Consider the following 57,671-nt stretch of genomic DNA (forward strand, 5'->3'; position numbering starts at 1 on the left):
GGTCAGATCCGGGAGCGGCACCAACCGGTCTTTGTTTCCTTTGCCCTGACGAATGTGGACTTTCTGGCGTTTTGCATCAATATCCCCCACCTCAAGGGCCAGGGTTTCACCAAGGCGAAGGCCCATGGAATAGGTGGTGAGCAAAAATACCCGGTAACGATCTGTCTGGGTGGCGGAAATGATCCTTTGAATTTCATCCGGGGTGAGGATATCAGGAAGAGTGTTAACTTTGGGGGGTTTTACAATTTCAACCCATTCCCATTCTTTTTTTAGAACAAACTTCCAAAAGTGCTGAAGACCGTTTCTGTCTATCTTGATTGTACTCCATGAATGGGTTTCTACCAGATCTGCAAAATAGTCCTGTAGGTTCTCAGGCCTGAGATTGTCCGGGCAACAGTTAAAGTGACTGCTGACTCTGCGTACCGCTCTGGCATAGGCTTCAATGGTTTTTTGGGCTTTGCCCTGAAGCTTCAGGGTTTTCAGATGCTTCTCGTAAAGCCTGTTGAATTGCTCCTGTTCCTGCAGGTTCATGGTACACTCCTTCTCCAATGGGTTGTTGGGCTGCAGCTGTAGGCTGCAATTGAAGGAGTGTACCTTATTTAACTCTTTTCTGCCGCGAAGCGGCTGCGTTCAACCATATATAGAACTATAGCGTATTATTCTTTCTTGGGCATGGCTGTTTAGTTCGAGCCAGATTAGTGTATATATTAAGGAGGATTTCATGATTAATCGCCAAATGTTATCCCGACTCACTTTTGTTTTCTGTTTGGTTTTTTCTCTTTTTTTAGGAGTTAGCGGCTGTAGCACTCAGCAGGTACATGTCCAAAAATCCGATATTGCAAAGAGTCAGCCTCAACCTGCTCCGGAAGTTGCCCCGTCGCAAACAAAAGACGAACAGCAATCCGTCTTGTATCAGGAATATATAACTCCGGACCGTTTAGCATCCGCTATAGATCAATTTTGGCACAAATTCAGCGGAGACGGTGGAACTGTTGTTACGTCGCGATTGGCAGACGATGATAATGAAAAAATTCTATGGAGATATGACCAGAAGCTGGGTGCTTATGTGAAGAGCGATATTGAATTAGAAAGAGATATCTATAGTCATACATTATCTTATGACGGCAGCATCTTGGCATACAACTACCGCGAGCCCAAGCCATCCAGTAGTTTGGTTTTACTTTTCACAGCCGATGGCTCAAAAAAAATGATTGAGCTAGAAAATGTTAGAACCAGGGAATTATCAATGGCTTTTAGCCGGGATGGCGCCTATCTGGCTATCGGGGCCTTTAATCGTAATCGTGTAAAAGTGTTTGATGTAGAAACATTGGAAAAGGTTGGAAGTCTTTCGACACCAAGAATGGATGACGTAAGATTACCAGGGCCTTACTTCAGTCCTGACACAAAAACGGTGATTGTTAATGAATGGCGTCCCTCAAATGATACTAGCACAAATGATATTAGCATCGGCACCATCTACAGCTTCCCAGGTTTGGTGCGTATCAGAAGTTATGAGGAAAAAGGCGGTTTATACGGTTTTAGCTCAGAAGGAGACTATCTGTTTTTTGCCCCTCCTCGCGGGACTCTTTCCATTATTGGCACCAGCAGCAACAAAAGCCTGTCGGTTCCGGAAAAACTGTATGCCCCGGTTGTCGCTGGCCCAGGAAACAGACTGCTCAAAATATGGAACAATGCTTTTGACGAATACCTTATCCACGACGAAAAGGTATTTCATTTGCAAAGAAAGAGGTTTGATGAGAGGATTCCCGGCCTTTCTGCAGTTTATGTGGAGACGGCAAAGAGATGGTTTGGGTTTGGCAACAAAGGCGAGATTGTAAGCATGGAGACTGCTTCTGCTGAGCTGGTCCAGGCAGCGAAGGCTATCGCTGAAGGTGAAGGACTTATTGCTTCAGGATTTAAATCTTCAGGAATCAGAAAGCTTAAAGAAGGAATAGCCATCTCCCCTTTATACGTTCGGCTATACTTTAATTTTTACCAAAACTTAAAAAAAGAAGGTTTAAGCCATGCCGAGCTGGCAGAGCTACTCCTCTTTCATCAACGAAAGTTAATCGATATGGACAGAACGATAATAGTTTTCGGAATAAAAGGCAAAGATGTGCCCGGGGGGAGGATGGTTGAAAAGCTTACCAACGCCGATGGCCCGGCAGCTTTAGCTGGACTGCGGGCAGGAGACATCATAGAGGCAGTTGATGGTATTGCTATTACCAACGGTAACGAGCTTTCACTTGTACTGGAAAGCAAACCGGTCGGCTCGAGCTTTGAGCTGACAATAAGACGGCAGGGGCAAGCACACCAGGTCAAAATCTCTCCAGCGGTCAGTTTTGCCGACCATCTTTCACTTGTCAGAGCGGCCAGAAGGTTTCTTGAATACGGTTTTTTAGCTTTTAACTCCGGTTACCCCGACCTGACACTTGCTGCTGCTGGAAAGATTCGTACTCTTAGAGAAGAATACCCGGCAACCTTAACTGATGACGGCTGGGAGAATGTGATGAAAGGGGCGCTGGCGCTGGAGGCGATGGTCATGGCGTATCAGGGAGAGGTCGATATGGCCTACGAGCATCTGCTTGAAAAGGGCGGGCTGGTTCACCAGGGCAATACATTTGCGGCGTATTATATCCTTAATTATCCCGATTACTGGTTCCCTCTTTTTGCCGACCCGAGAAGACTCGCCTTCCTGCTGGATAAAAAACCAGAGGAATTAACCAAGCCATCGACAAGTCGGGTAGCTCCCCAACCTTACCGAGACCTGACAGGCCGGCTTGTTCAACCAGTAAGCAGCCCGGAGCGACTGGAACAAATACCTCATACTACACCGCCCCCCCGCCAGCCGGTATCAGAAGAGCAACGACCAAAAGGGCGGGTGCTGGACTGACAGCCGCAGTTCTGGAGGAAATTGTTACTGAGCGACGAGGCGGAACGGGCTATAAAGGGCAGATGATTTTACAAGACAGAAAAGTAAGGGAGAAATCATGATGAAAGGCGAAAGTCGGGACGGAATATTTACTAAAGGTGTCCTGCTTGCCCTTTTCCTGATCCTGGCTGTTGCCGGGGCTGGATGTACAACAGTGGAAAAGACAAGACAGACCGTAAATGATGCGCCGAACCGTTTGGACCAGAATGAAAGTGACGAGGAGCTGGTTGTTCGCTACCGGTCCGGGGCGGAACAGGGGGAGGCCGATGCTCGCTATCGTCTGGGAGAACTCTACAAGGAAGGCCGTGGCGTTGCTCAGGATGATGCTGAGGCTGTCAAATGGTTCGGCCTTGCCGCCGAACAAGGGCATGCAGGGGCGCAGAACGCCCTGGGTGTGATGTATGACCACGGAAGAGGCGTTGAAAAAGACTACGAAGAAGCATTGAAATGGTATCGAAAGGCCGCCGATCAGGGATATGTAAGGGCTCAAAACAATCTGGGTTTTAGCTATACTAGAGGAAGAGGCGTTGAGAAAGACGATAAAGAAGCAGTGAAATGGTATCGGAAAGCTGCCGATCAGGGACATGCAAGAGCCCAGAGAAATCTGGGCTGGATGTATGCTAACGGGAGAGGCGTTGAAAAAGACGATAAAGTAGCGGTGGAATGGTATCGAAAGGCCGCTGATCAGGGAAATGCAGTAGCTCAATCAAATCTGGGCTGGATGTATGCTACCGGAAGAGGCGTTGAAAAAGACGACAAAGAAGCGGTGAAATGGTATCGAAAAGCCGCCGATCAGGGAAATGCAGTGGCTCAATCAAATCTGGGCTTTAGTTATCTAAATGGTAGCGGTGTGAAACAAAGCGACAGAGAAGCCTTGAACTGGTTACGCCAGGCGGCCAGGCAGGGTAACGACCGCGCGCGGAAAGAAGTTGAAGAACGCTTTAACTATGATGCCATGGATGACGATACTCCTGTTGCGTACGAGGATCACCTCAAGGCTCACTCTCTGGAGCTGCTTGATTGGGTCGGAAACGTTTCGGCAAGCGATGATGGCAAGCGTATAGTGACAAAGTTTCAGAAAAAGGGAGGAACCCGTCACGACTATGTCGGCGCCAGTGTTTGGGAGTACGATGCCCGGAAAGAATCGTTTGTAAAGCACCCCTTCCGGTTTCTCCACAAGACGGAGCGAAACTTTGATGTCGCCCTGTCACCGGACGGCACGCTCATGGCCTATAGCGATTTGGAGAACAGGGTTGTCCTGGTCGACCTGGAGAGGAACCATATTATACGAACAATAACCCATCTTGGAGATGTAATGTATGGTTTGGCAATAAGCCATGCCAATGAAAGGCTTGCACTGTCCTATAGTGATAAAGACTTTGGCGATAAGAAAATATCTGCATATTCGACAAAAGAAGGTAAATTTTTACATATGGCCTTGGTGCCGGAAAACCACAGTGTAAGAAAAATGGTTTTTATTCAAGATGGTAGCTTGGTCGTTGAATATTCCGTTGATGATGAAAGCCGTAAAATCAACCCATGCCGTGTACGTATCTACAACGATCAATTAAAGCGATCCAAAGAGATTTCTTACGTAAGGCGTCACGGGAGTGATTACACTCACGATGATGAATGGTCTATTGCCGGCATATTACCTGATGGAAACCGCCTGGCGCTTTACCATCATGGTTCTGATAGTTCAGATGATTCGGAAAACGGAATTTATAATGTACGGTCGATGGAATGGGAAGTATCTGGCCTGCCTTTTCTGGGCAAGATGGTTTTTGGCCCGCCTGATCATTTTGTGTCAGATAAAAAAGAGTACATATTGCAAGACGATAAAGTTTTATTGCTCCAGGAAGCCCCGGTTAAAATTGCTCGTAGCGGAAATGTAGTCTATGTGGTTGAGGCTGGTCATTGGGTGTTTTTATCTGAAGACCGGCAATTCGTCATGGAGCCTGCTTCCGATGAACTTGTTAAGGCCATGAAGGTGCTCGGAGAAGGCCTTGAAATGGTGAAAACAGGTTTTTATGAACCGGGCGCTGCCAAGATGCAGGAGGCCATAACCATGTACCCGGCAGCTGATCAGTTGGACAGGACGAATTTATATGCAGATCTGGCTGATAACAACGTTCCCCTGAAATACATAGGCGGGCTCCTGCTGACGCAATACGAAGAACTCCTGAAGGATGAGGCTCTTGATCAGAAGCAAGCGATCGCCAAAGCAGTGGAGCGCCTTCGGATCTATGGCCTTTTTGCCTCAAATGCCGGTCATCCGGAACTGGCGAGACAGGCTGCGGGGCGTATTCGGTTTTTGCAGGGCCGTTACCCGGAAGCTGCTCCATGGGATCAGCTTCTGAAAAACGCTGTGGTCCTGGAGGCGCTGAGCCTAGCCGCAATAGAGTTTCCCGACAAGGCTATGACTATATTTTAAGCCAGGGAGGATTGATCCAGGATGACTACACCGCCGTGTCAGGATCGATAATTAATCTGAGTCACAAGCCATACTGGTCAATCCTTTACAGCAACCTGAACAAGCTTGCCTATGTGTTGAACCGTGATGTTGAGCGTCTTGAATCCCCGGAGGCACTATCCATTGAGCACCAGGCCTATCCGGATTTATCCGGGCGTCTGATCCAGCCGGTCACGGCCCCGTCCAGTCTGGAAGAGTCTCCACGGCAGAGGGAAAAGCCGGTTGAAACTTCACCCCGCCCTAAGGGCCGGGTGCTTGATTGAAAACTCTTAAGGGGGCAAAGACATGTGAAAATTCAATTGTTTGTTGTGTTTAGGATTTTATTTGTCCAAGTTTAGATTTAGCTTTTAATATGATTTTTCATTCATTTTCATTTTAACATTATGTAAACTTTAAAGGTTTTTCTGAAAAAATTGGGGTGGATTATATGCGGTTGGATGCACAGGGGGATTTGTGAATAGAATATTTAAGATAATATACGAAATGCTGAATCCTGAAAAAAACAGCGAGCTGAAACCTGCTTTTCAATACAGCAGCGATAATCTGCCTACCCTCTGGCTGCTGGGTAAAACAGGGGCTGGAAAATCTTCTCTTATTCAGTCTGTAACCGGCCTTGACGGGGTGGAGATAGGTAATGGCTTCAGGCCTTGCACACCTACGGCCCTGCGTTATGTGTTTCCTCCGGAAAAGCCCCTCATGGCCTTTCTTGATACCCGGGGGCTGTCCGAGGCAGACTATGATCCTTTGGAGGATATAAGGGTATGCGGGTCAGCCAGCCATGCCCTGATTGTTGTGATGCGGGCTGAAGATCCTGAACAGAGCGAGGTTCTCCGGGCCCTTGCTCAGATCCGTTCAACTGGCAAAATCCGGGATATGCTCCTTGTGCATACGGGCATTGAGCTTATTGAAAGTATTGATGAGAGGCAGCGCTGCATACGTCATAACAAAAATCAGGTGGAAGGGGTCTGGGGCCTTGCGGATCAGGTGGCCGTTGACTTTGTAGGGAAAGATGGCAGACCAGCGGGTATTGCAGACCTGATTCATAAGTTGCAGGAGCATCTGCCTGTTATTGCCGCCCTTTTTGAAGAGGAAATGAACGCTGGGGTGGAAGAGGAAAACTTTCTTAAGCTTAAAAAAGAAGTGATGTGGTACGCGGGTGCCGCAGCAGCAACAGATGTGGTGCCAGGTCTTGGGCTTGTTTCCGTTCCGGCCATCCAGTCCAAGATGTTGCACAGCCTTGCCAGGCAATATGGGCTGGAGTGGAACCGAACGCTTCTCAGGGATTTTTTCGGTGCCATGGGCGCAGGTTTTGCCCTGCAGTATGCCGCTGCCTTTGGCCGCAGACAGCTTGTGAAGCTCATACCCGTTTATGGTCAGATTATCGGCGGGGTGTCTGCGGGAGTTACCAGCTATGCTTTCACCTATGCTTTAGGCCGTGTGGCCTGCATGTATTTCTATGGAAAAAACAGCGGAGATCCCCCTTCTCCCGAAGAGATGAAGGAACGTTTTGACAGGGTTTTTGCCCGGATGACAAGGGTGATGCATGATAAAAAAGATTAAGGGATATCAGGCCATGGCCCGGCTCATGGACAGATTTTTCCCCCTGATGCTGGCTTCTGCCTTTATGCCCGTATTCGTGCTGGCCGGTTTTGGTCTCTATGCGGTGTTTGCTGGCGGTTATTTTCTTTATTTTGCCCTTGTTCTTCTGGTTTTAAGCCTGTTTATGACCCTTGTCATGTTTATTGCAGCAAGGCGGGGCAGGCAGAAGACAAAAGCCATAACTGTGGATACCGAGCTTCTGGCAGAAGAGGATCTGCCTTTGCACTGGCTGCCCCAGGACAGGGAAGTTTACCTCAGTCTTGTTCCTGAGATAAGGGATCTGATTCAGGAAAGACCGGAGTGGATAAGGTTTCACGAGCAGGGACTGGAGGTTCTCAGGCGGGTGGCCCGCCACTACGGCAGGGCAGGAAAGCATGGAGAATGGGCCTTTACCCTGCCTGAAATTCTGGCGGTGGGTGAAACCATCAGCAGGCGTTACAGAAAAGTGCTCAAGGAGCATGTCCCCGGCATTGATCATGTAAGAATTTCCTCTTTTTTTCTTATCCATGATCAGAAGGAACGCTTCCGGAAGGGAAAGCGTATTTATGATGTTTACCGTGCCCTGCGGCTCCTTACCCCGGAGGGCTGGATAGCCGAGCTGCGCAGTTATATCTTTCGTCAGGTTTTCAGTGAAATGAGCGAAGAGGTGCAGCAGAAGCTGCGCTATCTCTTTCTTGTGGAAGTGCTTAGGACTGGCATTGATCTCTATGGCGGTCATTTCCGGCTGGATCAGGAAGAACTTGGGGAATCCAAAGCCGCAAAGAAAGATAAAAAACGTCTGGCCCTGCCGCCCGAGCCCATGCGTATCTGTATGCTGGGGCAGGTGAGTGCCGGTAAATCCACCCTTATCAATGCACTGACAGGAGCCATGCAGGCGGAAGTGGATGCCCTTCCGGCAACGGACAGGGGGCAGGTATACCGCTGCCGCATGGAGGACGGGCAGGTTCTCAACATGGTGGATCTTCCCGGCCTGGATGGCAGTGAGGCAGGGCAGAAAGCCCTTCTGGAAGAAATTGTGAGCTGCGATCTTGTCCTTTGGGTAGTGAGGGCGAATCAGCCAGCCCGGAAACTGGATGTGGATTTTTTGAATAAGCTGCATTCCTGGCAGGCTGAAGAAAAAAACAGGACGAGGAGGCTGCCTGTCATGCTTTGTGTGCTGCATCAGGTGGACAGGCTGGCAGCACCGGGGAAATGGCAGCCCCCTTCAGACCTCAATGATGGCTCAGCAATGGCTGGCATCATCGCCGATGCTCTGGATTATAATCTTTCCCTCCTTAAGGTGGATGAAATTATACCCCTTGCCCTGCCCGCATCCGGACCTCCTTTCAATCTGGAGGCCCTGAAGTCTGCCATGCAGGTGCATTGCATGGGAGCTGTGCATGTGCAGATGAACAGAAGGCGGCTGGATACGGCTACCTTTTCCGTGAAAAAAGAATGGGAGCGGATGAAAAGCGGTTTTACCGGGCTCTTTCATATTTGGCGGGATGTGGAAGAAAAGGATTCTTCGACCGGCAGTTCTGATTCATCCTGAATCAGGATTCGGGTGCAAAGGCTGTTTCCTGCTGTCTGCATGTTGATTCATGGGAAAGTTTCTGGTGTCTTAAGGGAGATTTTCAGGAAAGCGGAGCATATCATACCGCTTGTCTTATGAAGGGTGAATGGCTGTAAATAAGAAAAGAAGTGTTCGTTAAAGGTTAGCGAACACTTCTTAAAAAAACTTAGAAAAAGAATGTTTACAGCTGCTTCATACCATAGGAAGCCATGATGCGGTCATATGTTCCATTTGCTTTGATCTCTTTAAGACCCTTGTTAAAAGCTTCGATAATTTCTTTGTGCCTCGGATTCTTAAGACCCGATAGTACATAGAGGGGTTTGCTTGCAAGGGAGGGTCCTGTGAACTCAATATTACCCGCTAATGCCGGATCCAATATCGAAAGACTGTTCATGCCAACTATTTCATCTTCCAAAGTAAGGTCAATTCTTCCGGCTACCAGCTTACGAATGTTGGTTATAAAGTTGTTAACCGGCTCTATGATAACCCCCGGATAATTCATGAACTCATCACTGTAAGAGTAAGAACGAATTACTCCTACCTTAAGCCCAGGCAGAGTTTCAAGACCGCTGTACTTAAAGGGATCTCCCTTTCTTTTTATAAACCTTATCTCGTTGATCAGGAAAGGCTCGCTAAACATAAAATTTTCCTTGCGCTCATCTGACATCCATGCGCCAGCTACAAGGTCAAGCTCACCGAGACTGACCGTTTGGATAACGCGCGCCCAAGGCATAAATTCCATAGTGACAGTGTACCCCTGAGTTCCAAAAGCAGCCTTTGCAATCTCAACAGAGAGCCCGCCATGAGGATGCGCAGGATCTGCAAACGGCGGCCAAGGGTCAGAAGCCATACTCACAACCCCGCCTGCAAAACAAGGCATGGCAATAAAAAATATCGTAAACATCACAAGAAGAACACGCCTCATTCAAATACCCTCCTTTTTTGAATTTAAACACAAAAGTCTTACTAATAAGACCGAAACACACTCTACAAAGAATCCGCTGTTTTAGATCTTATAATAACGATCAGATATTTTTGCCTGTTACGAGTGGTAAATGCATTTTTTGCTATAACTATGGCTATTTGTAAGGGGTGCTTTTTTCTTTGATTCCTATCTCGGGTGTTTGTTTTTTTATTCTGCTTTCCCATCAAAATATCCGGAAGTATATTTTTTTATAAACTGCTCTTTTATTTTTTCATAATTCCCTTTTTCTACAAAATTATCAAAAATCCGGGTTAGATCTTCCACCAGCTCCGGATCACTTTTTATGCCGGTAACAAGGTATAGGTCTTTATAAAGATCGGGAAAGGTGTAAACCACCCTAAGTTCTTCCGGATCATGACCCAGATCCTTTGCCAGCTGAAAAGCTGCGATGATATTACCAGCCCATATATCCATGCGTTCTGCCATAAGCTTTCTCATGTTCTGCCTGTAGCTTGATGTTTTATCCAGCTTGAGTCCCAGCTCTTTCTGTCTGGCAGAAAGGTGCTGGTCCACCACATCCTCAATGACAGTTGCGATTAGATATGCAGACATATCCTCATCGGATTCAATGCTTATGTCCTTTCTTTTCCTGAGGGCAATCAGGCCTTCATAGGAGGGACCCACAGGTCCTATCCATTGGAAAAGATCTTCCCTTTCCGGTGTTCTGGCCACACAGAATTCAAAGATGTTTTTTCCGTCCCGGGTGGCGGCATAGGCTCTGGCAAAGGGGAAAAGCTGTACATGGAAGTCATAGGCCGTATCCTGAAATACATTTCGGATCACATCAATGCAGATGCCGGATATATGGCCATTTTCCTGAAAACTGTAGGGAGGAAAATCGTCCGTAAGCATTTCAAGGGTTTTTGCCGACGAAGAAAGGGGCAGCACCATAAGACATATCAGCAATAAAAATGATCTGTTCATGAAATAAAGCCTCCTGTGTATGATTGGATCAGTTTTTATGTTTTGGATGCGGTTTTCAAGATACTTCTGGTTTCATGTATTCCAGAAGCTCGTCCGTGGCCTGTTGGAGAAGCCCCTGTAACTTCCTGCATCCTTCAAGGTCTCTGAGCTTTGCTTTTTTTTCCATATCAAAGGCTATGTCAGAAAGGGTTTCTGCACCCATATGGGCAGCAACGCCCTTGAGGCTGTGGGCTTCAAAATGTACGGCATCCGGATCGTTTTTTTCGATGAGTTCTATGATTGCTGCAACCTGTGCAGGGGCGGTATCCATGAACTCCTTTATAATGATGCCTATGGTTTCAAGGTCGTCACCAAGGAACTCTTTCAGCTTGTTTTTATTCCATATTTTGTTTTTATCATTCCAGTCGGACAGAGTACCTGTTTCTTTTTCCCATATTCCAGGGGTTTCGGGCAGCCATTTCAGCAAGGCCGTTGTGAGGGCCTCCGGATTCAGTGGTTTGGTTATATAATCGTTCATTCCAGCATTCAGGCATCTTTCCCTGTCATCCTGCATGGCGTGGGCTGTCATGGCAATTATGGGTATGGCAGGATTAAGTACGCGGGATTTAGGGTGCCTGATGCATCTTGTGGCTTCAAGGCCATCCATGAGGGGCATCTGTATGTCCATGAGGACAAGATCCCATGGTTCATTTTTGAGGGCATCCAGCGCTTCCAGGCCATTGGATACGGCTTTTGGTGAAAATCCTAGATTCTGTAAGAAACCGATGGCAACCTTCTGGTTGATCACATTGTCTTCCACTAGAAGAATGCGGGCATGGATTTTTGCAAGGAGATCTTTTCCTGTGGTGCTTTTTTTGTTTTCATTTACCGGTACTTCTTCTCCATCTGCTTTTTTCAGACGGATGTAAAACCAGAATCTGGAACCCATTCCAGGACGGCTTTCTACGCCGATATCACCATTCATGAGCAGTACCAGATGTCTTGAAATGGCCAGACCAAGACCTGTCCCGCCGTATTGTCTGGTGGTGGATCTGTCCACCTGACTGAATTTTTCAAAGAGAAGGGGCTGTTTATGTTCTGGAATACCAATGCCCGTATCCTCTATGGTGAAATACAGTATTATCCCGTATGCATCCTGCTGGTCTTTGGATATGGAGATGGATACGCTGCCTTTATCGGTGAATTTGATGGCATTGCCCACAAGATTGTTCAGAATCTGCCGGATGCGGCCTTCATCACCCGCCAGACGGGAGGGGATGTCGCTCTCCTTTGAGCAGTTAAAGTTCAGCCCCTTTGCCCGTGCCTGAGGAGCCATGGTGGCCATAAAGTTTTCAATCAGTACGTCCAGACTGAAGTCATGTATTTCCATTTCCATTCTGCCGGCTTCAATCTTTGAAAGATCAAGAATATCATTTATGATACCCAGAAGGGACACGGCGCTGCTGCGAAGTGCTTCTGTATATTGCTTTTGTTTTTCCGTGAGGGGGGTTTCCATGAGAAGCTTGCCCATGCCGATGACTCCATTCATGGGGGTACGGATTTCATGGCTCATGTGGGCAAGGAATTCGCTTTTGGCCATGTTGGCCCTTTCGGCTTTCAGGGCCATCTCACGGGTTTCTGCAATGGCTTCGCTTAAGGCCTTGTTGGTGCTTTCCAGAACAATTCTTGATTCCTCAAGGGCAATTTCTGCCTGCTTGCGTTCACTTATATCCACCATGACCGTAAGAAGGTAGTGTTTTCCATGGCTGGAAATTACATCCCCAGAAAAAATACCGTCTTTTCGTCGTCCTTTGCTGTCTTGAATTTGTATTTCCGTGTTAGTAACCCTTCCTGTTTCATTGAGGCGCAGGGTAAGTGCATCCAGTTGTTCTGGAAAGGGAAAAAGGTTCAGCTCCTGCGGAGTTTTGTTCATTATGTCTTCCTTTACGTAGCCAAGGGTTTGCAGGAAGGCTTCATTTACGTCCGTAAGGCGGCTTTCCGGCAGCATCCAGAGGGCCATGAGTGCAGGATTGTTCTGGAAAATCCGCTCAAAACGCTTTTGGGCTTCCACCTGTACACTGATGTCCTTGGCAAGGCCGAAAATGCATTCTTTTCCATTCCATTCTCCCCGCCAGATTCGTGCTTCCACAGCAATTTTTTTTCCGTTTTTTCTCATCAGGGGGATAAAACAGCTTTCCTCTCTTCCCTCCAGCATGGCTTCCAGAATGACCTTTGCCTCCTCCCGGAGTTTTTCGGGATAAAGGTCAATGATATACATGCCATGGCATTCTTCCCGGCTGTATCCAAGGCTTTGGCGCAGGCTTGTATTGGTGTAGATAATTTGGCCGCTGGGTCTTGTTACAGCCACAAGATCCCCTATGCTTTCAAAAAAATTGCGGAAATTTATCTCCCTTTCACGTATCAGTCTGCCTGTGATGAGGGAGAGGATGAGGGCTGTTACAATTATTATAAAGGTGTTTCTTTGGGAGCTTAGAATTTTGCTGATATAGTCTTTTTCCGGGATAATGACACAGATCAGCCAGTCTATACCGCTGTTTTCCTGAAGAGGTGAGACCTGAAGCATATATTTTTCTTTGTCGCTTGTGAACTGTATGCTGACAATGTCTTTAATATGGTCAAGATTATCAAGGTGGCTGTATATGGACAGTCCAGCGTTTTTTATCCGGCTGGAGGTACTTTTCAGAACATTGGTTTTTTCCAAAACAGAATCTTTGTTTTTCTGGAAAATACTGATGCCAGACTCTGACGAGGCAAGAAGATTGCCGGAGCGATCCATTATAAAGGCTTCTCCTGTTTTACCTATCTGCATGCCCGACAGAAAATCATGGACGTGATCCAGAAAAATATCCACAGAAACCACACCGAGAAGCTGATTTTCGTTGTCCCATACGGGTTGGCTTGCGGAAAGGGCCAGTCCGTCTCCGGTAAAAAGAATGTAAACTTCACTCCATACGGCTTTTCCATGGGTCAGGGCATTTTTATACCATGGCCTTGTTCTGGCATCAAAGGCAGGTATGAACTGGAGAATTTCTCCTTTGCGGCCGTCCGGTTCTGCAAGGGATTTTGTGAAGGGCCCGGCTCTGAAATTATCATTACCCATGAAGTAGAAAGTTTTTTTTGTAAATTCTCTGCCGCTATGGGCCAGGCCACCTTGGGTATTACCGAAATAAATACTGCTTATTTGAGGAAAAAGCTGAAGCTGGTTGAAAAAATATGCTTCCAGCATGCTCTGATCATCGGGATGGAGAAGGCCTTTGGCCATGGCATCGGCATTCATTTTGTTGATCATTCCAGGCAGAAAGAGAAAGTTTCGCAGGTGGTCTGCAATGCGCAGGGTGGTTTCTGCAGAAAGTCCTTCCATGGCTGTGCGTATGGTGCTGGAGGCCCGGTATTGATAAAGGATGCCAGCTGCAGAAACAACGGTGACCATAATCAGAAGCAGAGGTATTGCGGGTGGAATCCGAAAAACTGGATGAAGTTTTTTTTTCATATTATGCTCTCCGTCATTCATGGATGCTGGGTTTAACCGCTTCATCCAGCACCTCCCTGACCTTGCACCCTAAAATTTTACGGGTAAAGGGTTTCTGGATAAAGTGCACTCCCTGATTCAGCACACCATGCCTGTCGATGACATCTGCCGTGTAGCCTGAGGTGAAAATGGTTCTGAGCTTCGGGTGGAGTTCCTTTAGGGTGTCGGCCAGATCCTTTCCATTCATGTCGGGCATGATAACATCTGTGATGAGCAGGTCTATTTTTTGACTTTTGGCCAGCGTCAGGGCCATTTCAGGGTTTGGTGCTGCCAGAACTGTATAGTCGAGACCTTCAAGAACCCGCTGGTTCATTTTAAGTATGGCGGGTTCGTCTTCTGCAAGGAGTATGGTTTCATGGGGACTTCCAGGGGGAACACGGGACTCTTCCGGATGGCTTTCTTCGGGCAGACCTTCATACCGGGGCAGATATACGGAAAAGGAAGTGCCTTCTGAGGGTCTGCTCCGGACATCAATGTAGCCTCCATTCTGTTTGACAATACCGTAGATTGTTGCAAGTCCAAGACCCGTGCCTTTGCCCGGAGCCTTGGTGGTGAAAAAGGGTTCGAAAAGGTGACTAAGGATTTCAGGCTCCATGCCTGAGCCTGTGTCATGGACGCTCAGCACTACGTACTCTCCGGGAATAAAACCCTTTTCCGGAGGGATATGGTTTATGTCAAAAAGGCCTTTTTTGGTCCGGATGGATATTTCACCTGTATTGTCTATGGCGTCTCTTGCATTGACGCAGAGGTTGGCCAGAATCTGATCAATCTGACCAGGATCCATCATGACGGGCCACAGGCCTTCTTCGGGAAGCCATCTCAGCTGAATATCCTCACCAATGAGTCTGTGCAGCATTTTCAGCATACCTGAAATGGTTTTGTTCAGATCCAGAATTTTTGGTATGGCCGTTTGTTTCCTTGCAAAGGCCAGGAGCTGGCGTATCAGATCCGCAGAACGGTGGGCTGCCTGACGTATTTGCAGCAGATCGTTATGTACAGGACTGTCCGGTGCAAGATCATCCAGCGCCAACTCAGAGTGACCCAGAATGACGCTGAGCATATTATTGAAGTCATGGGCCACGCCACCTGCGAGGCGGCCAACGGATTCCATTTTCTGGGCCTGCAGAAGCTGGGCCTGCAGCAGTTGCTGTTCTTTGTCCGATTGTTTTCTGAGGCCAATATTGACAAGCATCTGGGCAAAGAGGGTAAGGAGTTTCTGTTCCATGTCTGAGTAGTTGTGGTGCTTGCGGACGGAATCAAATCCGATAAAGCCAAGGCATGTTTCCATATGCATCATGGGAACGGCCAGCAGGCTTTTGATGTCCTGGGGCTCCAGTACATCCCTTGCGCCACCTCTTGGCAGGGCACTGACATCGGGAATATGTACTATGGCTCCTTTTGCATGGGCTTCTATCCAGTCTTCCATGGCGGAAAAGGGTACCGCCTGCAAAAGATGTATCTGGGGCTCTATGCCTTCTGCACACCATTCATGGGTGTTGGTACAGATTTGATTCGGGAAATCATATGAACATATGTAGGAGCGGTCTGCTTCAACAAAAATAGCCATGTCCCCCAGAGAGACCTGGATGGTTGAATTGAGATTTTCAAGGGGAAGGTTGATATAGGTGGCTGCAATTTCCATAAGGAGTTTTTGCAGACGAGACTGGAGGAGCAGGGCTTTTTCCGTATGCTTTCTAGATGTAATCTCTGTGCAGAAGCCTTCAATAAGGAGATTTTTATCTTTAAGTGTCCGCATGCGGGCGTTGATGCTAAGCCATATATGTCTTCCGTCTCTGGTTTTTGCCTGAAATTCAAAATCCTGAATTTTTCTTTTTTTCAGCAGGATCTGTAACAGGGTCTCCCTCATTTCCGTTTGAAGATACAGCTCCGATGCCAGATCAAGATAATGGTCTATAACTTCTTCCGGTTGATCAAATCCTAAAATTCGAGCCATTGCCCTGTTTACATCCAGGGGCCTGCCTTCAGCTGTGGTGCAGAAAATACCCACAGGAGCATGGTGGAAAAAATTTCTACTGAAGTTAATTATGGGTTCAGGCTTTTGGCTTTGTTGGGAGGGCTGGGGATGATAGCTGGAAGGTTTTCTTTTCCGATGAAGAAAAAAAAGGGATCTGTTGAACCAGCCCGAAGGTTTTTGCCTGGGGGTATTCGTATGGGGGGGGTGTTTTTTTATGGACATGGGAAGCTCCTGTGTATGCGGTTTGGGGCATGAGACAGGATTCACGGGTAGCCTTGAGGGCTGGCCCTTTTCAGCGTGTCGGGGAGGGATATTCCACAGCGCTGCGGAAAGAACACTCTTTTTTTATATAGGCATCAGAACTTTTTATAAAAATAACCTGTTTGAGGTATGCAGGGCAAGATTTTTTTTAAAAAGTCAAAAGGATAGAATCATTGAATGCTGAGGTGAGAAGATTGTGGGTGAAATATATCAGGCTGGAATCAAAAACTCCCTGCCGGAAAACCGACAGGGAGCGTATAAAAACCAACTGCACACTTATTATGGTGTGCAGGGATTATCGAGTGGCTCCCCAGCACGGACTTGAACCGCGGACCCAGTGATTAACAGTCACTTGCTCTGCCGACTGAGCTACTGGGGAGCATCTTGGTTCCACCTTGCGGTAGAACGAGGCAACTTATACGGGTTTCCTTTGGCTCTGTCAATTAAAAAAAGGTGGAAAAATATTTTTTTTATGGGTTTGTTTGCAAGTTGTTTTTTTAAAAGATTATTTTTTGATTATTTTCTTCGGTCTTGCCATATTTTTTAAAAGTAAAGGTTTCTTTTCAGGAGGCAAAACTACCGTTGCGCATGCAGAGGCTGGCTATATAAGCAGCGTACAGGAAAAGCATGAAGATTCCTTCCCATCTGTTGATGTAACAGCGTCTGCCGGTGAACATGAAAATAAAGAGCAGGATATTGGAAATAATGACAACGGCAATGTCCACATTGTTGTGCATGGAAAAGGGAAGGGCTTTGATGGATGCACTGATACCTAAAACAAAAAAGATGTTGAAGATATTGGAACCTACGACATTGCCAACAGCAATGGCTGCATTGCCTCGCCAGGCTGCCATTGCAGAGGTGGCCAGTTCCGGCAGGGAAGTGCCGATGGCCACAATGGTAAGGCCTATTATATCGTCTGCAACATTGAAATCCCTTGCAATTATCACCGCAGAATCCACAATCCAGTCTCCCCCCAGCCCCAGCCCCACCATCCCGGCGATGACATATATCCAGGATTTAAGGGGACCGTAAAAGGCTTCCGAAGGTGGTTCCAGCGGACGGTCATTTCCCTTGCTCTGGGAAAGATTGAATGAATAATAGGAAAAAATGAGAAAGAATCCCAGAAAGGCAAGGCCGTCGGTACGGGTCAGTTCATTGCGCAGGGCACCGTCAAAGAAAATATCGTTTACGGCAACTGCCAGCATGACTCCGCCAAGAAGGCTCAGGGGGATTTCTGCCCAGACAGTTCCTTTTTGTACCCTTAGTGGAGAAATGGCAGCTGCCAGACCCAGAACCAGTAGCGTATTGGCTATGTTGCTGCCCAGTACATTGCCCACGGCAATGCCGGGATTATCTGTAACGCTGGCGTAAATATTGACAAACAGCTCCGGCAGGGAGGTGCCAAGGGCAACAATGGTCAGGCCGATGACGATACTGGGAATCTGAAAACGGCGGGCAATGCTGATGGCACCATTCACAAGGAGATCGGCTCCCTTGAGGAGCAGAGCCAGGCCGATGACCAGTTGCAGATAGACCATGATACATCCTTCAGGGGAAAATCATAAGACAGCATAAAAATCCACAGCCTGTCAGATATGCTTACGGCAGGTCAAGGATTGATATTTATGCTGCGGTCCAGAAAGACCGCAGACACAAGGAGGATTCAGGGAGCCGGAAGATAGGGCGTCAGATCTTTTACATGACGTGTAAGCACGGAAAAGCCTCCGGATTCAAGGCTTTTTACCGCAGGATCCAGGTCTCTGGCCGCCACTCGCATTACAAGCTGGTATACACCGGGATGTTCTTCCACGGGCCAGGATATAAGACTTTGTATATTGATGTTTTCCGAAGACAGGATGCGGGCAATCTCCGCGAGGGCACCAAGACGGTCCCGGATCAGCACCTGAAAGCGTACGGAACCTTCGGCAATGCCGATGGCATCCAGCAGCACCTTAAGTACATCGGTACGGGTTATAATGCCTACCAGCTTTTCGTTTTCCATGACTGGCAGAGAGCCTATGCGCTTTTCCTGTATGATCATGGCGGCGCGCTCTATGGTGGTGTCCGGCGTGATCGTGACAATTTTTTTGCGCATGATCATGGTCATGGTAACCTTGCTGAGCAGGTAGTTCAGTTCATGGCTGGAAAGGGTGGTGGCGGAAGATGCCCAGTTCTGGCGGATATCCCTGTCCGAAACCACGCCCACCAGTTTTCCTTCCTTATTTACCACCAGAAGATGCTCTATGCCTTTCTGATCAATCAGCTCCCTTGCTTCGGCAAGGGGCATTTCCGGTGGAACCGTGACGAGATTTGTGCGCATGATGCGGCCGATGTACATGCAGTCCTCCTCGGGCTTTTATGTTTTTATCCCAATGGCTCGGTTTCAACCCGGACTCCAAGCTCCTGAAGCTGGGCCGGTGCCGCTGTGCTGGGGGCTCCCGTGAGCAGGCAGGCGGCTTTCTGGGTTTTGGGGAAGGCTATGACATCCCGGATGGAGGTCTGGCCGGTGAGGAGCATGATCAGGCGGTCAAAGCCAAAGGCCATGCCTCCATGGGGGGGAGCGCCGGAATTCAGCGCATCTACAAGGAAGCCGAACTTGTCTTCGTAGTCTTCACGGGACATTCCCAGTACGTCAAAGATTTTCTGCTGCATTTCAGGCTGGTGGATGCGGATGGAGCCGCCACCGATTTCATTGCCGTTCAGCACCAGATCATAGGCACGGGATTTGGCTGCAAGGGGTTCGGTATCAAGCTTTGCAAAATCCTCTTCCTGGGGTGCGGTAAAGGGGTGGTGCAGGGCCACAAGGCGTTTATTGGTTTCATCGTATTCAAACATGGGGAAACGGGTGACCCAGACAAAACGGAAGGAAGTCTTGTCCACAAGGCCAAGTTTTTCAGCCAGATGGTTGCGAAGGTTGCCAAGGGCTTCATTGACAACAGAAGGAGTGTCCGCCACAAAAAATATGATATCATCCTTTTCCATATCAAGGATGCGTGCCACTTCAGCCTTTTCATCATCGCTGAAGAATTTGGCTATGGGAGACTGCCATTCACCGTCTTCCTTCACCTTGATCCATGCCAGCCCCTTTGCCCTGTAAATGCCTACAAAGCTTGTGAAGTCATCAATTTCCTTGCGGCTGAAATTGGCGCAGCCCTTGGCATTGATGGCTTTGATCATGCCGCCTCTGGAAGCCACATCGGCAAAGACCTTGAAGCCCACGGTCTTCATCATTTCCGTGAGATCAACCAGCTCCAGGCCGAAGCGCAGGTCTGGCTTATCAAGGCCATAGCGCCCTACGGCCGTGTCGTAGTCCATGCGTTCAAAGGGTGTCTGGATTTCCATGTCCAGTACTTCTTTAAAGACAGCGGACACGAGACCTTCGCCCATGGCCATGACATCCTCTTCGCCCACAAAGCTCATTTCAAGGTCAATCTGGGTGAATTCGGGCTGACGGTCTGCCCGCAGATCTTCGTCCCGGAAGCATTTGACAATCTGGTAATAACGGTCAAAGCCTGAAATCATGAGGAGCTGCTTGAAAAGCTGGGGACTCTGGGGAAGGGCATAGAAATGTCCCGTGTTTACCCGGCTGGGCACCAGATAGTCCCTGGCACCTTCGGGTGTGCTGCGGGTGAGAAAGGGTGTTTCAATATCCAGAAAGCCCTGATTGTTCAGGAAGTTTCGGATGGCCTGTCCGGTTTTATGGCGCAGAATGATATTTTTCTGAAGATTGGGCCTTCTCAGATCCAGATGGCGGTTCTGCAGCCGTATGGTTTCCGATACATCCGCATTCTCTTCAATAAGAAAGGGAGGTGTTGCAGCGGTGTTGAGGATGCGCAGTTCCTCGGCCATAATTTCAATGCTGCCGGTTTTAAGCTCCGGGTTTGCCATACCTTCGGGTCTTTTTGTCACAATGCCCCGGATGGCAATTACATATTCCGAGCGTATGCTGTGGGCCTTGGCATGGACTTCCGGATTGCTCTCCGGATTGAAGACCACCTGGGTGATGCCTTCCCTGTCCCTTAAATCCACAAAAATAACTCCGCCATGGTCCCTTCTGCGCTGCACCCAGCCCATGAGGGTAACGCTTGTTCCGGCATCGCTGCCTCTGAGGGCTCCGAGGTGGTGGGTTCTTCGCATGTTACCGAGTATATCAGGCACGAAAAATTCTCCTTGATGAATGATCTGGAATAATAATTGAAGGATCTGTGTAATTATTCAGCACAATTTTCCTTTGGTAAATCGAATGCCTATAATCAGATGCATAGACAACCGGACCCTTTGTTCGTGACGCAATCTTATTCTTAGAGCTTCTTGCCCTGTGCGGAAGCGGCAAAAACTCCCCGCCACAGGCAGGATAAGTTTTTTGATTACCATGGCAAGCTTAAGCACGCTGCCTTTGTGGCGGCTCAGACAGTTTGCCGCTTCTTTCGCACAGGCCTTCAAAGCTCTGATCCGAAACGATTGCAATGTCACTCACAAACAGCCCGATTCTCTTTTGCTGAAACCAATGTTTTTAAATTAATACAAAATCTTGCATAAAAAATGAGCTGAATAGTTACGGATCTGTTTTTTATTCTGCTTGGGCCTGAGCGGATATTTCAAGGCTCAGAATTTCCACAAGACTGTCCAGGGGAACCGGACGCTGTTCACCTGTGGTCATATTTTTAAGACTGACCTCACCGGCTTTAAGCTCATTGTCTCCCATGATGACTACAAGGGGGGCTGCCAGCCTGTCGGCCCGTTTCATCAGGGCTTTCAAGCTTCTTCCCGAATAATCCGTATCTGCCTCAATATTTTTTTCTGCCAGTTGAAGACAGAAGTCAAAGGCCTTTTCCATGGCAATCTCTCCCATGGGGATAAAAAATACCGATGGTGCCGGAGTCTCAGGGGGTTTTGCCTGTGTTATGACTTCCACCAGTCTGTCAAAACCGATGGCAAAACCGATGGCCGGAATATCCGGCCCACCGAGGGTTTTTACAAGGCCGTCATAGCGACCTCCACCGGCAACGGCACTCTGGGCTCCCAGCATGTCCGTCTGCAGTTCAAAGGCTGTTCGGGTATAATAGTCGAGGCCCCGGACCAGACGTTTGTTGATCTTATAGTCAAGATCTCTCCGGTCCAGCTCCCTGCGGACCAGAGCAAAATGATCCGCACAGGGTGTGCAGAGCTGATCCAGCAGTTCCGGAGCTTCTGTCATGGCTTTTCTGCATGATTCATTCTTGCAGTCCAGCACCCTTAAGGGATTTTTATCTTTGCGGCGCAGGCAGTCTTCACAGAGTTCTTCTGTATGCTGCTGAATAAAGGCCTTCAGATTTTCCCTGTAAGGCGGCCTGCATTCAGGGCAGCCCAGGGAATTTATGTGGGCAGAAATGCCCGTGACACCTAAGCGTTCCATGAGTTTTGCCAGCATGAGAATCATCTGTGCATCGGCATAGGGTGAGCTGATGCCGAAGACTTCCGCATCAATCTGATAAAACTGACGGTAGCGGCCTTTCTGGGGTCTTTCCCTCCGGAACATGGGACCTATGGTATAGAGCTTTCTGATGGGCTCTGTTCCGGAAAGCTTATGCTGGATATAGGCCCTGACCACAGATGCGGTGGCTTCCGGCCTCAGGGTGAGATGATCTCCGCTTCGATCTTCAAAGGTGTACATTTCTTTTTCCACAATATCTGTGGTTTCACCGATGCTTCGGGCAAAGAGTTCCGTTTTTTCCAGGATGGGGAGGCGAATCTCCCGGTATCCGTGGCTTTCAAAAAGCCTGCGGGCTTCATTCTCAATGTGCTGCCAGAGGCTGGCCTCGGGTTGCAGAATATCTTTAAAACCTCGAATCAGTTGAATCATAGACTCCCATCCTTAACAATACACATCCCAGAAAAAAGGGCTAAAACATAAATAAAAAAAGCCTTAACCTTTTTTTCTTATCGCAGGCCCCCGAAAGCGTCAACCGGATTCCGTTTAATCCTTTGTCTTTGCCCTTGAGCTTTTCTTGCCTTGACAGGGCAGGCCTGCGGAGATAGGCACATAAAAACAGGGTTTCAGATTATAGTCGCAGTTAAAAAAAACGAAGGAGAAGGAAATGGCACCGGTAAGCACCAGACACCTGCTGAAAATGAAGACTCAGGGAGAAAAAATTGTTGCGGTTACGGCCTATGACTATCCCTTTGCCCGTCTGGCGGATGCGTCCGGAGTGGACATGATTCTTGTGGGAGATTCTCTGGCCATGGTGGTACAGGGGCAGAAAACAACCCTTCCCGTTACCATGGAAGAGATGCTTTACCATACCCGCATGGTGAGCCGGGCAGCAGAAAAGGCCCTTGTGGTGGGTGATATGCCCTTTCTGTCCTATCAGGCGGACATTGGAGAGGCTGTGCGCAATGCAGGGCTTTTCCTTAAGGAAGCCGGTGCCTCTGCCGTGAAGCTGGAAGGCGGGGCCGGTGTCTGTGCTACTATAAAAGCCATCGTGGATGCGGGAATTCCCGTTCAGGCCCACATCGGACTGACACCCCAGAGTGTCCATGCCATGGGAGGCTACAGGATACAGCGTGATGAGGAAAGGCTGGTGGAGGATGCCCACAGGGTAACGGAAGCCGGTGCTTTTTCCGTGGTGCTTGAAGGCATTCCTGCGCCCATTGCCCGTCGTATCACAGAGGAGATAGCCATTCCCACCATTGGTATAGGGGCTGGTGTGGATTGTGATGGTCAGATTCTTGTCATGCATGATCTCCTTGGCCTGAATCTGGGCTATATGCCTAAGTTTACAAAGCTCTTTGCCGACCTCAAGGGTGAAGCCGTCAAGGGCTTTAAGGCCTATGGGGATGCAGTGCGGGAAGGTTCCTTTCCCGGTCCCGAACACAGTTACGAATAATTTTTTCCGGGGGTTTGGTCCCTGTGCTGCGGGAATTGGGGTGGACAATGGCGACAGGGAGCCGAAAAACACCCTGTGTGGAGGCCGCGGTGAAGGCGGCAGAAGATCCGGCGGTGGCCGGGGGGCCTGCCAGGGTGCGGGTTCCGGTGCTGGTCTGAAGAGGGGAGATGCTTCTTCCCTTTCTCCACCGGATAAGATTCCGCCCCAGGACGGGTAAGCATTTTTTTAAGGTAAGCCCCTGAAGGGGGCCTGCTGGCAGCATCCGGAGGTTGTCTTTTGAGGCAGCCTCCTTTTTTTGTTGCAAAAAAATATGAAAGCACAGTAAAAAAGCCAGCTCTAAAAAAGAAATAATTGTTCAGCATAATTTATTCTGAAATTCCAAGCCTGTAACTGTATCAGCCTTGTCCGTTGCAAGGCACCCTGGCTGTTTGCAAGTGACGTTGCAATCGTTTCGGATCAGAGCTTTGCAGGCCTGTGCGAAAGAAGCGGCAAACTGTCTGAGCCGCCACAAAGGCAGCGTACGAAAGCCTGCTATGGCAATAAAAAAGCGCATCCTGCCTGTGGCGGGGAGTTTTTGCCGCTTCCGCACAGGGCAAGAAGCTCCCGAATAAGATTGCGTCACGGGCAAACAGCTTGGGTGCCTGTGCATCTGTCTGGCAGGTCTGGCAGGTATGGCAGGTGGAGAGTTGTTCTGAACGATGACAAAAAGAAACAAATTGCGTTTGTCTTGTTTTACCGGTGGCAGGGCTGTTTTTATAGCTGGTGAACTTTTATCTGCTGTTTTTCCGGGAGGTCACAATGGCCCTGATTCAGGAAAATCCATGTTTTGAAGAAGAAAATTTCAAAGAGTATGGAGAGGGTGTAAGGAATCTGCGTTTTGCAGATGGCCAGCTGGCTCTGGAAAAAATGGAGGAAAGGCGGATGCTCCTTGCCGCCCTTGCCGATAGAACAGAGATGGGGTGCAAGGGGACCAAGCCGGATGTATCAAGGCTTTCTCCCGGATGTGCCTGCTGCGTGGCTGGTCAGTGGTCCTGTCTTTTTATCAATGGCCTTTGCAATGCTTCCTGTTTTTACTGTCCGGCTCCCCAGAAGGAAGAGGGCATGCCTGTCACTCAGGGGCTGATTTTTACATCTCCGGATGCCTATGCGGATTATGTGGAGGCCTTTGGCTTCAGGGGCGTTGGTTTTTCCGGTGGAGAGCCGCTTCTGACTCCGGAGAGAACCCTTGCCCATGTCAGGGCTGTGCGGGAGCGCCTTGGAAATAAGGTGCATCTGTGGATGTACACCAATGGCATCCTTGTCACACGGGAAATACTGAAGGCCCTTTCCCATGCAGGTCTGGATGAGATCCGTTTTGATATAGGCGCTGTGAATTATTCCCTTGAAAAACCTGCCATGGCGGCGGAGATCATCCCGGTTGTTACCATAGAAATACCTGCTGTTCCCGAAGAAGAGGCCCGTCTTATCCTTAAAATGCCTGAAATGGCTGCTGCGGGGGTGAGGTATCTGAATCTGCATCAGCTGCGTCTTACAAAGCATAATTTTCCAAAGCTTGCCCGGAGAAACTACACCTGGATAAGGGATGTGCATCTGACGGTCATGGAATCGGAAATTACGGCCCTGCGTCTTCTGCGCATGGCAAGGGATATGGATCTGCCCTTAGGCGTTAATTACTGCAGCTTTGCCTTTAAGCACAGGTTCCAGCAGGCCGCACTGCGCAGGAAAACCTCGCCTCTGGGGGCTTTTTCCGATGAAAAGATTACGGAAAACGGATATCTGCGTCAGCTTACCCTTGAAGGGGGCAGGGCTTTTCTTGAGGAAGAGGCCCTGCGTCTGGAAAAAACAGGGGTGGATAAAGAAAGTTTCCGGCTGACGGCCATGAAGGACGGTCTGCGGGTTTCTACGGATATCATTCCTTTTCTGAGAAGAAATTTTGAATCAGGAAAGCTGCTTTACTCCGGTGTCCGCCTGATGAACCCTGAAACAGCTCCTAAGGGCGCAAAGATCATGGAAATGGGCCCTTCCTGCAGTCTGGCCCGGATGCGTCTGCCTGGTGCAGCTCCCATTGAGATGGGCAGGGAGACTCTGAATCTTTGTCTGGACTGGTTTTGTAATCCGGATACTGGAAGGCTGCCCGAAAAGGCTCTGGCCTTTGAATGTATATGTCCGGGTCTTCAGTCCTATGGATAGCATGGCTCATGGGAAAAGGCCCGGATTCAGATTGTTGCGGCGGATATTTTCCGGATCATTTCTTCAAGGCTTTCGTAGAAGGTGTTCCACTCCTTTTCGGCCATATCCCCTGTAAGAATCCATTCAAGGGCGTAGTTAAAGCCCAGATAGTCATAGGTATAAATGCCGTGTTTATCCCTGAGGGCATCAATGGCTGGTCTGCACATGAAGCTTAAGCATACAGGGCTTTTGTGGTCTTTCAGCAGGCATCCTCTGCTCGTATGGTATTCGCAGGGGCTGACACCGGAATTTTCCGGCTGGTCTGCAGGGCTGCCGTAAAGGGCTTCCCTTTTCCGGCGGAGCAGGTCAAAGGATGGGTGGTCCAGATCATAGACCTGATAGTATCTGTCTTTACAGCAGGCGGCCACGGGCTTGCCGGGGGAGGCTGCAATGAGTTTAGGGATGCATACGGCGGAACAGTAATCAAAAAAAGTATAGAAGTGGTGCAGAAGGCTTTCCGTTTTCAGATAGCGCTGCAGGCAGGCTTCGGGGTTTTTATCCATGGATTATCCTTTAAGGCACAAAGACTATTTGTTAATGACACAATACTAAACCATTGCGATGTTATTTACAAAATGCCTCTGCGCCTTTTCAATGCATATTTGTCTTATATGAAGCTTATAATGCCAACAAAACCGGGTATGGAGAGGAAAAAAACTGTTTTTCTGGGACATCAGTGGGGGAGTATCCGGAAGGCAGGGGAGATTGTCAAGGAAAAGCCTGAAAAGAGAACCCCTGAGTCCTCGGGGAGAAGGGTCTCAGGGGTCAGGGTGGAGATGGCAGGAAAATTACCCGGCTGCAGGTATGGAGGGTACCCGGCAGCCGGGTGGGGGTGGGTCTGCCACAGACTGTATGGGGAGAAAAAAACAGTCTGTGGCAGGGGGTAGGAAAATCAGGCAGCTCTGTTCTGCTGGCCGCAGCAGCTGCCACCGTTGGTGCAACCGTTTTCACATGAGCAATGGTCTCCGCAGCAGGCAGTCAGGCTCTCTTCTTCTTCCAGCTCTGCCTGGTAGGCCGACATAAGATGTGGTTTGGGTGATGTGTCTGCTTTTTCAGCAATGAAGCCTTTGCCTTTACAGTGTTCACATACGCAGCCAGCCAGAAGTATACGTGTTACGCCTGCTCCCAGAGGGATTAACTGAAAAGGGATCTTATTGTCTGCTAAATAGCCCACAAGCCATTTGACAAAAAAATCATTTTTCAGGTTAATGGATGAAAATGATCCCTGGCTTAGCTGGGTAATCATCCGTATCTGAAAGCTGCGCATCACCTTGGACTGTTTTTTAGTCATATTTTTAGTATCTCCTTTCTCTGCGTATGTGGTCCTGATCCTAAGGGCTAAGCAGCAGCTCCCACCTCATCTGCCCATGAAAGAATATCCCCTTTGGAATCTTCCGGCTCGCCGTCAATCTTAAGACCTTCAGCAATAAGAAGACCGCCGCTTTCTTTTACTTTGTCCTCAATGGCATCAACTGCACCGCAGAAGTAAATGTAGGAACTGTCACCACACCCGAATACGGCTACTTTTTTTCCTTTAAGACCGGCATTCCCGAGGGACTCATAAAAGGGGATAAAATCATCCTGAAGCTCTATCTCTTCTTCCCCCCATGTGGAGCATCCCAGCAGCACCATGTCAAATTTTTTAAGCTCGTTAATATCAGTTGCCGTTACATCTTTGCATGTGGTTGTAAAACCTTTTGAAGCCAGCTGTTTTTCAATGATGTGAGCAACGTTTTCCGTGTTGCCTGTGGAAGAACCGTAAACAATGAGGGCTGTGGTCATTATGCTGTCCTTTTCTTATTGTTTTATCTGTGGCTTTATTTTTTAGTCTTGGCGAAAATACCAAGAAGGGTTTTTTCTGTCAAGGCTTTTTTGGCGTGCCTAAAAAATATTCATAGATCTGGTAGGAGCTGGATATTATGACGCACAGGCTTATTCTTTGCACGCCATGGATGAAGAGGAAAAACGATTACCCGCAATGAGGGGCAGATCCGTTGATCCTTCATCTGAGGGAGCAGGATCTGCAGCCTTTGCCAGGGCCGATGTGATGGCGGAACGGCTGGATGAGTCCAGCATGCGCAGGCACTTCCCGTGTTTGCGGCAAATGTCCTTCACCAGACCGCAGGCTCCGTGGCTGTTGCAGTTGACGGGGCATAGGACGAGGTCTGAGCGCCGGACACGGGCTTCCAGGGTTTGCCGGCCACCATGGATACAGCCGTCATGGTACTCAAAACGACCTCCGGATTTTTCGACGGCATGGCGGTAGAGGGACTGCATGCAAGGTCTGCCGCCAACAACCAGAATGCGTTTATCTTCCAGAGACTGGATTTCTTTAGGATGTTTTTCTTTTTTTTCTGTAAATGAAAGGTTTTGCAGCCTGTGCAGGTCTTCTTTTTCTATCCGGGGCTGTATTTTCTCAGTCTCCGCATCGCAGCGGTATATTTTTCTTTCTTCTTCAAGCTTCCGTACCCTTTGTATCAGGGCCTGATTTTTTTCCTGGGCACGACGAAGCCGTTCGCCAAGGGTTTCAATGATTTCTTTGGACGTTTCTTCCTTTTCCGGTACAACTGCAGTGTATGTCTGCCTTGTATTGGCTTCTTTTTTCAGAGTCAGTATCTCCGCATGCAGAAGATCATGTTTCTGGCGTTCTTGCTTCTGTATCCGGCGTGCAGTTTCCCTTTCTTCGGCCAGAAGTTTTTCGAGTCTTGCGATGGTTCTGCGGGCTGCCAGCAGATCTCTTTTGGCTGTATGTCCAAGCATGTGCAGGGTTCCGAAGGCTTCTGCATGCAGTGATGGAGAAATATCGGATCTTGAAGCTATGATATAAAGGGGAAGCTCAAGTTCTCCGGTTTCAATACCGCTGCGCCAGAGTTTTCGGATTTCCTGTTCCGGCGTATGTAGCCATTCTCTGGCCTGGGCATCAAATTTCTTCTTCAGGAAGGTGTCTATTCTGCGGGCCACCCGAGTTTCTGTGTCAATATTTTCCATGACAGCGGCATGAAGTCCCGCAGGGCAGAGACGGCTGACGCAGATGCCTGCTTTTTTGAGCAGTTTCTGGTGGTCTTCCACGGAAAGGCAGGTACCTACCAGAGGGCATTTCATGGTCTGGGGTATTTCCCACAGGGCAAGGAAACGGGCTTTTTGGCATATCCATGTCTGTTCCGTAGAAAAGGGGACCAGAAGGGAGAGGGGATTATTCGGGGGCATGGGTGTCATGGCTGCTCCTGGGAAAGGGTTAAATTTTTCAGGCAATAATCCTATCAAAAAAAGTTTGTGTCAACTAAAAAAGTGCGCCTGTTCTTATTCGCGGGAGCATAGATGATGAAAAAATGTAATTATTCAGCACATTTTATTTTGAAAAATTGTTCATTTAATTTCAAAGTCTTGGTGCCCGTAAAAGGCAATCGGGCTGTTTGCAGGTGAGCTTGCAATCGTTTAGGATTGCGTCACGGGTAAATAGCTTTGGTGGTTGTACATCTGTCTGGCAGGTATGGTGCTTAGAAAATTGTGCTGAACAATTAGCATTTAAGGAAGGTTTTGGGCAGGGGGAAGAATGGTTTCGGGAGGAAGGTCAGTATCTTTTTCCGGCTTTTCTTTTTGGTTGAAAAAGAAAAAGGTTCGTCCCAGATCATCGCTGGTTCCGGGAATGGCGTCTCTGCCCGAGCTGCGCAGGGAAAAACCCATTCTGTCCTCGGTGGTTTCATAGTGCAGGGCGTTTCCCCAGCGGTCAATGGGCAGGTGGTATTGCGGCTGATCGGTAAACACCTGTTTCAGCCATTCGTCCATTTCCTCTGGAGCAGGGTAGATACCGGTTTCCCTGTGATGTTTCTGCAGGGCCAGAACAATTTCCTGTAAGTCCTTTTGGGTGTTAATTTCATGTAAAACATCTAAGGCAATGGCCTGAAGATGATCTGCGGTGCGGGGCCACAGTACAAAAAAGGCCAGAAGCAGTGCTGCATAGGCAGGAAAGCGTAACCATTTGATTTTTGAAGTTAAGATTTTTTTCATGAAAAAAGGATAACAGGATCTTTTTTTTTATGCCAGTAAAAATAAAAACGCCCCCGGAAGGGGCGTTCATTGTTATAATAAGAAAAGTATGAAGGGTTAAGGGTTTAAAAAGGGACAACCATTATTTTTTCGGCATCTTCTATCCTGAGGATAAGATGGTAGCCTTTTATTTTGATGGTTAGATTTTCACTTTCCTTATCCAGTTCCTCGATTTCTACCACATTGCCGGGACCTGCCTCAATTTCGTTGAGGTGGCGGAGGGCAGAAGCACGGCCTTCCATGCTGGAAAGAACTCCTTTTTCACCTATCTTCAGACGGGAAAGGGGGATGATGCTTTTTTCAGGATTCTGAATCAGATCCTTTTTTTCTTTGAGTTCATTGACGCAGTTGGAAATGCAGTTTTCACAGCCCCCGGCTTCCAGCCTTTCACAGTGGCGGCTGAACCCTTTGATCCAGTCTGATCCGCCCCTTGGACATATATCCACAAATTCCACAAATTGTATGAGACGGTCAAGAATGTTTGGGGATATGGCATGTTCCATTTTGCAGGCAGCATCTTCGGCTTCATTTTTTGAAATCAGAAGGATTTTTGTAAAAAAATCCTTGAGCGCCTCGTGTCTGCGGACCACATCCCTTGCCAGCTCTGTCCCTTTGGCCGTCAGGGTGATGAGGTCATAGGGGGCATAATTTATATAGCCCTTTTCCGAAAGGGACCGGAGGGCTCCTGTTACGGAAGAATTGTTTACATTCAGACGGTTGGCAATATCTTTAGCCCGTGCCGCCTGTTTTTCCGAAACAACATGAAAAATGGTTTCAAGGTAGTCTTCGAGACTGGCGCTAAGTTTTTCAGATTCAGACATAATGTATTTCCTGGGCTTGGATTTTAAAGTTCTTGGCCCTGGTAGCCGTAAAGGATCGTCTACGGGTGTGATGAAGGCTTGCCGATAAAACTTATCCATTTCAGGATAAGTTTTGGAAACGTGAAACAGCATCTTCGTGTTTGCCATTTTTGTCAAGCCTGAAAATGGTGAAAGGCTTAAGGTTTTTTCATTAGGGGCTGATGGGGGGCTTTGGAAAAAGGTAAAATAGTCAGGCATTCACCATGCGGATGGTCCAGTTGGGTTCTCCTTCATAATCTATGGACTGCACTTCAGAAAAGATCATATTACGCATGGATTCCTTCAGCGTTATACGGGCTTTGGTTCCAGCTATGCATGTTCCCGAAGCTACGGAGCTCTTTACCTTTAGGATGGGCTTGGGCCGGTTGGCCTTTGACCAGTCCTGCAGGGCATCGTATTCGTTACGTGTTTCTTCGATAAGAGATATGGTGTGTTCGGCTTCCTTCTGTTTTTTAAGAATATCATCAAGTATCTTGTCCTGTTCCGCAAAAAGCCGGGTGACTGTACTTTCGCTTTCTTCAACAGTTTTTTTGAGTTTGATAAGGTGGGATATAATCTCTTTCTTTTTTTCAGGAGGGGGGGACAGTGCCGAAAGTTTTTGTATAAGGAGATTGCTCTTTTCCTGTTTCTGGGCATTTATGGTAATTTTTTCATGTGTTTCAATTTGCTGTTTTTCTCCGTGTTCAATTTGTCTTTGGGTTTTTTCCAGTATCTGTTTCAGTTCTCGGGATTTATTTTTCAGGCGTGCCATTTCATTTTGCGCATAAAAGTCCACACCAATGAAAATAGTGGATGGAGAGGCCATATCCGTGCCCACCTCGTAGAGTTCAAGGCCATTTCTGGCGGCAGCTTCGCAGGCAATGAGTTTTCCCTTGGGTAGGGCGAGGGTGCCGCTGGTACGGATTTTTGAATGGATTATTTCTTTTTCCACAATAATATTTCCGAAAGCCATGATTTCCGAATCAACCACAAATTTTGCCTGTACAGTTCCACCTGCCCGGATTTTTGATCCGATAATGCCGCCCCTTACCACAAGGTCGCCGTCCACATGAATTTCGGCATCATTGATTTCTGAGGCATCTGCTGAAGCAGCCCGCACGCGGAATCCCGGCTGCACACCTCCGCGGATACGGATGGCACCGTCAAAGGACACATGGCCTGTTTTGAGATCCACATTTCCTTCTATGGTCATTTCCGGTAATACTGAGATTTTTCCGCCTAGGGTGGCGTGGGGCTGACCGTCAATCAAAGCATGTACCATCTGCCCGTCAAGGGAAAGCTCTGCACCATTGCCAGCCCGGAGTTCCACATCCAGAGGTTCCCTTGGCAGGGCCTCCTCACCGGTAACTTTGATACCTGATTTTCCTTCCACAGGCGGGATGCGCTCTCCAAGGAGTGTACGGCTTTTAACAAAGGGGACCTCGCCCCGGTCAAAATAGTCTATATTACCGTCCGCATCTATCTTGCCTGCCTTGAGGTAAGCAGGATCAAAGCCGTAACGGATATAAGCATCCTTGGGATTTTCCGGTGGGATGCCTTTGGCAACTTCCAGAGACTTCTGCTGCAGCCTGGTTTCCTGCAGCCAGGTTTGCAGCCTGCTGTCCGGTACAATACCAAAGTAAACTCCTGCGCTTGTGATAAGCTTTTTGAGATCATCCAGAGTGAGCTTCGGGGAAACCTGCGGGGAAGGAATCAGCAGGGCCAGAAGACCGTCTTCGCTGATTTCCACGCTAACTCCGGCATCTTCTGGGATTGGAGGCTGCTCTTCGGTTACTGGCTGGGGTGTTTGTGAATCAGGAATGCGTTTTTGCTCCCTGAGAAGAGAAAACATCTGATCATGGGTCAGAATGTTTTCTTCCACGAGAATGTTGCCCAGCAGCTTGATGGTCCGGTTTCGTTTGAATTTAGCCAGCTGGGTATCCAGTGCCCGGAGGATCTCTTCCTTTGAACAGAAGTTGTGGATGAGACAGAGGCGACCGAAAAGCTGATCCATTTGCCTTGTTTCATGGAAGAGCTGGGTGGCATGGAGAAGGCTGACCTGTTTACGGCTTACAAAGCCAAGATCAATGAGAATCTGGCTGAGTTTTTTGGGTTTCCGGCTACTTTGATCTGCATTCCATTGTTCGATGGCTGTCTGAAGCTGTTCCGTACCGATGAAATTGTATTGAAGGGCCATGCGGGCTATGCTCATTTCTTCGGGGGGGATTTTGCTTGCATTTTTTGTGATCTGTTTTTTCCGGTCCTGCTCCTTCCATTTTTCTGCAAGGGAAGCTCTGGCAGCTTCGTCCGAAGGGGGGGCAGAAGCAGAGCGCATCTGTTCAAGGATAGAGTCCCGTTGTTCGGGTGTAATCTGATTTTTTTCGATAAGGATGTCCACTGTACTGAGCAATTGGCCCTGACGGTAGGCTTCGGCCTGGATTGAGAGAGCTGTTTCACAGGTTTTGTTGTCAATAAGCCCTTTTTTTTCAGCCATGCTGCAGAATTGTCTGTCCAGGGACCTGAGGGTGCTGGCCAGAAGTTTTTCCATGGATACTGGCTGTATATATCCACGATTAATGAGAATTTCTTCAAGGGTCGGGCACGGTTTCTCCGAAGTGGTTTTTATGTGGCTGTGCATTTCTGCAATGGCCTGTTGCAGCTGTTCCTTTGTTAAGAGGCCATTTTCAATGGCCAGCTTCCCCAGAATCGGATAGGCAAGGTCCCTTTGCAGGTTTTCTTTGCTGTCTGTGGCGGATTCGGATGTGGGGCTTGATATCTCCTGCATGTAAAGCCTCCCGAAATCAGGGAAAGGATGAATCCTTGGTGGACGAAAAAGAATTTTAAACATATTTTGATAAGAATAAAAAGTCCTGTCTTTTTTTTCGGAAGGATAAGTAAACTTCTTGAATTGCAGGATACGCAGGCAGGCGTTAAGATCGTGTTCGTCCATGCAGACAGTGCGCTGGCCTTTTTGCCGGTAAAGCTGGCAAGGTCTGCTGGGGCTGATTCTTTTGTCTGAAATCTTAATAATATGGAATGTGGGGGCTATGGAAACACCGTACAATGACCATCTGAATCTTTTATGCGACATGGGAGACCTGAGTGGTATCCTGCGTGACTCCGATGATATTCATATGTTTCTGGATCGTACGGTTGGATTGGTTGCAAGACATCTCAAGGCCCAGGTTTCATCCATCTATCTGTACGATGATTCGGTAAAACGCCTGATTCTCCGGGCTACGCTGGGGCTTAAGCCCGAATCCGTGGGGCTTGTTTCCCTGGGCGCGGATGAAGGGCTTGTGGGAAGGGTTTTTTCCAGTCTTGAGCCTTTGTGTACGGCTGATGGCAGGATGCATCCTGATTTTCTTTATTTCTCAGAAACAGGGGAGGAACGTTTTCTTTCTTTTCTGGCGGTTCCCATCCAGAGGGGTGCCGTATGCATTGGTGTGCTTGTGGTGCAGCATGAGGAGGCTGACAGGTTTGGTTCCATGGATGTAAGGGCTTTGCGGGCAACGGCATCCCAACTGGGGAGTGCCCTAGAGAATGCCCGTCTGCTTTTATCCATGGATTCCCCGGGAAAAAACTCTCTTTTTCATACATCCAGCATAGGTCTTTCCCTGATTAAAGGCAAGGTGGCCTCCCCCGGCTATGCCATGGGAGCAGCCCTTGTTTTGGGGGACAACCGCTGTGATATTCTGCGTGAGGATACGGAACCGGAAGTTGCCGGTGGTAAAACCTGTTTTTATCAGGCCCTTGAAAAAACATGTGCAGAGTTGACAGCTCTGCAGGATCGTTTTGCACAGAGGCTTCCGGAAAGTGCTTCTCTTATTTTTACGGCACATTTCATGATGCTGAAAGATCCTTCCTTTCGCAGGCGCATTGAGGAAAAAATAGATCAGGGTTTTTCTCCCATGGCTGCTGTGCGGGCTGCAGCCAGGCATTATATTGCTATTTTTTCGGCTTCTTCCCATGCTTATATCCGGGAGAAGGTTTCGGATATAGAAGATTTTTCATGCAGATTGCTGCGTAATCTCAAGCCCGGTGACAAGGAAGGGAGAGGCTCCCCTTCAAGGGGGGGGATTGCCATTGCAGGTGAGCTTTTCCCATCGGATATTCTTAAGCTGGTCAGCGAAGATGTTACAGGAATTGTGCTGGTTTCCGGAGGCTTGACTTCCCATGTGGCTATTCTGTGCCGTTCTTTGCAAATCCCCCTTGTAATTGTTGAGGACAGCGGGCTTCTTCAGATTCCCGAAGGAACACCTCTGCTGCTTGATGGCAGCACCGGTAATTTTTATATCCGTCCGGATGAAACGGTACAGGAAACATTTGCCCGGAGCAGGACCGCATGGCTTGCCGCCGATGCCGTGTCCGGGGTGCTGGATGGGGAAACCCATACCAGTGATGGTGTTCGCATCAGGCTTTTGGCCAATATCAATCTGCTTTCTGAGATGGCACTGGCCCTTAAGATCGGGGCAGAGGGCATCGGGCTTTATCGCAGCGAGTTTCCCTTTCTCATCCGTTCCTCCTTTCCTTCGGAGGCAGAGCAGTATCAGGTGTATCGCAGGCTCTTTGAAGATATGCCGGGAAAAACGGTGACGGTCCGGACCCTGGATGTGGGTGGAGAAAAGGTGCTTTCCCATGTGGACAGCGGTACAGAGGTCAATCCTGAGCTGGGGTTGAGATCCATCCGCTTTTCCCTTCTGCACAGGGATGTGTTTGAGGCTCAGATCCGGGCGATTTTAAGGGCTGCTGAAGGTGCTTTTGCACCGCGTATCATGTTTCCCATGATTTCCGGCTTAGATGAGTTCCGTGAGGCCCGGAGTATTGTTTATGCCTGTATGGAAAGCTTGAAGGAGGAAGGACTTGGATTTCATGAAAATCCAGAAATAGGGATGATGGTGGAGCTTCCTGCGGCCCTTGGAATCATAGAAGATTTTGCAAAGGAAGCGGATTTTTTCTCCATCGGAACCAATGATCTTGTGCAGTACATGCTGGCCGTTGACCGCAGTAATCCCAAGGTAGCCCATTATTATCAGCCATGGCATCCTTCGGTACTGCGTTCCCTTGCCCGCATTGCGGATGCTGGCAGAAAAGCTGGTATTGATGTCTCCGTATGTGGAGAGATGGGGCATGAGTCTGCTTTTATTCCATTTCTTCTGGGTATTGGTATCCGGACCTTGAGCCTTGATCCTCAGTTTATGCCTGCTGTGCAGCAGCAGATTCAAAAAATTGATCTTCAGAAAGCAGAAAGCCATGCCGCAGAACTGCTTGGCATGGCGTCTACAAAGGCTTTGTCTGAAGCCTTAGGTCTTGTCTGAGTTGTTATAAAAAGGACCCGCCACTGTTGTGGCGGGCCTGAAGTTTAAGTCAGTATTTTATTACAAGGATCAGAATCCATGGCTTGCCATGATGGCCTTCATCTGCCCGGAATCTTTCAGATCCTTGAGACCTTTATTAAAGGCCTTGAGGCGTTTTTCCGCATCTTTGGTATTTTTGGGAAAGCAGACATAAAGATCGTTGAAACCTAAGGGCGGTTCCACGATTTCTATCTCATTGACCCTGTCTGGAACCTGGGTCCGGAGGAGGTGAAGCCCCACATATTTGTCCACCACCATGAGGTCAATGCGTCCGGCAAGGAGTTTCAGGAGGTTTTGCATATCTTCGGTTACAGGATCTTTGGTCAGGTATTCTGCGGCATCAAATTCAGGTGTATTCACATAGCCCCGGACCACACCGATTTTATAGGATCTCAGGTCTTCCATGCTGTTGTAGGTGATATTGGCACCTTTTTTCTGGAAGAATACCAGGGGACCGCCGGGAAAGGGGTCTGAAATGAGAAAATCCTCTTTCAGCTCTTCAGCATAATATTCCGGAAAATAGGCATCAAAACGTCCTTCCTTGGACAGGGCTACCACCCTTGCCCATGGCATGTACTGGATTTCCAGATTGTAGCCTTCTCTGGAAAAGGCTTCTTTTACCACTTCCGCCACATAGCCTTCTCTGGGCATCTCATGACCGATATAAGGTTCCCAGTTCAGGCTGGCACCTGTAATGTTTTCTGCAGATGCTGAAATTCCATAGATGCATAGTGAGAAAATTAGGCTGATGATGGAAAATCTGATTGCTTTCAAGGTGCGTCTTTTCGGTTAGAGAGAGTTGGTATCGTTTATGTTCTTCATGGTCAGCAGCACTGGAGTAAATGTAAAAGAAAAGTTCTTCGAGGATAGCAGGCTTTGATAAGGCCTTTTAGTTCGGGTGAAATTGATAAAGCTGATTAAGGTTCTCAATGGGCCTGAGAAAGCCTCCGGGTCCGATCTGGGTCAGATAGACGAGATCGCTTCCCTGGCGGCGTTCCTTGTTGAAGGAAAAAGAGAAGCCGCCGATATCTGTATTTTCATGTAGTTCGGCACTTTTCATGAAGGCTTCCCGTGTGAGGGGGGCAGGGGTTTCGGACAGAATGCGGGATAGGGCTTTGGCTGCGGTAAATCCTTCCATGCCAGCAAAATCAGCTTGTTTTGCAGGGCTTAGTTCAGAGTTCACCTGATTGTATTCGGCCACAAGGGGAACTCTCCTGTAAAAGGGAAAGGGAACAACCTGAGAGACAACAACACCTATTCCATGATTTATGAGTCTTTCGGCAAGGTCTTCACCATTGACAAAGGAAACATTGAGAAAAACGGCTTCACTGCCGGCACTCCTCATCCCTGCTATCACTTGTGCCGCAGGCTCACTTGTCGCAATAAGGATAACGGCTTCCGGATTTGATTTCATAAGCTGTGATACTGCTTTTTCTGTGTCAGGAGATTCTCTGTTGTAAGATACAGTATCTGAGGGAATGATACCGTGTTTAGATGCTGCAATGCGTACACCGTTGAGACCATCTGTACCGTAGCTGTCATTCTGGTAGAATACGGCAATCTTTTTTATCCCCCTGTCCTTTACCAGCCGGTCAACCATGGTTTCGGTTTCCTGTATGTAACTGGCCCTTATATTGAACACCTCATTTATGACAGGATACCTGAATATTCTGGCACCGGTAAGGGGAGCAAAAAGAGGGAAGTTTTTTTCCTGGATAAGGGGCAGGACAGCTTCTGTTGTGGGGGTTCCCACATATCCGAACAAAAGAAAAATATTTTGATCATTTATAAATGACTCTGTGTTTTTTCTGCATTTTTCCGGATTATAGGCATCATCTTCTGTGATCAGTTTAAGCTGTCTGCCATGAATACCGCCCTGAGAGTTAATAAAATCAAAATAAAGCTGTGCTCCATCCCTCATGCCCTTGCACAGTCCCATGGCAGGACCTGTCAGGGAGCAGGATTGACCTATGCGTATCTGTGTATCTGTAATGCCTGTATTGGACTCCGCAGACAGGGGTGGGGCATTGAGCAGGGTCAGGGTTAAACATGACAGGAGCAGGAAGGGCCATCTGGCAGCGGTGTTATTTTTCATTCGCTGTCTCCTTGTGTTTGGGCAATGGGTATAAGGGAAGCAGAAACTGTAAAAATATCGTTTTATAAATAAGGCCAGAACTCTAACCATTTCCAGAATGGAGGTGGTTTATAGTCTGTTGGCAAAATCTGATTCTCTAAGTAAATATTTCTCTTAAAAGGGTTCAGAAGCCGTGGCTTTGCATGATTTCTTTGATGCGCCCGGAGTCTTTAAGCATTTGTAAGCCCTGATTCAATGCCTCCAGATGAATTTCCGCATTTTCGGCATTTCTGGGGAAACATACATGGAGATCATTTACGCCTAATGGAGGATTCATGACCTCAACTTCCATGGCTCTGCCAGAGGTCTGGGTGCGCAGAAGGTGGAGACCAACGTACTTGTCCATGATCATCAGTTGGATTTTTCCGTCAAGGAGATTTCGGATATTATCCATATCCGTCATGGCTTCCACCTTGGTCAGATAGTCTGCACTGTCAAACTCGGGAGTGTTTACATAGCCACGGACTGTTCCTATTTTATGGGGTCTGAGATCCTGAAGATTTTTGTACTGGATGTTTGTGTCTTTTCTTTTAAAAAAAACAAGTGGCCCGCCTGGAATGGGATCTGATATATAATATTTTTCTTCAAGCTTTGTGTCGTAATATTCCGGGAAGTAAAAATCATACCTGCCGGAATCAGCTAAGGCAACCACCCATGTCCATGCCATGAATTCTATATCCATTGTATAGCCACCACCCGCTTCAAAGGCTTCCCGGACTATCTGTGCCACATAGCCCTGTCGCGGCATCTGGGCACCAATGTAGGGTTCCCAGTCCAAAGAGATTCCTGTGAGTTTTCTTTCCGGTTCTGCCTGTGCAGTGAAAGTGAGTGCCATCAACAGTATCAAAATAATTCTGCCCGGAAACTTCATGGAATGCTCCTTGAATTTGACTTGGGTTCTGTGTTTTGATTATTAAATTTACAGGACAAAACGTCCGATAAGCCCTTGCAGGTTTCCTGCCATGCCTGAGACTTCCCTTGCCTTGCCGTTCACGTCACAACTGATATTATTCATTTCTTTGCTGATATTGTCCACACTTTCTATGTCCTGACGTATGCTCTGTACAAAGCCTGTCATTGCAGCCATGTTTTCGTTCACTTCCTGAATTCCTTCAGCCGCCTGAAGGACATTGCCGGAGATTTCCCGGGTGGCTGCAGACTGCTGTTCCACAGCCGTGGCAATGACAGTCACGATGTCGCTGGTGGCCTGAATGGCACCGGAAACCTCCTGCACTTCACCTGTGGCCTGCTTTATGACGGCCTGGGCGGAAGCAATAATGTTGCGTATGTTTTCTGTGGCTGTGGTGGTCTGGGTGGCAAGGGTTTTGATTTCGCTGGCTACAACGGCAAAGCCTTTGCCAGCTTCTCCTGCCCTTGCCGCTTCTATGGTGGCGTTCAGGGCAAGAAGGTTTGTCTGCTCTGATATTTCTGTAATTGATTCAGTTACTTTTCCGATCTGCCCTGCAATGTTTTCCAGTTCAGTCATTTTTTCCGTTGCGCCTTCGGATCGGTGTACTGCGTTCTGGGTGGTACGTCGGGCTTCTTCTGTGTTTTTGGCAATTTCATCTATGGTGGCAGTCATTTCTTCTGCTGCTGCTGCAACCATGGAGGTGTTGGTGGCAGCCTGTTCCATGGCCGATGCCACACTGCCCATGCTCTGGCTCATCTGCCCTGTAGCGCTGGCAACGGCAGTTGCCCTTTCCGCAGAAGTTTTTGAATCTCTGGCCATTTTTTCGGAGATGGAAAGGAGGCTTGTGGCCGAATCCGTCAGTTTGTTGCCGTTATCACGGATACGTCCCATAATTTCATGGATCTGGGCAATGAATACGTTGATCCAGCGGGCGGCAAGGCTGAGTTCATTGCCGCTTTTTTCTGAAATGCGCCGGGTGAGATCCCCTTCGCCTTCGGCCAGATCCCTTACAGCTGAAATCATTTTGTCAAGGGGATAAAAGACCATGGCTCTGAGGGTGAAGGCCATGACCGCAAGCAGAAGAATGTTGAGAATGACAATTGTAATGATGGTGTTGATGAGGATTTCACGGAGGCTGTCCTGAAAAAAATCCGGGTTCAGTATAATATGGATATTACCGAGTTTATCATCACCTCTGGTTATGGGGCTTTCCCTCTGGAACCTTCTGGTTTCGGGCAGTTTTTCTGTTTTCTTGACCTCTTTGTCTGAATCCCGTCCCAGAATCAGCAGTTGCCTCTGGTTGGCAGGATCGGAAAGGGCCACGGCAAGAAGCCTCAGGTCCTGCATTTCAGATCGAAGAATGGCTTCGGCCTGGGCCATGTCAAAATTATAAAGGGGATCCTGCAGGGTGAGTAGGATGCGTTGCAGTGCAAGATCTGCATCCACATTCAGACCCTGTTCCAGACTGGATTTGGCACTCTGGTACTGCCAGAAGCCCATGCCCATAAGAATAAGGGTGGTTAAAGCCAGTACGGTGCTGACAATGCGTACAAAGATTTGTTTTTGCATGGGAACGCGGAGAGAGGTTTTTTCCATGGAAGACTCCTTGGTGGTGATTTTCGGGGATGATGGCTGGTTACGGGATGGCATTTTTTTCATCTTCCTGCCCTGATCAGAGCAGAAAGAGGGTATTTATGGTGTCTGTCCAGTTTTTTTTAAAGGTCGGCTGTTTTTTCCTGATTTGATTTTCTGGTAAAAATTATATTTAAAAAGAAAAAACTCTGCAAGACTTCTTTTGGTATCACTTGTATTCCAGCAGAGCGGTGAAGGTGCCGTCTTCTTTGATGCGGGCAAGGCCGAGGTTGAAGACCTGCAGGATTTCAGCGGCCCTTGGGTGGTCTTTGGATATGATCATGTGATAATTGGTTCTTTTGATGGGGGTGGGGAAGAAAGAAATTCTGTGCCGAAGGTTTTCTTCCCTTAGGATTTTCATACCCACCAGCACCTCATCCATGGCACCGTCCAGTCGTCCCTCCGCCAGTCTTCTGTGGTTGATTTCAGAGCTGCTGCTTCGGCGGATACTGTATCCATCATCTTCCCTTACAAAACCGTAATCGTATTTTTCTACGCCTCCCAGGCTAAGTCCTTTCAGGTCTTCAGGTCTTTCCCACCGGACAGGTTTGTTCATATTATAGAAAACCACCGTGTCCAGTTCCAGCACAGGATCACTGTAATAAAATTTTTTTCCCCTTTCATCATTATAGCTGTAGAGCATGGTGGCGTCGGTTTTTACCTTTTCCGTCATGGAAAGACCCTGAGCCCATGGGAGGTACACGTATTCCACTGTCCAGCCCTGCCGCTCAAAGGCCGCTGCCACGATGCGGCTCATGGGGCCACCTTCGGCCAGGGAAGCGCCCTGATAGGGAGCCCACTCACCATTGGCAATGACAAGGGTTCTGGAATTTTTATCCAGTGCTTTGGCAAGATCAGGGTCCATGGACATGTAAAACCAGAAACCGGCTCCGGCAATCAGAAGAAAAGCCAGGGCAATTCCCTGTGCAAGAAGAATGGCAGAACGTTTTTTTTCCATATTTTTTAAACTCCAGCATGATTAAAGACAAAAAAACGCCTTTATGGCAGGGCTGCGCAAAAAGGCGTTGGTTATTCAGGTTTTTAAGGCGTAATCTGCAGAATCTGATTCAGGCGTCCATCGGCTTTCAACTGGCTCAGCCCTTTGTTGAATACCTGAATAATTTCTTCTGCTCTGGGATTTTCTTTGGAAACAATGAGGTGATAGGGAACACTTTTGATGGGTTTTGGGTGGTAGGTGATGCTGTCTCCAAGGCCTTCCTGTCTCGCCGTTTCAAGTCCCACCAGCCTTTCTTCCAGAAGGGCGTCAATGCGGCCAGCAGCAAGCTTACGGTAGTTGAACACATTGGATGCTACCCTGTCCAGGGTGTATCCGCTGTCCTCACGGACAAAGCCATAATCGTATTCCAGTACGGCGCCTAAGGTCATGCCCTTCAGATCTTCGGGGTTTTCCCAGTGAAGTTTTTTGTCTTTCAGATAAAAGACAACCGTATCAAGGCTGATTATGGGATCGCTGTAAAGAAAATTTTTGCCCCTTTCCTCATTATAACTGTAGAGCATGGTGGCATCGGTCTGGGCCTGCTGGGTAAGGTTAAGGCCCCTGGCCCAGGGCATATAACGGAATTCCACATCAAAGCCCTGGGTTGCAAAAGCCTCCTCTGCAATCTGTGTGGCAGGCCCGCCGCCGGGCAGATCCTTGCCTTGATACGGTGCCCAGTCTCCATTGGCAATAACCACCTTCTTTTCAGCTGCATGGGCTGTATTGTAAGCTGGGCTTACAGGCAAATAAAGGAGAGGGATAGCCAGGATAAAAAGAGAGATAGTGCGGGGAATACGAGAGGAAAAAATCATCATGGTAATTCTCCTTTTTGTCGGTTACAGGTATCTTCTCGAATCTTTAGAGTTTCTGTTTTTAAAGCATATTGAATTAACCTTAACATTTTTTTGAAAGCCCGTCATTTTTTTTATCTGGTGTTTTTCAGGTCTCTGAATGTGAAGTAGATTTGGCTTTTTTATCCCTGTGAAATGCTGTGATTGACAGCCGGGGCCTGCCTGCGTAAGAATAAGCCATTGTCTTTTTATACCCTCCCCGTATCTTTGGTGATTTGCCATGACTTTTATGCAGCTTTTCTCATCGGGGGACCTGTATGCTTTTTTTAGAAAGAAGGGATATTCATGTTCAGGGAATATGTGGATTATGATGGTATCGGCCTCGCAGAATTGATCCGTCAGGGGGATATCTCTCCGCAGGAGGTTCTTTTTGCGGCACTGCATCGGGCTGAAACTCTGAATCCTGAGATCAATGCCATCATCCATACCTTTCGGGAACGGGCTGAGAAAATGGCCTTAAGCTCTGATGGCAAAGGGCTTTTTGCTGGAGTACCTTTTCTTCTTAAGGATCTCATGGACAGCTTTGCAGGGGAGCCCATCTGCATGGGCAGCAGGGCTGTACGTGAGGTGCCCCATGACCACAGTGAGCTGGTCAGGCGTTATCTTGCAACGGGACTCATCCCCTTTGGTAAAACCAGTACGCCGGAGTTCGGGCTGACCATTACCACAGAGCCTAAGGCTTTCGGGCCGGTGCATAATCCATGGAAAAAAGGATACAGTAGCGGTGGTTCCTCGGGTGGTTCCGCTGCTGTGGTGGCAGCGGGTATTGTACCCATGGCTTCGGCCAGTGACGGTGGAGGCTCCATTCGCTTTCCGTCGGCCTGCTGCGGTGTTTTCGGCTTCAAGCCCTCCCGGGGACTTACACCTGTGGGCCCGGATTTCGGAGAACCCTGGGAAGGGGCCGTTGCAGGGCATGTGATCACCCGATCCGTCCGGGACAGTGCGGCAATGCTGGATGCGGTTTCCGGCCCTGAAACCGGAGCTGCCTACAGGGTTTCCCGTCTGGAAACCTCCTGCTTCAAGGCCTGCGAAAAAGATCCAAAACCTCTGCGTATAGCCTTTTCTTCCCGTCCCATGGTGCCCGTAAAGCTTGATCCTGAGGCCATGGCGGGTCTTGAATCAACGGTACGTCTTTTGCAAGATCTTGGTCACAGCGTGGAAGAGGTATCTCCTGCCATCGACCGTCGCCGTTTCTGGAAGGATTATATGACCGTGGTTTGCGGTCATACGGCGGCCATCTGCCATAATGTGCGGAAAAAGGGCGGGCTGGAAGCTTTTAAAAAACTGGAGCCTGCCACAAGAAACATGGCGGCCCTTGGAAGAAGCCTTTCCGCCATGGATTTTGTACTGGCCAAGGAAGGGTGGCATCTGGTTCAGCTGGAAATGGGGCGTTTTTTTGAAAAGTGGGATGTGTTTTTAACGCCCACACTCATTGGTCCCCCTGCTGCCCATGGTGTGATTCCGCCCTCTGCCCTTGAGGAAAAACTTCTGGTGGCGGGATCTTTTCTTCCGGGAAGTCGTTTTCTGTTGCAGAGTGGTCTGGCAAGGCATTTTGCCGCTCCAACTCTGAACCGCATGGGTTTTACCCTCTGCGGAAATGTAACTGGGTTGCCGGGGATGTCTCTGCCCTTGCACTGGACAAAGGAAGGTTTGCCTCTGGGTATGCAGTTTATGGGAAGGATGTGTGGGGATGCCACCCTTTTTTCTCTGGCTGCCCAGATTGAACGGGCTGTTCCATGGTCGGACAGACGGCCTGCGTGTGGATAATTGATTTTATTCGAAAAATTTAAAAAAGGAGTTTTTGGCATGGAATGGATAATTGGAATAGGTATTGCTGTGGCCCTTGTGGTGATTTTTTCCATTGTCACCTACAACAAGTTGGTATCTTTAAAAAACAGATTTCAGAATGCCTTTGCCCAGATTGATGTGCAGCTTACCCGGCGCTATGATCTGATTCCCAACCTTGTGGAAACTGCCAAGGCTTACATGACCCATGAGCGCGAAACCCTTGAGGCGGTCATTGCCGCAAGAAATCAGGCATCTTCCGGGCTGAAGAGGGCTGCAGCTGATCCCGGCAATCCCGAAGCCATGAAGGCTCTGGCTGTGGCGGAGCAGGGACTTGGTGGGATGCTGGGGCGTTTCATGGCCTTGTCGGAATCCTATCCCCAGTTGCAGGCCAGTGAAAACATGAAACAGCTTTCTGAAGAGCTGACCAGCACGGAAAACCGGGTGGCCTTTGCAAGGCAGGCTTATAATGATTCTGTTATGACATATAATGTCAGTCGTGAACAATTTCCGGCAAATATTGTTGCATCCCAGTTCGGCTTTACCGCAGCAGCCCTCCTCGAGATAGAAGATAAGGCCATGCGTCAGGCCCCTAAGGTTTCTTTTTCCTGAATGGTCAGATAATGGGAAAGAAAGGGATTCCCGATGAATTTTTTTGAACATCAGGACCGTGCCAGAAGCAACAGCCGAAGGATGGTTTTTCTTTTCATCATTGCCGTTGTGCTTATTGTACTGGCGGTGAACCTTGCCGTAGGGATGCTTTTTTTCAGTTTTTTTGAGTTCGGTGCCCATGAAATGCAGCATATGAAGCTGAATGCCTCCATGAAGGCCCATGGCATTGTCAGTCTCATCACCCTTTTGGTTATTGGCGGTGCCAGCTGGTACCGCATGAGCAAACTGCGCAGTGGCGGGGATATGGTTGCCGTGGGCATGGGTGGTACCTGGGTGGATCCGGACAGCACGGACCCTGCTTTGCGCCGCCTTTGCAATGTGGTGGAGGAAATGTCTGTTGCCTCGGGCTTGCCGACGCCGCACATTTATGTGCTGGAAGCGGAAAAGGGTATCAATGCCTTTGCAGCTGGTTACACGCCGGAAGATGCCGCCGTTGCCGTCAGCCGGGGTGCTCTGGATCAGCTGAACAGGGATGAATTACAGGGGGTCATTGCCCATGAGTTCACCCACATTCTCAACGGAGATATGCGGATGAATATCCGCATGATGGGGATTCTCTATGGCATTCTCGCCATCAGTGTGATTGGCCGTGGGCTCCTGCATAGCGGCGGCAGGAGAAAGAGTTTTATCAGCAACAGGAAGCAGGGCGGTGGCGGTCCCATTCTGGGGCTGGGCCTTATGCTTGTGGGGTATATAGGCGTTTTTTTCGGCAGACTGATCAAGGCCAGTGTTTCAAGGCAGCGGGAGTACCTTGCGGATGCCTGTGCCGTACAGTTCACAAGAAACCCCGATGGTATCGGCGGTGCCTTGAAAAAAATAGCCGGATATTCCTCGGGCTCCCAGCTTAAGGCCGCAGACAGGGAAGAGGTCAGCCACATGCTCTTTGCCACGGGCCAGAGCTTCTGGTTTTCCATGCTGGCAACTCATCCGCCCATAGAAGAAAGGATTAAGGCCATTGATCCCCGTTTCCGGCCGGAGGATCTGGAGCGTAGGGCTTCTGCGGATACCGCAAAAAACCAGAGGTCCGGTATTCATGGTGCTTTTGCCAGTTCTTCTGATCCATGGGCTTTCCTTACCGGTAAAAATGAAAATGTGGCGGCATCGGCCTTTTCTGCGGCAGTTACTCAGGATGTGGAAACGCCGGATCCTGAGCATCTGGATCATGCGGTGCAGGTTGTGTCTGCCATTCCCGATGCTCTTTTGGATGCGGCCCGAAGCCGCAGTGAGGTGCTGGCCCTTTTCCCGGCTCTTTTTCTGGCAAGGGAGAAGGATATGCGGGCATTGCAGATGGGTAAGGTGGAAGAAATGCTTAACCTGAAGTTTGCCGAAAAGGTTGAGCTGCTTACCAAAGAAGCGGAAAAGATGCATCCGCTTTTAACTCTTCCCCTGACGGATCTGGCTTTTTCTGCCCTGCGCCAGCTGGATGCTCCCTATGGGAAACGCCTTGTGGCCCTTCTGGAAGCCATGGTTGCCATGGACGGTAAGGTTACGGTTTTTGAGTATTGCCTGGTGCGTCTTCTGAAACGGCGTCTGGCCGAGGCTCAGACTCCCAACAGGAAGCCCGAGGGGGCAAGGTGCCGGGGGGCACAATGCAGGGAAGCGCTGGTGAATATTTTTTCCGTTCTTGCCTGGCAGGGCCATGAATCTGAAACCCTGGCCCGCAGGGCCTTTCTGGCAGGTATCAGCCGTATGCTTCCCATGGATGTTCCCCTGTACGAGGTGCCTGTCAACTGGGAAAGGAATTTGGATATGGCACTGGAGGTTCTGGACGGTCTGGATTTTGTTACCAAAGGAGAGCTGGTTCAGGCCCTGCTGGTGACAGCGAGCCATGATGGCAGGTTATCACTGGAAGAGGCTGAACTTCTGCGGATGATCTGCGCCTGTCTCCATATTCCGGTTCCCCCTGTGCTGCCGGAGTTGGTGGCCTAGTTTTTACTGAAAGGAAGGCATGGCAGATTCCGTGAACAAGGAAAAAGAAAGGTCTTTTGAAGAGGAAAACCTTTACCGCCAGCTTGCCCGGCATCTGGACCGGCAGCCCGGCGGTTTTCCCGAGACCCCCCATGGGGTGGAAATTCGCATTCTGAAATTACTTTTTGCACCGGAAGAGGCGGCACTGGCCCTGCATCTGAATTTTCTGGAGGAAAGGGCGGAGGTGCTGGCTTTCCGGGCGGGGATGTCGGGTGAGAAGGCGGCAGGGATGCTCGAATCCATGGCATCAAAGGGGCTGATTTTCCGCAGTGTGAAAAAGGACGGCATTCCCCGGTATATGGCTGCCCAGTTCATTGTAGGTATCTGGGAGCTGCAGGTGGGCCGCCTTAGCCCTGAGCTTGTGGAAGCCATGGAATCCTATGTGCCCTGGCTGGTGGATGCGGGGGCCTGGCAGAAGGCACCGCAGATGCGGGTGATTCCTGTGGCGGAAAGCATTGATGCGGATCTGCGGGTCATGACCTATGAAAAGGCCTTTGCCCTGATCGAAAACAAAAAAAACTTTGTGGTGGCCCCCTGCATCTGTCGTCTGGAAATGGGGATGCAGCAGGCCGCCTGTGACAGGCCCCTTGAAACCTGCATCAATTTTGGTGAAGCCGATGATTTTTACCGCTGGACCGGAGCAGGCCGGAAGGCCAGTCGGGAAGAGGTTGAGGAAATTCTCCGTTCGGCAAGCCGTGCAGGTCTTGTGCTGCAGCCCAGCAACGACAGGGAAGTGAAATGGATCTGCTGCTGCTGTGGCTGTTGCTGCGGTCTGCTGCGTACCTTTCGGCAGCTGGGCAATCCGGGCGAGGTGGTTGCTTCTCCCTTTTATGCCCGTCTGGACGATTCCCTCTGCACGGGCTGCGGGATCTGCCTCAGGCGTTGTCCTATGGAGGCCTTTTCCAAAGAGAAAAAAACTGTTATTATTAAAAAAAAGCGTTGCATAGGCTGTGGGCTATGTGTGGATACCTGCCCGGCTTCTGCCCTTTACCTTGTGAGAAAGGATGCCCCACCTCCGGTTCCTTCCCATATTGCCTTTGCCATGCTGAAGCTGGCATGGAAGCGAAAAAAACTGGATCTTCCGGGTTTTATGAGAATGATGGGCGCTTCACTGATGGATCGATTGCGGGCAAAGCTGTTTTAAATGCTGTGTCCCGTATGGCGTCGCCCTCAGTAAGCCGATAATAAAACTGATAAGGAGATGCCATGATGGGAAAGTCTTCTGCTTTTTTATCTTTTGTTTCAGCGGTTTTTTTGTGTTTTGCAGGGCTGGCTATGGCTGGTGATCAGGAAATCAGAATAGCATCTGTTTTTGCCTTGAGTGGAACAGCCAGTGCTTCCAATCTGCATCAGGTGCAGGGAGTACGCTATGCCGTTGAGGAGCTTAACCGTAAAGGCGGGCTTTTCGGGAAAAAAATAAAACTGATAGAAATTGATAATGGAAGCAGTGCTATTCTGTCGAAGCTTGCGGCGGAAAAAGCAGTGGAGAAAAGAGTTCATGCTGTTATAGGGGCATCTTGGAGTGATCATTCCCTGTCCATGGCTCCTGTTCTGCAGAGGGCTGGAATTCCCATGATCTCGCCTAATTCTACCAATCCTGCCATTACCCGCATCGGGGATTATATTTTCAGGGTCTGTTTTACGGATATTCTGCAGGGAAATATCCTTGCGAAGTTTGCCACAGAAAATCTGGCGGCTGAAACAGCGGTTATTGTGCAGGATGTTTGTAGTATTTACAGCCTGGAGCTGGCTTCGATTTTTGCTGATGCTTTTACTGTAAGGGGGGGCAGGGTTCTTAATGTTCTGGATTATAAAAAAGATCAGAAAGATGCTGAATTTAATGAGATTCTTAAGCGGATGGGTGAAGAGACTCCGGATCTTATTTTTATTTCCGGTCACAATGAGAGCGCCCGTATGATCAAGCAGGCCCAGAACCTTGGGTTGCAGAGTTATTTTTTGGGTGGTGATGGCTGGGGCGCATGGAATTTCTGGGCTTTGGGTGGTCATGCAATAAAAAGCGGATATTTTGCTGCACACTGGTCATCGGAGATAGAATGTGGCAAAGCGCAGGAGTTCACAGACAGGTTTCAGAGGTTTTATTATGTGAATGAAAATGCTGCCCTTGCCTATGATGCAACCATGCTTCTGGCAGATGCCATTGAAAGGGCTGGCTCTTTGGATAGGAAAAAAATCAGGGATGCCCTTGCCGCCACATCGGGTTTTGAAGGCGTAACGGGAATGATTTCCATGGATGAGAACGGAGATCCCGGGAAAAAAAATGTTGTGATTATGGAAATCAGGCAGGGTAAAGCAAGACTGCATTCTGTAATGGCAGAGTAGAAGACCCTCTGGAGGGCTGTTTGAATATGACCCGCATAAGGCGACTCAGAACGAGGATTAATCTTGCTATTGCTTTAACCTTCATGGTCATTGCTGTTTTTTCCAGTATTGCCTTATGTTTTTATGAAACCCAGAGGAGGGCGGATTATGTTATGCGGATGGCTATATCCCTTGAGGATCTTTTGCATAAACATAATGAGCATTTAAGTAATGAGGTTTTTTCGGGCCTCGGCAGGTCCGCACGGGCCACGCTTTTTCAGATTTCTGAACGCCAGGATGTTTTATCCGTGTTTGCCTTTGATCTTGACGGCAGACCTTTTGCTGGAACTATCGGTTCTATGCCGCCAGCCCTTACGGCAAGGGAGACAACCTCTCTGTTAAAGGGGCCTGATTATAGTGTCAGCAAAGAAAACGGCCTGCTTAAACTTGTCTATACCAAAGTGCTGGAAGCCCATGGCCTTCAGGTTGGATTCTGCCGGATTGAATACTCTTTAGGTTCCCTTCAGCGGGAAACTAAAATAATAGTTTTTATTTTTGCAGTTGCGCTTGCATCCCTGTTTTGTGTCATGTGCGGACTCCTTAATCTGATGCTTTCACGCATGGTTATAAGACCTTTACGTACCCTGGAGGATACCATGGGTCGTATTGGTGAAAACCTGGGGGTTGATAATCCAGTTGAGGTCTTGGGTCAGCTGAACAATGCCTTTAAAGCAGGTGATCTGGAATATCTCCTGAAAAGCAGGGATGAAACAGGTTCTCTGGCAAGGGCTTTCAGGCGTATGCTTGTGCATCTGAGGCAGGCCTGTACGGATCTTTCCATTGCAGAGGAAAAATATCGGGGTATTTTTGAGAATGCGACTGAAGGTATTTTTCAGGTGACGCTGGACGGGCGCATACAGACGGTGAATCCGGCGGTGATGAATATTTTTGGTTTTTCTTCAAGGGAAGAGCTTATAAAAACAGCAGAGAGATTTGGTTCCGGCTGCTTTGCAAAACCAAAAGCCTGGGATTCTTTTCTGAGCAAGCTGAAGGCAAACGGCAGGGTCAGGGATTTTCATATAAAACTGAGAAAACGTAATGGGGATACCGTATGGGTACGGATCAATGCCCATTATCTTATCAGCAGCGATGGTCCTCTTATTGAAGGTGTTATTCAGGATATTACGGAGCGTATTGATAAAGAAAAGGTGCAGAGGGAACTGGAAATAGCTGAGGCTGCAACAAGGGCAAAAAGCGCTTTTCTGGCCAGTATGAGCCATGAAATCCGTACTCCTATGAATATTGTGCTTGGATTAACCCATCTGGCTTTGAAAACAGAGCTGACGGATCAGCAGATGGACTATCTTGGCAAGATTCGGACAGCGGCCGGTAATCTTTTGGGAATCATCAATGATATTCTTGATTTCTCAAAAATTGAATCAGGCCACCTTGATTTTGAAGAAATCCCCTTTGATCTTCGTTCGGTACTTCAGGATACGATGGATCTTCATGCAGACAAATCCGAGGAAAAAGGTATTGATTTTAAGTTGTTCTGCCCGTCTTCAATTCCAGTATATCTTAAGGGAGATCCCCTGCGTCTCGGTCAGGTTCTGACCAATCTTGCGGGTAATGCACTGAAGTTTACAAAAAGAGGGCATGTCCATGTGACTGTTGCCTGTGAAGAGGACGACGGAAGAAAAGTTCTTCTGCGTTTTATGGTTAAGGATACGGGTATGGGTATCACAGAGGAGCAGGCAGTTAATCTTTTCAGCCCTTTTGTGCAGGCCGATACTGGTATAACACGCCAGTTTGGTGGTTCCGGTCTGGGCTTAAGTATTTCAAAGCACCTTGTTGAAAAAATGGGAGGAGAGATAGGGGTAAACAGTACGCCGGGGCAGGGGAGTGAATTTTTCTTTACGGCAAGGTTTGAAAAATTTGATGGGCCTGTGGATTCTCTTTTTGAAAATATCCCGTCACAGATTAAGTTGGACACAGGATCAGAATGTATGGATGGCCTGCATGGTTATGTGCTTGTGGCGGAAGACAATCCCGTTAATCAGCAGATAGCAAGGGAAGTTCTTGAAAGCTTTGGTTTGACGGCGGATATTGTGGAGAATGGGCATGATGCGGTGGACAAAGTCCGGGAAAAACAGTTTGATCTTGTGTTTATGGATATCCAGATGCCAGGGATGAATGGTTACGAGGCAAGCCGGACAATAAGGGCTATGGAAAAGGAAGATACCGTTTGTGGAGTTTCAGGACGTGCTTTGCCAATTATTGCCATGACAGCCAATGCAATGGTTGGAGACAGGGAAAAATGCATGGAAGCAGGCATGGATGATCATATTTCAAAACCCATTGATTTTGATGAACTGTACAGGATTCTTGTCCGCTGGTTGCCGCAGAACCAGGAAGCTGGAAACATCGGAATCTTTAAAAAAAGAAAAACCGGGGATTTATCATTGGATAATGGGTCTTCTGCTGACCTGCTTCCGAAGCAAGTGCCGGGTTTTGATATGACTACAGGCCTGTCCAGGGTTCTGGATGATAAGGCTTTGTATCATTCTTTTTTAAAATATTTTTATGACGAGTACCAGAATTCCCTTAAATATATTGATAAGGCCTTTGTTGAAGGAGATCTGGAGAAGCTTTCAGCATTGCTGCATGATATAAAAGGGGTTGCAGGCAACCTTGGTGGAGATGAGCTGTTCAGCTCCATCCGGGATCTGGAAAATATGCTGCGTTCTGCACCGGAGCATGGGGATAAAGATCTGAAGCAGGCCATGCTGGATTTCAGGAAAATTTTTCAGCAAACCATGGATGCCCTTGAGAAAATATGAAGTATTTTAAGATCATTCTCAGGGAAGGAATATACCCGTAAATTGCTTTCTTCCCCCGGCATTTCGGAGGTTAAATTTAGTACCTTAAACCATCTAAGGGGCACTAAAGTTGTCAATATACCTTTTTAAATTTGGTGTTTCACTTCTAGCAGGGAGTTTGAACGCCATAGCCTGTATATCGGTGTTTTTCAACTCTCTAAAGCATGGCATAAGGGTCCACATCCATGAGTATCTTTACGCCGGTAACTTTAACGGAAACAGCCGCTTCTGCGCTTTCACTGAGGTATTGGCTGTCCGTTCCCATGAGAAGAATCTGGTGGCGGAACTGACCTGCCATACGGGCGATGGGTGACTGGGCAGGACCTAAAATACGCACCCTTCCCGATGAGGCGGCCTTTGCCCTGTCTGCGGCTTTTGCTGCTGCTTCCTGGACCTTTTCTTCCTTTTCTCCTGAAATGCGGATTTGAATCATGCGGGAAAAGGGCGGGTAACCCAGCATTCTGCGGGTGCCGATCTCTTCTCTGAAAAAGGCTTCACTGTCTTGGGAACAGGCGGTCTGTATGCTGTAATGATCCGGGTTGAAGGTCTGGAGTATAACCCTGCCGGAGAGATCCCCCCTGCCTGCCCGGCCCGCCACCTGAGCCAGTGTCTGAAAATTGCGTTCGCTGGCCCGGAAATCCGGAAAACTCAAACCCAGATCCGCATTGAGAATACCCACAAGGGTAATTCCCGGAAAATCATGGCCCTTGGCCACCATCTGGGTTCCCACAAGAATATCCACCTCCCTGTTGCGTATCTGTCGGAGCATGCTGATGAGCTGCCCCTTTTTTCCCGTTGTATCCTGATCCATGCGCATTATACGGGCTTCGGGAAAAAGGTAGCGGGCTGCGGCTTCCACCTTTTCCGTACCCATGCCTAAAACCCGGACTTCCGGTGCCCTGCATGAGGGACAGAGGGGGCTTGATGCCATGGAGAACCCGCAGAAATGGCAGAGAAAGGAGCTGGCTTTTCTGTGCAGGGTCAGAGAAATATCACAGTGACGGCATTTGACAATTTCTCCGCAGCTGCCGCATACGGGAAAGCCTGCATAGCCCCTTCGGTTTAAAAATAAAAGAACCTGCTCGCCCTTTTCCAGGGAGGTTTTCATGGCTCCGTACAGGGGGCGGGAGATATAGCGTTCCACGCCTGCGGCGTGTTTCATTTCCCTGAGATCCACAAGGGTGACGGCAGGCAGGGGGCGCTGATTGACCCTTCGGGTCAGCCGGAGAAGGGTGAATCTGCCGTTTATGGCATTGGCATAGCTTTGTATGGAAGGGGTGGCGGACCCTAAGAGAACGGCGCAGTTTTCCAGCTGTGCCCTGAGTATGGCCATGTCCCGGCCATTGTATCGCAGACCCGTATCCTGCTTGTAGGAGCTGTCATGCTCCTCATCCACAATGATGATGCCGGGATTCAGAACAGGGGCGAAAACCGCGGATCTGGCTCCAATGACAACCTTCAGCTCGCCCGAAAGAATCCTTTCCCACTGATCAAGCCTTTCTCCCTTGGAAAGCCCGCTGTGCAGTACCGCCACCCGTTCTCCGAAGCGGGCACGGAAGCGTCCGGCTATCTGGGAGATCAGGGCAATTTCCGGTACCAGTACAATGGCTGGTTTTTCTTGTTTCAGACAGGCATCCACAAGGTGGAGGTAGATTTCCGTTTTTCCGGAACCCGTGACCCCATGGAGAAGGAAGCGGTGGAATCCCTTCTCCATCGCCTTGAGAACGGTCTGCACAACTTCCTTTTGTTCTTCATTGAGCTTAGGGGGGAGGTCTGCTTCCACCGTGTCTCCCAGGGGGTCCCTGAAAATCCGGACCTCATCTTCAAGAATCAGCCCCTTTTCCTTGAGCCAGCGTAAGGCGGAGGCCGGATTACCTAAATCCTGCTGGATTGTTGAAGTGTCCGCAGGCCCGTTTTTTTTGAGCCATTCCCAGAGTTCAAGGCGCTTGGGTGTTATGGAAAGGGGCGGCTGCATCTCCGGTGCAATGGCGTAACTTTTGCGGGTTTTGGCCTTTGCTTCCCTCTCTCGGAATACACGGCGGATTTCCACAAGGCCTTCTTTGCAGAGAAGATCCATGTTTTTCTTGGTGGCGGTGTGGTCTCTGAGCCGTATCTGTTGCAGGGAAAGGGGAGCGTTTTTTAAAAGCTGAAGTATGCTGAGCTGCGGATGACAGGATTCGGTTTTTTCGCCTTCCGGGGTAAGGGCATACATGCTTTTGTCGGAAAGGTTGATGCCCGCAGGCAGGGCCGTGGAAAGGGTTTCTCCCGGCGGGTGGTGGTAGTAGGCGGCAATGCGCTGGTAAAAAGCAAGGTGTTCTGCCGGGAAAAAGGGAACTTCATCCAGAACATCAAGGATGTCGGCAATGCGGATGCCTTCGGGGGCATGATCTGTAATTTCAATCACATATCCGGTAATTCTCCGTGGGCCGAGAGGAACCAGCACCCGGATACCAGGAAGGATGCGATCCCTAATGCCATGGGGTACACCATAGGTGAAAAGGGAAAAAAGGGGGGCGTCCACAGCCACATGTATAAAAAAAGGTTTGGGTTCCATCGTCTGTCCGTAAAAGGTGTTTCACATCAGAGTCCGCTTGTAGCACCTTGGATCCGGTCAGGCAAGGCAGATGCTTTTGGCTTGACCTATTGACCTCCTTCCTTTAATGTGTTTCGGATTCACTGCTTGAAAAAGCTATAAAATCCAATTGTTTCAGGTGTCTTGCTTCTGGCTTGGTCCCTTGATTCCATGGTCCGGATTGTATGTGTGGCAGAGGCTGTGCCACAGTTGCAGGGTCTGGAAGCTGCCGGATTCTGCTGGTGATTTTAAAAAAATTCTTCCCCCAAGGAGGTTTGTATGGCTGTGTATGTGGCAGATCACCCTTTAATTAAACACAAACTGGGACTGCTCCGGAAAAAAGAGCTGGCTACCAAAAATTTTCGGGCCATTTCCAATGAAGTGGCAAGGCTTCTCACCTATGAGGCCACCAAGGATTTTGAGACGGAAACCGTTACCGTGGAAGGCTGGGCCGGTCCCGTTGAGGTGGAGCAGATAAAGGGAAAAAAGGTGACGGTGGTTCCCATTCTGCGGGCAGGCCTTGGGATGATGGACGGGGTGCTGGATATGATTCCTTCCGCCAAGGTCAGTGTGGTGGGGCTGTATCGGGATGAGGAAACACTGGAGCCTGTGCATTATTACGTTAAGCTTGCTTCGGACATGGATAAGCGCATGGCCCTGATTCTGGATCCCATGCTGGCTACGGGCGGTACTTTAATTGAAACCGTCAGTCTTTTGAAAAAAGCCGGCTGTACGCAGATCCGGGGGATTTTTCTGGTGGCGGCTCCCGAAGGCCTGAAACGCCTTGAAAAAGCGCACCCGGATGTGGATGTTTATGTGGCTGCCGTGGATGAGCGTTTGAATGAAAAGGGCTATATTCTTCCGGGTTTGGGGGATGCAGGGGATAAGATTTTCGGAACCCGATGATGCATACATCCGAACTGAAAAAAACTTAAGCATTTACTTCCCAAGGAGTTTTTTCTATGCAGGACAAAAATGACCTTACGGCCTACCGTTTTCAGGGTAAGGATGCCTTTGTCGGCGGGCAGATGCTGTTTGTGGCCTTTGGTGCTCTGGTGCTGGTGCCGCTTCTTACGGGTCTTGATCCCAATGTGGCCCTGTTCACCGCAGGTGCAGGCACACTGATCTTCCAACTGGTAACAAAGGGTAAGGTTCCGGTTTTTCTGGCCTCGTCCTTTGCCTTTATAGCTCCCATTTCCATAGGTACAGCCCAGTGGGGTGTTGCTGCCACCATGGGAGGGCTTGTGGCCGCAGGCTTTGTCTATATTATTTTGAGTTTTCTTATCCGATGGCAGGGGGTGGCCATTGTGCACCGCATCTTGCCGCCTGTGGTGACGGGGCCTGTCATTATGGTGATAGGTCTTATCCTTGCTCCCATTGCCGTGCAGATGGCAACGGGGGTGGCCAATCCCGCCGATATCGTTCCCAGAGGAACAGCCCTCACCGTATCCATGGCAGCTTTGGGAACCACGGTGCTGGTTTCTCTGCTGGGCCGGGGGATGTTCCGTCTTATTCCCATTGTCTGCGGTATTGTGGTGGGTTATTCTCTGGCCCTTTTTTATGGACTTGTGGATTTTACGCCGGTAAAGGAAGCCCCCTGGTTTGCCATTCCTTCCTTTACGGCTCCTGAATTCCATCTGGCTGCCATTTTGTTCATCATTCCTGTAGCCATTGCCCCTGCCATAGAACATTTCGGTGATGTTCTGGCCATCGGTGCCATTACGGGTAAAGATTACCTGGAAGATCCGGGGATTGAAAACACCATGCTGGGAGACGGCCTTGCCACAAGCTTTGCTTCCTTTCTTGGCGGTCCCCCCAACACCACCTATTCCGAAGTGACCGGTGCTGTGGCCTTGACCGGGGTGAAAAATGCAGGTGTCATGACCTGGGCTGCCATCTGTGCCATTCTCCTTGCCTTTGTGGGCAAGCTGGGTGCTCTGCTGGCCACCATTCCTGCGGTGGTCATGGGCGGGATCATGCTGCTTCTTTTTGGTGCCATCATGGTGGTGGGTCTGAACAGTCTGGTGCGTTCCGGGCTGGATCTTATGCAGAATCGTAATCTTTCCATTGTGGCGCTGATTCTGGTTTTTGGTATTGGTGGCATGAGTTTTTCTGCGGGTCAGTTTTCTCTGGAGGGTATCGGCCTTGCCGCTATTCTGGGGATTATGCTGAACCTTCTTTTGCCCAGGGCAAGGTAGTCTGGGGCTGTTTGCATGCTTAAGGTATACTGCACTGTCATTTTTGAAACAAAGTGATGAACCTTCCTTAATGACCTTAACGACCTTAAAGTCCTTAACGACAATACCCACGACCAGCCTCAACGCCATAAAGGAGCAGGTAGGGCAGGCCCCTGTGCCTGCCCTAGGGTATAGGTTCCATGTTCAGGCAGGAGATACTTCTGCCTGAACATGCCTTTTTTTTATCTGGCCATGATATCCTGGAAGGGGTTTTGGGGAAGGCCTGTATAAATCTGTCTGGGACGGCTGATGCGCTGGGAAGGATCTTCCATGCTTTCTTTCCACTGGGCAATCCATCCGGGCAGACGTCCTATGGCAAACATTACAGGGAACATGTTGGTGGGGATTCGCATGGCCCTTAAGACAATGCCGGAATAAAAATCCACATTGGGATAGAGGTTGTGATCCACAAAGTAGGGGTCTGTCAGGGCCACCTCTTCCAGCTTCTTGGCAATATCCAGCAGTGGATCTTCTATCTTTAGTTTTTCAAGTATTTTATCGCACATCTTTTTAATGATTTTGGCCCTTGGATCATAGGTTTTGTACACCCTGTGACCGAAACCCATGAGACGGAAGGAATCTTTTCTGTCCTTGGCCCGCCTGATGACTTCATCAATGGTGACACCCTCTTTGAGGATCTTTTCCAGCATTTCAATCACCGCCTGATTGGCTCCTCCATGCAGAGGTCCCCATAGGGCTGAAACTCCTGCTGAAATGGAAGCATAAAGGGGAGCCTTGCTGGATCCCACAAGCCTTACTGCGGATGTGGAGCAGTTCTGTTCATGGTCTGCGTGGAGTATCAGGAATACATTGAGGGCACGGACCAGATCTTCATCCACAATATAGGGGTGAACAGGGCTGTCAAACATCATGTTCAGAAAATTGGCACAGTAGGAAAGGTCGTGCCTGGGGTATACCACCTTTTCTCCCCTGGACATGCGGTAGGATATGGCCGCCATGGTGCGGACCTTGGAAAGCAGATAAAGAAAGTGGATGTTGATGTCTTCTTCCCCCATATCCGGATAAAAGCTTTTTAGTGCCATTATCATACCGGAAAGGATACCCATGGGGTGGGATGCTCTGGGGAAATTCTGGAAAAAAACCTGCATGCTTTCATGGACCATGGAAAAATCATTGAGCAGCA

General features: G+C 48.9%; 41 protein-coding genes and 1 tRNA gene (1 of these 42 running past the window's edge). 17 read left to right on the forward strand and 25 right to left on the reverse strand.

Features of this window, described 5'->3' with window-relative positions; all coding sequences use genetic code 11:
• Positions 1 to 531: tyrosine-type recombinase/integrase (locus tag FIM25_RS13120; RefSeq protein WP_139450110.1), on the reverse strand; the 531-nt coding region annotated here is incomplete at its 3' end.
• A gap of 190 nt (positions 532 to 721) precedes the next feature.
• On the opposite strand from FIM25_RS13120, the gene FIM25_RS13125 reads away from it, so the two are divergent.
• The 5 genes from FIM25_RS13125 to FIM25_RS13145 all read left to right on the forward strand — a co-directional run bounded on the left by FIM25_RS13125 (position 722) and on the right by FIM25_RS13145 (position 8,535).
• Positions 722 to 2,893: a PDZ domain-containing protein gene (locus FIM25_RS13125; protein WP_139450114.1), complete on the forward strand. Its 2,172-nt coding sequence runs from the start codon at positions 722 to 724 to the stop codon at positions 2,891 to 2,893.
• Between the two features lie 97 nt (positions 2,894 to 2,990).
• Entirely contained in the window at positions 2,991 to 5,366 is a 2,376-nt protein-coding gene (locus FIM25_RS13130; protein WP_139450118.1) for an SEL1-like repeat protein, read from the forward strand.
• 35 nt (positions 5,367 to 5,401) lie between these two features.
• Positions 5,402 to 5,668, forward strand: coding sequence for a hypothetical protein (locus FIM25_RS13135; RefSeq protein ID WP_139450121.1), 267 nt, complete (start codon positions 5,402 to 5,404; stop codon positions 5,666 to 5,668).
• Between the two features lie 190 nt (positions 5,669 to 5,858).
• The gene (locus FIM25_RS13140; RefSeq protein WP_218961429.1) at positions 5,859 to 6,965 is read left to right on the forward strand and encodes a YcjF family protein; all 1,107 of its coding nucleotides are present in this window, start codon (positions 5,859 to 5,861) and stop codon (positions 6,963 to 6,965) included.
• Positions 6,949 to 8,535 carry a GTPase gene (locus tag FIM25_RS13145; protein ID WP_139450123.1) on the forward strand — a complete coding sequence of 529 codons (1,587 nt, stop codon included), beginning with the start codon at positions 6,949 to 6,951 and terminating at the stop codon, positions 8,533 to 8,535. The genes FIM25_RS13140 and FIM25_RS13145 overlap by 17 nt, the downstream gene beginning before the upstream one ends.
• 202 nt (positions 8,536 to 8,737) lie before the next feature.
• Here the strand turns inward: FIM25_RS13145 and FIM25_RS13150 are convergent, their stop codons facing one another.
• From FIM25_RS13150 to hisS, 9 genes are all read right to left on the reverse strand, one after another.
• On the reverse strand, positions 8,738 to 9,481 hold the full coding sequence (locus tag FIM25_RS13150) for a transporter substrate-binding domain-containing protein (protein WP_139450126.1): 744 nt from the start codon (positions 9,479 to 9,481) through the stop codon (positions 8,738 to 8,740).
• Between the two features lie 207 nt (positions 9,482 to 9,688).
• A complete protein-coding gene (locus FIM25_RS13155; RefSeq protein WP_139450129.1) occupies positions 9,689 to 10,465 on the reverse strand; it encodes a substrate-binding periplasmic protein in 777 nt (258 codons plus the stop codon).
• A 55-nt stretch (positions 10,466 to 10,520) separates the two neighbouring features.
• Positions 10,521 to 14,000 (reverse strand): PAS domain S-box protein, encoded by a 3,480-nt coding sequence (locus FIM25_RS13160; protein WP_139450132.1) that lies wholly within the window; start codon positions 13,998 to 14,000, stop codon positions 10,521 to 10,523.
• Positions 13,969 to 16,191, reverse strand: a complete 2,223-nt coding sequence (locus tag FIM25_RS13165; RefSeq protein WP_139450135.1) for an ATP-binding protein — start codon at positions 16,189 to 16,191, stop codon at positions 13,969 to 13,971. Before FIM25_RS13165 ends, FIM25_RS13160 begins: the two co-directional genes overlap by 32 nt.
• 342 nt (positions 16,192 to 16,533) lie before the next feature.
• A tRNA-Asn gene (locus tag FIM25_RS13170) sits at positions 16,534 to 16,609 on the reverse strand.
• A gap of 184 nt (positions 16,610 to 16,793) precedes the next feature.
• Complete coding sequence (locus FIM25_RS13175; RefSeq protein ID WP_139450137.1) at positions 16,794 to 17,771, reverse strand: calcium/sodium antiporter; 978 nt, start codon at positions 17,769 to 17,771, stop codon at positions 16,794 to 16,796.
• 125 nt (positions 17,772 to 17,896) lie between these two features.
• A complete protein-coding gene (locus tag FIM25_RS13180; protein ID WP_139450140.1) occupies positions 17,897 to 18,571 on the reverse strand; it encodes a CBS and ACT domain-containing protein in 675 nt (224 codons plus the stop codon).
• Positions 18,572 to 18,597: 26 nt separating this feature from the next.
• Positions 18,598 to 20,391, reverse strand: coding sequence for an aspartate--tRNA ligase (gene aspS, locus FIM25_RS13185; RefSeq protein ID WP_139450143.1), 1,794 nt, complete (start codon positions 20,389 to 20,391; stop codon positions 18,598 to 18,600).
• A 412-nt stretch (positions 20,392 to 20,803) separates the two neighbouring features.
• Positions 20,804 to 22,075 (reverse strand): histidine--tRNA ligase, encoded by a 1,272-nt coding sequence (hisS, locus tag FIM25_RS13190; protein ID WP_139450146.1) that lies wholly within the window; start codon positions 22,073 to 22,075, stop codon positions 20,804 to 20,806.
• Between the two features lie 235 nt (positions 22,076 to 22,310).
• On the opposite strand from hisS, the gene panB reads away from it, so the two are divergent.
• The 3 genes from panB to FIM25_RS13200 all read left to right on the forward strand — a co-directional run bounded on the left by panB (position 22,311) and on the right by FIM25_RS13200 (position 25,289).
• The gene (gene panB / locus FIM25_RS13195) at positions 22,311 to 23,099 is read left to right on the forward strand and encodes a 3-methyl-2-oxobutanoate hydroxymethyltransferase (protein ID WP_139450147.1); all 789 of its coding nucleotides are present in this window, start codon (positions 22,311 to 22,313) and stop codon (positions 23,097 to 23,099) included.
• Positions 23,100 to 23,139: 40 nt separating this feature from the next.
• Positions 23,140 to 23,316, forward strand: a complete 177-nt coding sequence (locus FIM25_RS17135) for a hypothetical protein (protein ID WP_179953367.1) — start codon at positions 23,140 to 23,142, stop codon at positions 23,314 to 23,316.
• A 581-nt stretch (positions 23,317 to 23,897) separates the two neighbouring features.
• A complete protein-coding gene (locus tag FIM25_RS13200) occupies positions 23,898 to 25,289 on the forward strand; it encodes a radical SAM protein (RefSeq protein WP_139450149.1) in 1,392 nt (463 codons plus the stop codon).
• Positions 25,290 to 25,315: 26 nt separating this feature from the next.
• Here the strand turns inward: FIM25_RS13200 and FIM25_RS13205 are convergent, their stop codons facing one another.
• The 7 genes from FIM25_RS13205 to FIM25_RS13235 form a co-directional block, all read right to left on the reverse strand.
• Positions 25,316 to 25,831: a hypothetical protein gene (locus FIM25_RS13205; protein WP_139450151.1), complete on the reverse strand. Its 516-nt coding sequence runs from the start codon at positions 25,829 to 25,831 to the stop codon at positions 25,316 to 25,318.
• 389 nt (positions 25,832 to 26,220) lie between these two features.
• The gene (locus FIM25_RS13210) at positions 26,221 to 26,619 is read right to left on the reverse strand and encodes a hypothetical protein (protein WP_139450154.1); all 399 of its coding nucleotides are present in this window, start codon (positions 26,617 to 26,619) and stop codon (positions 26,221 to 26,223) included.
• 47 nt (positions 26,620 to 26,666) lie between these two features.
• The gene (locus tag FIM25_RS13215; RefSeq protein ID WP_139450156.1) at positions 26,667 to 27,110 is read right to left on the reverse strand and encodes a flavodoxin; all 444 of its coding nucleotides are present in this window, start codon (positions 27,108 to 27,110) and stop codon (positions 26,667 to 26,669) included.
• A gap of 150 nt (positions 27,111 to 27,260) precedes the next feature.
• Positions 27,261 to 28,544: a DUF2325 domain-containing protein gene (locus FIM25_RS13220; RefSeq protein ID WP_139450158.1), complete on the reverse strand. Its 1,284-nt coding sequence runs from the start codon at positions 28,542 to 28,544 to the stop codon at positions 27,261 to 27,263.
• 309 nt (positions 28,545 to 28,853) lie between these two features.
• Complete coding sequence (locus tag FIM25_RS13225; protein ID WP_139450161.1) at positions 28,854 to 29,336, reverse strand: type II secretion system protein GspG; 483 nt, start codon at positions 29,334 to 29,336, stop codon at positions 28,854 to 28,856.
• A gap of 104 nt (positions 29,337 to 29,440) precedes the next feature.
• On the reverse strand, positions 29,441 to 30,196 hold the full coding sequence (locus FIM25_RS13230) for a metal-dependent transcriptional regulator (protein ID WP_139450163.1): 756 nt from the start codon (positions 30,194 to 30,196) through the stop codon (positions 29,441 to 29,443).
• A gap of 229 nt (positions 30,197 to 30,425) precedes the next feature.
• Positions 30,426 to 32,999, reverse strand: coding sequence for a flagellar assembly protein A (locus FIM25_RS13235; RefSeq protein ID WP_179953368.1), 2,574 nt, complete (start codon positions 32,997 to 32,999; stop codon positions 30,426 to 30,428).
• A gap of 262 nt (positions 33,000 to 33,261) precedes the next feature.
• Here FIM25_RS13235 and ptsP point away from each other — a divergent pair, with 262 nt between their 5' ends.
• The gene (gene ptsP / locus FIM25_RS13240) at positions 33,262 to 35,532 is read left to right on the forward strand and encodes a phosphoenolpyruvate--protein phosphotransferase (RefSeq protein ID WP_139450167.1); all 2,271 of its coding nucleotides are present in this window, start codon (positions 33,262 to 33,264) and stop codon (positions 35,530 to 35,532) included.
• 69 nt (positions 35,533 to 35,601) lie between these two features.
• Here the strand turns inward: ptsP and FIM25_RS13245 are convergent, their stop codons facing one another.
• The 6 genes from FIM25_RS13245 to FIM25_RS13270 all read right to left on the reverse strand — a co-directional run bounded on the left by FIM25_RS13245 (position 35,602) and on the right by FIM25_RS13270 (position 42,059).
• Positions 35,602 to 36,345, reverse strand: a complete 744-nt coding sequence (locus FIM25_RS13245) for a substrate-binding periplasmic protein (protein WP_139450170.1) — start codon at positions 36,343 to 36,345, stop codon at positions 35,602 to 35,604.
• A 115-nt stretch (positions 36,346 to 36,460) separates the two neighbouring features.
• On the reverse strand, positions 36,461 to 37,666 hold the full coding sequence (locus tag FIM25_RS13250; protein WP_179953369.1) for an ABC transporter substrate-binding protein: 1,206 nt from the start codon (positions 37,664 to 37,666) through the stop codon (positions 36,461 to 36,463).
• A 163-nt stretch (positions 37,667 to 37,829) separates the two neighbouring features.
• Positions 37,830 to 38,576, reverse strand: a complete 747-nt coding sequence (locus FIM25_RS13255; protein WP_139450175.1) for a substrate-binding periplasmic protein — start codon at positions 38,574 to 38,576, stop codon at positions 37,830 to 37,832.
• Positions 38,577 to 38,624: 48 nt separating this feature from the next.
• Positions 38,625 to 40,274, reverse strand: a complete 1,650-nt coding sequence (locus FIM25_RS13260; protein WP_139450178.1) for a methyl-accepting chemotaxis protein — start codon at positions 40,272 to 40,274, stop codon at positions 38,625 to 38,627.
• A 142-nt stretch (positions 40,275 to 40,416) separates the two neighbouring features.
• On the reverse strand, positions 40,417 to 41,205 hold the full coding sequence (locus FIM25_RS13265) for a transporter substrate-binding domain-containing protein (protein WP_139450182.1): 789 nt from the start codon (positions 41,203 to 41,205) through the stop codon (positions 40,417 to 40,419).
• An 83-nt stretch (positions 41,206 to 41,288) separates the two neighbouring features.
• On the reverse strand, positions 41,289 to 42,059 hold the full coding sequence (locus FIM25_RS13270; protein WP_139450184.1) for a substrate-binding periplasmic protein: 771 nt from the start codon (positions 42,057 to 42,059) through the stop codon (positions 41,289 to 41,291).
• A gap of 321 nt (positions 42,060 to 42,380) precedes the next feature.
• On the opposite strand from FIM25_RS13270, the gene FIM25_RS13275 reads away from it, so the two are divergent.
• From FIM25_RS13275 to FIM25_RS13300, 6 genes are all read left to right on the forward strand, one after another.
• Positions 42,381 to 43,862, forward strand: a complete 1,482-nt coding sequence (locus FIM25_RS13275; protein WP_139450187.1) for an amidase — start codon at positions 42,381 to 42,383, stop codon at positions 43,860 to 43,862.
• A 39-nt stretch (positions 43,863 to 43,901) separates the two neighbouring features.
• Positions 43,902 to 44,492 carry a LemA family protein gene (locus FIM25_RS13280; RefSeq protein ID WP_139450190.1) on the forward strand — a complete coding sequence of 197 codons (591 nt, stop codon included), beginning with the start codon at positions 43,902 to 43,904 and terminating at the stop codon, positions 44,490 to 44,492.
• Positions 44,493 to 44,525: 33 nt separating this feature from the next.
• Entirely contained in the window at positions 44,526 to 46,481 is a 1,956-nt protein-coding gene (locus tag FIM25_RS13285; RefSeq protein WP_139450193.1) for a M48 family metallopeptidase, read from the forward strand.
• A 19-nt stretch (positions 46,482 to 46,500) separates the two neighbouring features.
• Positions 46,501 to 47,664: a 4Fe-4S dicluster domain-containing protein gene (locus FIM25_RS13290; RefSeq protein WP_139450195.1), complete on the forward strand. Its 1,164-nt coding sequence runs from the start codon at positions 46,501 to 46,503 to the stop codon at positions 47,662 to 47,664.
• Between the two features lie 62 nt (positions 47,665 to 47,726).
• Positions 47,727 to 48,860: an ABC transporter substrate-binding protein gene (locus FIM25_RS13295; RefSeq protein ID WP_139450197.1), complete on the forward strand. Its 1,134-nt coding sequence runs from the start codon at positions 47,727 to 47,729 to the stop codon at positions 48,858 to 48,860.
• Positions 48,861 to 48,886: 26 nt separating this feature from the next.
• Entirely contained in the window at positions 48,887 to 51,679 is a 2,793-nt protein-coding gene (locus FIM25_RS13300) for a response regulator (RefSeq protein ID WP_246052196.1), read from the forward strand.
• 196 nt (positions 51,680 to 51,875) lie between these two features.
• Here FIM25_RS13300 and priA read toward each other — a convergent pair whose 3' ends face one another.
• The gene (priA, locus tag FIM25_RS13305; RefSeq protein WP_139450206.1) at positions 51,876 to 54,272 is read right to left on the reverse strand and encodes a replication restart helicase PriA; all 2,397 of its coding nucleotides are present in this window, start codon (positions 54,270 to 54,272) and stop codon (positions 51,876 to 51,878) included.
• Between the two features lie 297 nt (positions 54,273 to 54,569).
• Here priA and upp point away from each other — a divergent pair, with 297 nt between their 5' ends.
• Together upp and FIM25_RS13315 are read left to right on the forward strand one after the other, a co-directional pair.
• Positions 54,570 to 55,196: a uracil phosphoribosyltransferase gene (upp, locus tag FIM25_RS13310; protein ID WP_139450209.1), complete on the forward strand. Its 627-nt coding sequence runs from the start codon at positions 54,570 to 54,572 to the stop codon at positions 55,194 to 55,196.
• Between the two features lie 56 nt (positions 55,197 to 55,252).
• Complete coding sequence (locus tag FIM25_RS13315; protein ID WP_139450211.1) at positions 55,253 to 56,488, forward strand: uracil-xanthine permease family protein; 1,236 nt, start codon at positions 55,253 to 55,255, stop codon at positions 56,486 to 56,488.
• A gap of 221 nt (positions 56,489 to 56,709) precedes the next feature.
• Here FIM25_RS13315 and FIM25_RS13320 read toward each other — a convergent pair whose 3' ends face one another.
• Positions 56,710 to 57,671 carry the 3' portion of a citrate synthase gene (locus FIM25_RS13320; protein ID WP_139450214.1) on the reverse strand. 313 nt of this gene lie beyond the right edge of the window, so 962 of the gene's 1,275 nt are visible here — the last part of the coding sequence; its start codon lies off the right edge, out of view — the gene reads right to left on this strand; its stop codon occupies positions 56,710 to 56,712.

This window comes from Desulfobotulus mexicanus (assembly GCF_006175995.1).
Lineage (GTDB): Bacteria > Desulfobacterota > Desulfobacteria > Desulfobacterales > ASO4-4 > Desulfobotulus > Desulfobotulus mexicanus.

Bases quoted from the DNA above. Each gene is read 5' to 3' on its own strand.
- FIM25_RS13165 (WP_139450135.1), bottom strand. From the start codon at position 16,191: ATGTCCATAAAAAAACACCCCCCCCATACGAATACCCCCAGGCAAAAA.
- FIM25_RS13300 (WP_246052196.1), top strand. From the start codon at position 48,887: ATGACCCGCATAAGGCGACTCAGAACGAGGATTAATCTTGCTATTGCT.
- FIM25_RS13180 (WP_139450140.1), bottom strand. From the start codon at position 18,571: ATGTACATCGGCCGCATCATGCGCACAAATCTCGTCACGGTTCCACCG.
- upp (WP_139450209.1), top strand. From the start codon at position 54,570: ATGGCTGTGTATGTGGCAGATCACCCTTTAATTAAACACAAACTGGGA.
- FIM25_RS13235 (WP_179953368.1), bottom strand. From the start codon at position 32,999: ATGCAGGAGATATCAAGCCCCACATCCGAATCCGCCACAGACAGCAAA.
- priA (WP_139450206.1), bottom strand. From the start codon at position 54,272: ATGGAACCCAAACCTTTTTTTATACATGTGGCTGTGGACGCCCCCCTT.
- FIM25_RS13210 (WP_139450154.1), bottom strand. From the start codon at position 26,619: ATGACTAAAAAACAGTCCAAGGTGATGCGCAGCTTTCAGATACGGATG.
- FIM25_RS13130 (WP_139450118.1), top strand. From the start codon at position 2,991: ATGATGAAAGGCGAAAGTCGGGACGGAATATTTACTAAAGGTGTCCTG.
- panB (WP_139450147.1), top strand. From the start codon at position 22,311: ATGGCACCGGTAAGCACCAGACACCTGCTGAAAATGAAGACTCAGGGA.
- FIM25_RS13265 (WP_139450182.1), bottom strand. From the start codon at position 41,205: ATGGAAAAAAAACGTTCTGCCATTCTTCTTGCACAGGGAATTGCCCTG.
- FIM25_RS13295 (WP_139450197.1), top strand. From the start codon at position 47,727: ATGATGGGAAAGTCTTCTGCTTTTTTATCTTTTGTTTCAGCGGTTTTT.
- hisS (WP_139450146.1), bottom strand. From the start codon at position 22,075: ATGATTCAACTGATTCGAGGTTTTAAAGATATTCTGCAACCCGAGGCC.
- FIM25_RS13200 (WP_139450149.1), top strand. From the start codon at position 23,898: ATGGCCCTGATTCAGGAAAATCCATGTTTTGAAGAAGAAAATTTCAAA.
- FIM25_RS13270 (WP_139450184.1), bottom strand. From the start codon at position 42,059: ATGATGATTTTTTCCTCTCGTATTCCCCGCACTATCTCTCTTTTTATC.
- FIM25_RS13260 (WP_139450178.1), bottom strand. From the start codon at position 40,274: ATGAAAAAAATGCCATCCCGTAACCAGCCATCATCCCCGAAAATCACC.
- FIM25_RS13150 (WP_139450126.1), bottom strand. From the start codon at position 9,481: ATGAGGCGTGTTCTTCTTGTGATGTTTACGATATTTTTTATTGCCATG.
- FIM25_RS13230 (WP_139450163.1), bottom strand. From the start codon at position 30,196: ATGTCTGAATCTGAAAAACTTAGCGCCAGTCTCGAAGACTACCTTGAA.
- FIM25_RS13220 (WP_139450158.1), bottom strand. From the start codon at position 28,544: ATGACACCCATGCCCCCGAATAATCCCCTCTCCCTTCTGGTCCCCTTT.
- FIM25_RS13160 (WP_139450132.1), bottom strand. From the start codon at position 14,000: ATGAAGCGGTTAAACCCAGCATCCATGAATGACGGAGAGCATAATATG.
- FIM25_RS13205 (WP_139450151.1), bottom strand. From the start codon at position 25,831: ATGGATAAAAACCCCGAAGCCTGCCTGCAGCGCTATCTGAAAACGGAA.
- FIM25_RS13125 (WP_139450114.1), top strand. From the start codon at position 722: ATGATTAATCGCCAAATGTTATCCCGACTCACTTTTGTTTTCTGTTTG.
- FIM25_RS13215 (WP_139450156.1), bottom strand. From the start codon at position 27,110: ATGACCACAGCCCTCATTGTTTACGGTTCTTCCACAGGCAACACGGAA.
- FIM25_RS13250 (WP_179953369.1), bottom strand. From the start codon at position 37,666: ATGAAAAATAACACCGCTGCCAGATGGCCCTTCCTGCTCCTGTCATGT.
- ptsP (WP_139450167.1), top strand. From the start codon at position 33,262: ATGGAAACACCGTACAATGACCATCTGAATCTTTTATGCGACATGGGA.
- FIM25_RS13175 (WP_139450137.1), bottom strand. From the start codon at position 17,771: ATGGTCTATCTGCAACTGGTCATCGGCCTGGCTCTGCTCCTCAAGGGA.
- FIM25_RS13315 (WP_139450211.1), top strand. From the start codon at position 55,253: ATGCAGGACAAAAATGACCTTACGGCCTACCGTTTTCAGGGTAAGGAT.
- FIM25_RS13255 (WP_139450175.1), bottom strand. From the start codon at position 38,576: ATGAAGTTTCCGGGCAGAATTATTTTGATACTGTTGATGGCACTCACT.
- FIM25_RS13155 (WP_139450129.1), bottom strand. From the start codon at position 10,465: ATGAACAGATCATTTTTATTGCTGATATGTCTTATGGTGCTGCCCCTT.
- FIM25_RS13225 (WP_139450161.1), bottom strand. From the start codon at position 29,336: ATGAAAAAAATCTTAACTTCAAAAATCAAATGGTTACGCTTTCCTGCC.
- FIM25_RS13285 (WP_139450193.1), top strand. From the start codon at position 44,526: ATGAATTTTTTTGAACATCAGGACCGTGCCAGAAGCAACAGCCGAAGG.
- FIM25_RS13145 (WP_139450123.1), top strand. From the start codon at position 6,949: ATGATAAAAAAGATTAAGGGATATCAGGCCATGGCCCGGCTCATGGAC.
- FIM25_RS13275 (WP_139450187.1), top strand. From the start codon at position 42,381: ATGTTCAGGGAATATGTGGATTATGATGGTATCGGCCTCGCAGAATTG.
- FIM25_RS13280 (WP_139450190.1), top strand. From the start codon at position 43,902: ATGGAATGGATAATTGGAATAGGTATTGCTGTGGCCCTTGTGGTGATT.
- FIM25_RS13290 (WP_139450195.1), top strand. From the start codon at position 46,501: ATGGCAGATTCCGTGAACAAGGAAAAAGAAAGGTCTTTTGAAGAGGAA.